This is a genomic window from Bradyrhizobium australiense (genome assembly GCF_013114825.1).
Taxonomy (GTDB): Bacteria; Pseudomonadota; Alphaproteobacteria; order Rhizobiales; family Xanthobacteraceae; genus Bradyrhizobium; species Bradyrhizobium australiense.
In genome coordinates this window covers 164,150-219,612 of record NZ_JAAVLX010000002.1, presented here as the reverse complement: position 1 = coordinate 219,612, position 55,463 = coordinate 164,150, and the positions used below count along the sequence as shown (strand labels likewise).

The following is a 55,463-nucleotide window of genomic DNA, read 5'->3' as shown; positions in this document are numbered from 1 at the left end:
CGCGGTTCTTGCTTGTCCGTTGCGCGGCACTCGCGTGGTGAGATTTTGAAGGTTGGCGTCGGCGGCGGCTTTTATCGCTGGGCTGATGTCGGGACTATTCCTCCGCGCGCTGTTCCCGTGATATCAGTTCCCAGTCAGGCGTTGGGGAAAATTGAGGATGAACTCGCAGTCAGTCGCCGGCCTCTTGGGAGCCATCGTCGCGTCAATCGTGATGGTGGTTGCAGTCGCCTACGGTCCTATCGGCCAATATGGAAAGCCCGCCAAACCGGCCAGCCTTCAGCAACCGGTGCCGGTGCAGGTGCAGCCGGTTCCTGCGGCGCCAGCCCCGCGCGGGCCGGTGATTCGGGAAGTGCCGAATTAGAAGGGGCGTTATCGCCCCTTGCGGAACGCGGGAGGTGTTCCCATATCCAGCTTAACGGCGACGTTAACGCTTCAAGACGCTCCGGCGCTGGGACGACCATGAATAGCTTGGCTGCGCCGGATGTACGCGCGCCTCTGTTCGTGGTCGTTGGCATTTTAGGCTCTTAGTTAAGGCCGTTTTCCCCCATTGACTGGCAGTTCCGGAACCCCCGCCTTGGCATGCGGGGCGGCTGCGGATATACGCTGGCCCCATGTATGATGCCATCAAACCGGGCCCCGAAATCCCGTCGCAGGCCGGTTTGCCTGAGCTTTCGGTCGTCGTCCCGACATTCAACGAACGCGACAACATCACCGTGCTGTACCGGCGGCTGCAGGCGACGTTGGCCGGTATTGCCTGGGAAGTCGTCTTTGTCGACGACAATTCCCCCGACGGGACCTGGGAAGTGGTGCGGGGGCTGGCGCGGAAGGATTCACGCGTCCGCTGCATCCGCCGGATCGGGCGACGCGGGCTGTCGGGTGCCTGCATCGAAGGTATCCTGGCATCGAGCGCGCCCTATGCAGCCGTGATCGACGCCGATCTGCAGCACGATGAAACACAACTTCCGAAGATGATCGCGCTGCTGCAGAGCGGCGAGGCGGAACTGGTAGTCGGCAGCCGTTATATCGAGGGGGGCAGCGCCGAAAGTTTCAACAAGCAACGGGCAGGGGCCAGTCAGCTTGCGACCGAAGTCGCCAAGCGCGCGCTGAAGGTCGAGATCGCCGACCCCATGAGCGGCTTTTTCATGATTCGCCGCGACCGTTTCGAGCAACTGGTGCCACAGCTCTCGACCCAAGGCTTCAAGATCCTGCTCGATATTGTTGCGACCGCGCAGGGCAAGCTGCGCACCATCGAAATTCCATACTCCTTCGGTTCGCGCCAGCATGGCGAGAGCAAGCTCGATTCCATGGTGGCGCTGGATTTCCTCGGCCTGGTACTGGCGAAGCTGACGCGCGACGTGGTCTCGCTGCGTTTTCTGTTGTTCGCGATGGTCGGCGGTACCGGCCTTGTCGTGCATCTCGTGGCGCTGTTCATCGCGCATGAAATTTTCAGGGAGCCGTTTGCGGAGGCGCAGGCCGCCGGCGCGCTGGTCGCCATGACCAGCAATTTCATCCTGAACAATTTCCTCACCTATCGCGACCAGCGGCTGAAGGGATTTGCGATCCTGCGCGGCCTCTTGCTGTTCTATCTGGTTTGCGGCGTCGGCCTGCTCGCCAACGTCGGGGTGGCGTTTTCCGTCTTCGAGCAGGAGCCGATCTGGTGGCTCGCGGGGTTTGCCGGCGCGCTGATGGGCGTGGTCTGGAATTACGCCATGTCCGGACTGTTCGTCTGGCGCAAGCGGTGAACCCAAAATGAATCCGGATGAGGCGCGCCTTGCCCTCAACTCGGGTCTGGCGATCCTGGCGCTGGTTGCGCTGCGGCTCGTAGCCGCGGCGTTCACGCCGATCACCTTCGACGAAGCCTATTACTGGATGTGGTCGAAGCATCTCGCCGGCGGCTATTATGATCATCCGCCGATGGCCGCCGTGGTGATCCGGCTCGGTACCCTGATCGCGGGCGATACCGAATTCGGCGTGCGGCTGGTTTCGATCCTGCTGGCACTGCCGATGAGCTGGGCGATCTATCAGGCCGCCGCCATCCTGTTCGACAGCCGGCGCGTAGCTGCCTCCTCGGCGATCCTTCTTAACATCACGCTGATGGCCGCGATTGGCACCCTGATCGTTACGCCCGACGCGCCGCTCCTGGTGGCGTCCAGTTTTCTGCTGTTTGCGCTCGGCAAGGTTCTGCAGACCGGCCGCGGCATGTGGTGGCTGGCGGTCGGCGCCGCCGCCGGCTGCGCGCTCTTGTCGAAATATACCGCGCTGTTCTTCGGACCCGCGATCCTGATCTGGCTGATAACGATTCCCAAATTGCGGCACTGGCTGATCTCACCCTGGCTTTATCTCGGCGGGCTCGTTGCGCTCCTGCTGTTTGCGCCGGTCATTCTCTGGAATGCCGAGCACCACTGGGTTTCCTTCATCAAGCAGATGGGGCGGGCGCGGATCGAGGATTTTCGGCCTGTCTTCATCGCCGAACTGATCCCGACGCAGATCGCGTTCGCGACGCCGCTGGTGTGGATCCTCGGCGCAATGGGGCTTTACGCGCTTCTCCACAGCCGGGCCGGCGCGCTGCCGGCGCGCGCGCTGGTCAACACGATGTTCTGGATTATCGTCGCCTATTTTGTCTGGCATTCGCTGCATGCGCGCGTCGAGGCCAACTGGTTTGCGCCGGTTTACCCGGCGTTTGCCGTCGCCGCTGCCGTTGCCGCCCATCTGGTCGCGTGGGAGCCGCGCTGGCAGCGCCTGGTCGATTTCTGCCGGCGCTGGGCGGCGCCGAGCGGCGTGCTGATGTTCGTGCTGCTGGTCGTGCAGGCCGATAGCGGCGTGCTGTCAGGTTATCGCCGCGATGCCACCGTGCGCAGCGTCGGCATCGGCTGGCGCGAAACGGCCGATGGAATTGAGGCAGTGAGGGCGCGCGTCGGTGCAACATGCGTGCTTGCATCGGATTACGGCACCACCGCGTGGCTCGCCTTCTATCTGCCGAAGGGCACCTGTGTCGCGCAGCACAGCCAGCGCATCCGTTGGGTCAACATGCCCGAACCTGATGCGGAGCAACTCGCCGGAAAATTGCTTTATGTCTATGAGGCTTTGCTTGGCGACACGCCCTATCTGAAGGACAGGTTTGCCGGTATCGAGCGGGTCGGCGAGGTCCAGCGCAAGCGCGGCCCACTGGTGATCGAGACTTATGCCCTCGATGTGCTGGAAGGGCCGAAAGGCGAGGTGTTCGACCGCACGCCGCCGCCGGAATTGCAATAGGACGCACTAGGCCAGTCACTCGGCTGCGTCGGGACGCGTGCGTTGGTCCAGCGTGGGGCGTTCGCTCCGCCACAGCCAGACCGTGAGCGAGCCGGACCGGCCGCGGATCTGCGCCTCGACGGGGCCGGCAAGGCTTCCGGTTTTCAGCCGCGCGCCGGTGCGTTCGGCTGCGATCCGCAGTGTATCACTCAGCGCCAGCCGAACATCATGGCGGGCCGCCACTTCCATCAGACGGCTTGCCACGTTCACGGTGTCGCCGGTCGCGGTGATGTGCTGATGGTTGCGACCACCGAGCCGGGAGGCGACGATCGGCCCGAAATGCGCGCCGATCTTGAAGCCGATTCGATGCGCGATTGCCGACGGCAACGCTTCGATCCAGCGTTCGGTCTTGACGCAGAGCGCGATCGAACATTGTGCCGCGCGCGTAGCGTCATCCGCAGCCGGCTCCGGCAAGCCGAACAGGATCATGGCGCCGTCGCCAAGGAAGCTCGTGATCATGCCGCCGCACCGCGTTGCTTCCTTGTCGACCAGCGCGTGAAACTCCTTCAATAGCCCTCTCGTGGCATCCGGATCGAGCGTTTCGCTGAGCGAGGTAAATCCGGAGAGATCGACGAACACGACGGCGGCATTCTGCCTGACCGGCGCCAGCAGGAAATCAGGATCGCGCATCAACCATTGCTGCAGTCCCGGCGTCTGGAATTGTTCGAGCAGCCTGTTTTGCACGGCGAGATGCTGAGCGTTACGCCGGCCCGACCATAGCTGGACGGCGCCGAATAGCATGAGCGGCGGCGTTGCTGCGGCAATGGTCGTCGCGGAGTGGAGCCAGATGCCGTGCGCGAAAGCAATCGCGTTTGCGGTCGCCCATGTCAGCACTACCGCGCTGACTGCCACGAGTCCGATCGGGTTTCGCCGCCACGCCAGCAGACCGACCAGCAACACCGGGAGCAGGATGGTCGTGATCGCCTCCGCGATGCGAACCGTCTGGTCGCGCACGAGGCCGTCTCCGGCGATCAGATGCGTAACCGCAGTGGAAATGATTTCCACCCCTGGCATCAGTGAATCGAATGGCGTCGGGAAGAAGTCGCCGGCGCCGGTAGCGGTCGCGCCGAGCACGACGATCCGACCCTGGATGGCTTCCTTGTCGACCTGGCCGTCGACCAGATTGGCGGCGCTGATCGTGCGAATGGTCTGGCGTGGGCCGTAATAGGAAATCGGCAGCGCGTAATCGGAAGCGGTCGCGATCGGCCGGTCGCCGAACCTGAGGCGCTCGGGCTCGATCGTCAGCGGTTGCTCGATTGCGATTGAGGCGACACGGAGCGGAAACGACAATTCGATCTTGTCGCGTGTCCGGAACAGCATTGGAACCAACAGCGGCGTGCCGGTCTGACCCGTCGCCACATTGGCAATACCGACTTCCGCGCGGTCGGCGAATGCCGGAAGCGGCAGCAGAAAGCGGTTGGCCTTCGGCAGGCGGGCCAGTGGCCCATCATTCTCAGCGGAAGGCTGAACGGTGTTCGAAAATACCGCAGCCGCTGCAAGCACCGTCGGACGCGCCGCGAGCGATTTCGCCAACGCCGCATCGCCGTCGGTGGGCCCCTTGTCGATCAGCAGGAGATCGATCGCGATGACTTTCGGCTCCAGCCGCGCGATCGCCTCGACGATTTTGGCTATCTCAGCGCGTGGCAGGGGATAGGTGCCGACGAGTTTGACGATGGTGTCATCGATCGCGACGATGGTAACGAGGTCCGGCGGCGTTTTTACGCCGCGTAGCAGCGTGCGCACATCGGTCAATGCCGACTCGAGTCGGTCCAGAAATCGCAAATGGCCGCTCGAATGGCCGAGCCATATCGCGCCTGCCCACAATCCCGTGCAAAGCAACGCAATCAGAATATGAAGACGTCGATGGCTCATCCGCTCGGCTTCTATTGTCCCAATCTTGCCATCAGGGCCGCAACGCGCGCGGGCGGCCAGCGCTTGACGATCAGGTCGCCCCACGGTTCGACATCGACGCCATCACCGGCGCCGAGCACGACACTGCCGCGGCCGGCGGGCCGCGCCACGCTCACGCGGCCGTCGACGACGAAGACCGATGTCTTTGCACCTTCGGCGTCCACCGTCCATTTGGTGCCGCGCACCGCCGCAATCGCCTGCGGCGTCACCACGTCGAACCTGGCGCGGCCCGGCTTCTTCGGCACCTCGAGCAGCAGGGCCTTGTTGCTGAGCTCGATGGAATCGACATGGCCGTCGCGGTTGCGATCCCTGAGTTCGAACTTCGCGCCGCCTTCGGCCACGATCGTGATCGCGGTTGGGCAATGGAGCGTCTGCGCTCCCTGGGCTGTCGGCGCGGATGTGCAGCCCAAACTCGCCGGCTGCGCCGCCGCAGGTCCGGCGAGCAAGAGACTTGCAAAAGCGATCCATCCGGCGCGTGCCAGCATTGTCATGGCAGCATCCCCTTCGGGTACGGGGCGAAATAAAATCAAATGCGATACGGTACCGTATCACACGCTACCGTTGAGTCCAAAGCCAATGATAGGCCCCCAGATGTGTCTGCGTTGAGCCCGTAAGGTTCGATGCAAGGTTGTGATACCCGAATCCGCGCAAAACGGCGGCAAAACGGGTCGAAAAATGGCGGTTTCGCTGTCGATTTTTTGCTGGCTGACGTCGGACCAGATGGCCGCCGGGCGTCTTGTAAGGGATCGAGCAAAACCGAGGTGTTCCCATGACCGGTTCCGCACTGAAGCCCGCCGCCGAACTCGCACGCGGAAACAGCGTGCGTTTTCCCAACGAGAGCGCCGAATATCGCCGCGCCCGCGAGCAATTGCTGACTGAAGAGATCGAACTGCGCCGTCACATCGAGCGGGTCGCCGAATTGCGCCGCGCGCTGCCGCCGGGCGGGGCGGTGACGAAGAACTATGAATTCGAAGGCGAGGGCGGCAAGGCGACCTTGCCGGACCTGTTCGACAACAAGCAGACGCTAGTGATCTACAGCTACATGTTCGGCCCGCAGCGCGAGCAGCCGTGCCCGATGTGCACGTCATTCATGAGTACCTGGGAAAGCAAGTTGCCCGATGTCGAACAGCGCATCGCCTTCGTGTTCGTGGCGCGCTCGCCGATCGCGCGATTGATTGAGGCGAAGAAGGCGCGCGGCTGGACGCGGCACCGGATCTATTCCGATGCGTCGGGCGACTACACACGCGACTATGTCAGCGCCGCGGATGCGGACGCGCCCGCCTACAACGTGTTCACGCGTCGCGACGGCAGCATCCGCCATTTCTGGTCCGGCGAAATGGGACCATCGACCGCCGACCCTGGACAGGACCCGCGCGGCGCGCCTGACATTGACCCGCTGTGGACCATCCTGGACACCGCGCCGGAAGGGCGCGGCAAGGATTGGTATCCGCGCTTGAGCTATTAGCGCCCCGCTCAACGCCGCCGATGGCAAGCTCGACGTCTTGATTCTTCGCTGCGAACCGATCGGACCTGTGTTGCGACTGGCATCGGATCCTCGGGGCCTTGAACGATTTTCGAAACGAAGTACTTGCAGTGGCGGAGAATGAAATGCGATCCGATCCTTACCTTGCACCCGCCAGGGCTCTGGCCGTTGAAGCCGGGCTCGACCCCGATGCGAAGATCGATCGGCCCGGCCAGCGGCCGATGCCGACCTGGCGCTTGTTTCGCGACGTGCAGCACACGCTGAGGCCATTCGCCGTGGCGATCGCCGGCGAGAATGAGTTCGACCCGTTCGAGGATTGAGGCCGAACTTGGCCCGTTAGGGGACATCCGGCGGTCGTTACGCCGGGTGTCCCTGATTGGGACTAATTCCCCGCATCACTACGGGGCAATTTTCCCAATAGTTCCATACATTTGAACCCGCCTTATATCCGCCCGCGTTTAAGCCGGATTTAACGAAAATTCGCCTTAATGACGCTCTGTGCCTCTGCGAGATGCTGCCTGGGATCTATCCGGACGCGGCATCAACTGGGGACTTGGTGGAATTGTTCTGGGCGTTGTGTGAATGAGTAAGCGTACGCGTGCGTTCGGCCCTGCGGCCCGCAACCGCAGGAAACCTTCCCGTAAAGGCGTTCCCCAATATTTCCTCGGCGGTGCCGCGGTCGCGGGCCTCGTGCTGGGCTGCGCCTGGACCGTTTACATAAACGTGATCGGCGCCAGCATCTATCCATCCGTGAACGGCGCCGCCGTCGAGGCGCCCGTCGCCAACAACGCGAGCACCGTCGCTGCGCGGGCCGTGCGGCCGGCCTTCGACGAAATATTCGCCTCGCTGGAGCCACGCCCGCTGGTAATGCCTGCGCCGGAGAACGTCGCGACGTCGCTGATGTTCAACGAAAGGTTCGCAGCCGCAGCCGCGCAAGGCGAGCCGTCGCGAGCGGCCGAACCCAAGCCCGTCGAATCGGCGAGACTGGCGGAAGCTTCGCCGCCAGCCGAAGCGCCGAAGGCGATCGCGGCGCCGAAGCTTGCCGAACCGGCGAAGCCTAAAATTTCCGCTCCTGCCACCAAGCTCGCCTTGAACGCACCGGCGCCGGCGGAGCCTGAAGCCAAACCCGCGAAGGCATCCGGCTCTACCGTTCGCGACATGGCGCAGCGCGCCAAGGCCGCCGTGATGTCGATTGCTTCCAACGACAAGCAGACCATGGTCGAGAAGCTGTGGGGCAAGCAGCCTGCGCAGAACTCGCTGCTCGCTTTCGCATCCGCCGACGCCAGCGTCACCGGCAGCATCATCGATACACGAAGCCAGAACCCGCTGATGGGCGGTTCGCCGCCCTACGATCGTCAGACTGCGGTCTACGATATCTCCGCGCGCAAGGTCTATCTGCCCGATGGCAGCCAGCTCGAAGCGCATTCGGGACTGGGCTCGAAGATGGACGATCCCAAATCTTCGCATGTGCGGATGCAGGGCGTGACGCCGCCCCACATCTACGAACTGAAGCCGCGCGAGGCGTTGTTTCACGGCGTGCCGGCGCTGCGGCTGACGCCGATCGGGGGCGAAGAAAAAATCTTCGGCCGCGACGGGCTGCTCGCGCACACCTACATGCTCGGGCCGAGCGGCCAGTCCAACGGTTGCGTGTCGTTCAAGGATTACTACGCGTTCCTCGACGCCTATCGCAACAAGGGCATCCGCCGGCTCGCCGTGCTGGCGAAGGTTCAGTAGGCGCGGAGCGTAGCGCTGCCGCGCTCGACGGTCAGATCCAATTTGCGACAACCGCATTATGCTGTCATGCCCCGCGAAGGCGGGGCATCCAGTACGCCGTGGCCTATCGGTTCAATCATTACTGTCTCTGGAATGCTCGATTCACCGCGGCGCCTGTCGTCGGCTTCGCTTCTCGCAGTGGCGAAAGACAATGACGCAAGCTCATCGCCGCGCATGCGGGGGATCCAATACGCTCCGGCTTCTCGGGTTCAATTACTGCTGTCTCTGGAACACTGAGTCGCTCGGTCCCGTCTACGCCAAGGCGCCGGGGCTTTCCCTCTTGGCTCGCCGTAGCTTTGGCGGAGGCGGCAAGCCGGGCGATGACGACTGAGTATGAGGAAGCGTTTTCGCGGCTCAGTTCGCCCGAGTTTTGCTTCTAGAATACGCCTACGGCTACACGCATTATTCGTTGCCGTTCTCGCCGGCGCTGTTTTAGGGCGCATCCTCGGCTCCATTCCCGCGCGCGGCGATGTGATCGTTTTCCGTCTGCCGAAGGATACGTCAACCGACTACGTCAAGCGTGTCGGGTCTTCCTGGCGATCGCATCCAGATGAAGGATGGAGCGCTTCATATCAACGGAACGGCCGTGAAGCGCGAGCGCGTCGAGGAGAGCGATGCGTGCGGAGGCGGACCGGACAAGGTGAAGCGCTGGCGCGAGAGGTTGCCGGAGGACGCGAGTTACGAGACGCTGAATTGCGTCGATAAAGGCTTTTACGACAATACCAACGCCTTCACCGTTCGCGCGGGCCATCTGTTGTGCTCGGCGACAATCGCAACAATTCCACCGACAGCCGTGTTCTCTCGGCTGTGGGATACATTCCGCTGGAGAACGTCATCGGCCGCGTAGGCATGATTTTCCTCTCACGCGATTCCGGCAGCACTGGCGCGGAGCCGATCATTCGTTACGGGCGGATCGGGGCGGTGGTGCGTTAACGGGACTGACGAGGGGAGAGAACCCAAAGCAAAGACCTCGGCGTCGCTTCCCGGTTTTGCATTTTTTGAGGACGGCTGACACCGCACGGATCGGCAGTTTCAAAGATGGAACAGTCGCTTTGATCGCGACTTGCCGTCGGCCGGAATGGAACCGTACAGTCCCCGTAAGCCTACGGTGTTACCCATGCGCATTTTGCGGTTGCGTCCGGCGGCTCATTTGCATCTAACTCCTGAGACACCGCGAGCAGTACCTCGCGCCCGAGCGTTTGGAGTTTGTTGTTAGAGCGAGAGCGTGTTTGAGTGAGTATGTGTAAAGAAGGCATTTTCAAACTTGTGTTAAAGCTCCCGTGCCACGACGCTCCAGACGGAGATGGTCGCGGATGGCTCACCACGGGTTTCCCGCAGTGACGTCTCCTGTGAGAATGGGTAATCGCCTACTTGCAGCATTGCCGGCATCTGACCTTGATCTGCTGAAGCCCGAGCTTGAGACGATTGCGCTCGATCAGGACGCGGTCCTTTCGCGGGCAGGCGACGCAATCGAGTACGTCTACTTCCCTCATAGCGGCGCCATCTCGCTGATGATCGACATGGCGGACGGACACACGGTCGCCACCGCCGCAGTCGGGCGTGAGGGGGCAGTAGGCATTCTTTCGGTGCTCGGGCCGTCACCTTCAGATATGACCGCGGTCGTTCGTGCGGCGGGCACCGCCTCTCGGATCCCGGCATCGCGATTTCACGCTGCTTTCAACCGCAGCCCTGCGATCCGGCACGCGGTCCAGATTCACGTCAGGGCGATGCTGATGCAGCTTCAACTCGGTTCAGCCTGCAATGCGCTTCACCCGGTCGAAGCCCGCATGGCTCGCTGGCTGCTCCAGCTTCGCGACCGCGTCGACCATAATGTGCTCCCGCTCACCCAGCAGGCGCTATCGCAAATAGTCGGGGTGCGACGCACGACGGTGACGCTCCTGATGCGCAAGTTGCGCGCGCGCGGAGCGATCAGGTCCGATCGACGAGGCCTGATCGAGATCGATCCGGCGCGGCTCGCGGCGGTCGCGTGCGAATGCCACAACGTCATGCATCTCGAAGTCGAGGAGATGTTCGCGCTCCATTCGGTCCGATCTCGCGCGGCGGTTCTGCCCGAGGATCGGCGCATTCCGGGAATTAAATCGGGCGGTGCCATGTGAGCGCGCTTCCGCGCGACTGCTCGACCTTCCGCGTCGCGACTTGTTGCTGCGGCATTCCGGAACGCCCATCAAAGGGCGGATTCTCGGTCCCGATCAGGTTCTCCGCCGCCAATCGCGGTTGAGTGCCGACTCGGATGCCGCCTCGAGCTTCGCAATCTCTCGCAACACCTTCGCCGTCTGGCGCAGCTCGTTGCGCTCAGGGCCCGGCTTCAGCCGTCGCGCTTCGTCAAGAAAGTCCTTGGCCTGCAGCAGCCAGGTGGACGTGTCGGTTGAGATTTGCATGCGCGCCATGGTGTCCCTCCATCGCGATCATCACCTGATCTGTGTCGAAGCTTACGTCGGGGAGGCAGCGCTGCGATGTCGCACACGGATGCTCGACTCGTCGACCCAGGCCTCGCGGGCAAACCAGGCGTGATCGGTGTGGCAGATCACGCAACGGGTCCGCGAGAAAAACACTGCGCTGCGGCTAAAGCTCTCGCGATCAGTCTTGATGCCGGTGGGAATCGGATGTCCGGTTCGCGGACATTTGACCATGACCATTCCCATATCGCCCTCCCTTGAGATTGGTTTGTCGATGTTTGAAAAAAGCACCGGCCGGTTGGAATGCGCCTCTTGTCGGTGCGGTTACTTGGGGGGCATCGCGCACCGCGTCTGATCGAGCATCGGGGTAGTGGGCCGCGTGCTCATCGCTTGGGCTTGTTCCAACCGGCCGGATCCCTCCTTGACGTAATCCTGGATGTGATTGAGCGCCGGTCTTTCTAGCCGGTTTGATGGAGAACCTTGGTAAAGTGCTTCCTGATCGGCTCACCCGTTTCCGTCGCAAGCTTCTGGGTAAGCGCCCACAATTCCCTGTTCTGGCCAGAAGCGGTGTCGAACGCCTTGCGCGCTTGTGCCGCGGACAAGCTAAGGACATCGGAAGCTGACTTGCTGCCGAACAGATTGACGAAGAAATCGAGCGTGGAGGCGGCATTGGCGTTTGAGATTTCAAACAACTTGAGCCCGTAATCAGTCGCGCTCCTCGCATTACCCGAATAGCTCTCGCGCAGCGCTTCCGTCATCTCCTCCGAGGCGACCTTGATTTTCTCGCAGCCTTCGCGTGCGCGGGCGAAGCTTTGCTCGGCAAGTTCGCTCACCACGCCAGGCGCGGCGATCTTCGAGAAGTCCAACCATGGCATTCCAAGAATATGCGTTCCGTTCGGCGTGGCTTTCATTTCGCTTTCATTCACGGCAACATCACCTTTCCAAGCGAAAGCGTTCCTCGCAACGCTGGCTTGCGTCACGAGAGCTCACGCTCCGCGTTCGATCGATTGTGGATGAGGATTTGACCCAGCCCTCGACGTTACTTTGCCTAGGAGAAGCGGGACTGTCGGTTCGGTTTGCGACTCTCGCGAAAAGTTTTTTTGAAAATTGTCAACGCATACGCTCGTATATTTGCGGAGCGCTGTGCATAACAGGGATATCGCTTAAGCAGAGGGAAGATTTTTCTTCAGCGTGACGTTGCGGAAACACGGCGCGGTTGCGGTCCGCGTCGGCCCAAACAAAAACCCCGGCATTGCTGCCGGGGTTCTGCATTTGTGGAGCGAGATCCCGGTTCTGCGGTGCACCGCGTCCGGGACGACTTCGTCGCTTAGAAGTCCATGCCGCCCATGCCGCCGCCCGGAGGCATTGCGGGGCCGCCGGCGTTCTTCTTCGGCAGTTCGGCGATCATGGCTTCGGTGGTGATGAGGAGAGCCGCAACCGAAGCTGCGTTCTGGATCGCCGCACGAACCACCTTGGTCGGGTCGATGATGCCCTTGGAGACCAGGTTGCCGTATTCGCCGGTCTGCGAGTCGAAACCATAGTTGTACTGGTCCTTCTCGAGGATCTTGCCGACGATGACGGAGCCGTCTTCACCGGCATTGATCGCGATCTGGCGGGCCGGCGCGGAGAGCGCCTTGCGCACGATCTCGACGCCGGTCTTCTGGTCATCGTTGGCGGTCTTGAGGCGCTTGAGCTGCTCGGTAGCGCGGAGCAGGGCGACGCCGCCGCCCGGCACGATGCCTTCTTCAACCGCCGCGCGGGTCGCGTGCATCGCGTCATCCACGCGATCCTTGCGCTCCTTCACCTCGACTTCGGTCGCGCCGCCGACGCGGATCACGGCGACGCCGCCCGCGAGTTTGGCCAGACGCTCCTGCAGCTTCTCGCGGTCGTAGTCCGAGGTGGTCTCCTCGATCTGCGCCTTGATCTGCTGCACGCGCGCCTCGATATCGGCCTTTTTGCCGGCGCCGTTGACGATCGTGGTATTTTCCTTGTCGATCATCACCTTCTTGGCGCGGCCGAGCATCTGCAGGGTGACGTTCTCGAGCTTGATGCCGAGATCTTCCGAGATCGCCTGACCGCCGGTCAGCACCGCGATGTCCTGCAGCATGGCCTTGCGGCGATCGCCGAAGCCCGGAGCCTTGACAGCCGCGACCTTCAGACCGCCACGCAGGCGGTTGACGACGAGGGTGGCGAGGGCTTCGCCTTCGACGTCTTCGGCGACGATGACCAACGGCTTGCCGGTCTGTACCACGGCTTCGAGCAGCGGCAGCAGCTCATTCAGCGAGGAGAGCTTCTTCTCGTTGATCAGGATGTAGGCGTCGTCCATTTCAACGCGCATCTTGTCGGCGTTGGTGACGAAGTAGGGCGAGATGTAACCGCGGTCGAACTGCATGCCCTCGACGACGTCGAGTTCGGTCTCCAGCGACTTGGCTTCCTCAACCGTGATCACGCCCTCGTTGCCGACCTTCTTCATGGCGTCCGCGAGGAACTTGCCGATTTCGGCGTCGCCGTTGGCGGAGATGGTGCCGACCTGGGCGATTTCCTCGTTGGAGGTGACCTTCTTTGAGTTCTTGACGAGGTCCGCGACCACGGCTTCCACCGCCAGGTCGATACCGCGCTTCAGGTCCATCGGGTTCATGCCGGCGGCAACCGACTTCGCCCCTTCACGGACGATCGCAGCCGCGAGCACGGTCGCGGTGGTGGTGCCGTCGCCGGCAGCGTCCGCCGACTTGGAAGCGACTTCGCGCACCATCTGAGCGCCCATGTTCTCGAATTTGTCGTCGAGCTCGATCTCCTTGGCGACGGTGACGCCGTCCTTGGTGATGCGGGGAGCGCCGAACGACTTGTCGAGCACGACGTTGCGGCCCTTCGGGCCGAGCGTGACCTTCACGGCATTGGCGAGGATGTCGACGCCGCGCAGCATGCGGTCGCGGGCATCGACGCCGAACTTGACTTCTTTGGCTGACATTTTGGGTTTTCCTGAGTTGATCTTTGTTTCTCACCCTGTCGGGGAGGCGCCTTGCGGGCGCTCCTCAGGGCGAGCGTGGCAGGCGATGTCTTAGGCGGCCTTCTTCTTGGCCGAGGTGGCGTCGAGCACGCCCATGATGTCGGACTCCTTCATGATCAGGAGTTCCTGGCCATCGATCTTGACCTCGGTGCCCGACCACTTGCCGAACAGCACGCGGTCGCCGACCTTGAGGTCGATCGGGAGCAGCTTGCCGGCTTCGTCACGGCCACCCGGCCCGACAGCGACGACTTCGCCCTGGGAGGGCTTTTCCTTGGCACTGTCCGGAATGATGATGCCGCCAGCGGTCTTCTCTTCGGCGTCGATGCGTTTGACCACGACGCGGTCGTGAAGCGGACGGAAGTTCATGCAGTCCTCCTAAACGTATGGGAATGTTGTAGAATTCTGGAATTTTGGCAGTCCGAGCCAGCGAGTGCCAGCCCGGCTGCGGGTGATTTAGGCCAGTATTCTTCGGGGGACAAGGGCTTCTAGCAGAAAAATTGGCACTCAAATATGTCGCCTGCCAATTTCATTAATCATGATTGATTGGCCGGCTGGACCCCCGGGGCCCGTATTAGCAGGTGCGGTAAGCTGCTGCTAACGCGTGAATTTTCAACAGTTCATTAAACATTTAGGCTTGTGATGGGTTGGTATCGTGCGTCACATTTCTCTCATGTGAGCGCATCTCCGCCGGGGTGGCTCGGTGTGCGGCCACCACGACAATGCGCTCCTGAAATGGAGGTATTAGCATGGTCTCGCGGGTTGGAGTTGCTTCCGACGACTTCCGGAAGCAGGTGCTGGGTTACGGGCTGACAACGGCGCAAATCCTGTATCGGATGCCGGATCACCCCTCGTTGCTGCAGACCTATGTCTGGCAGAATTACGATCTGTTTCCGAAATTCCCGGCGCTGAAGGACTTCCTCGCCTTCTGGCAGGAAAAGCTTGATGGCCCGCTGCATTCCGTGACGGTGGCGCATTCCCGGCTGATCAAGCCGGCGGAGCTGCGCGCGGTCGACGGTGTGTTCAGGCTGCATTGAATTTCAGACCCTCATGGTGAGGAGGCGCGCCAGCGCCGTCTCGAACCATGCGGCGCCGCTGACGCCATTCATCTTTCGAAACGCCTGCTGCGCAGGCTCGTCACGGATGAGGTCTGACAGAGTGTGGTGGGCACGGCGCAGATGCGCCTTTGCCCACCCTACAACTTGGATTCGTGTTAGCCTCCCGGGACAAACAAAGGGAGGCTCCAATGGCCAAGCAGAAGGCGGCATCACGTACCGCGGCGCAGCCCGCCGTGAAAAAGAAATGGTCGGGCCACAAGGCCGCAGCCAAATCCTCGGCCCGCAAGACCGTCAAGTCAAAGGCGAGGGACGCGCCGGCGGCCAAGGCCAAGCCGGCCACGAAGGCGCGGCCGAAGCAGCGCATCGCCATCAGTCATCATCGCGAAGAAGATTTCAAAGCCGACGGCCTGCGCGCTTACGCTAAATACCGCGACCTCGGCATTGCGGATGCGACCCACGGTCTGGCGCAGGCGCATGTGATCCGCCTGCAGGGTCCCTGCAATCCGGCGGAAGTTTCAAAGCTGCATTACCACGATGTCGAATTCCAGATGGTCTACGTGCTCAAGGGCTGGGTGAAGACCTACATGGAAGGCCAGGGCGAGACGCTGATGAAAGAAGGCAGCGCCTGGACCCAGCCGCCGCGCATCAAGCATTTGATCATGGACTATTCCGACGATGTCGAGCTGCTCGAGGTGATCTTGCCGGCGGAATTCAAGACGGTGGAATTGGCGAGCTGATCTGGTAGCCCGGATGGAGCGAAGCGAAACCCCGGGGGGCGCTGGGAACGATGGAACACCTGTCCCTGGATTGCGCTTCGCTCCATTCGGGCTATGGGTCTACGTCATCGCTCCTACTATCGCCCCCATCAAACACGTCGCCAGCGTGCCCGAGACGATCGACTTCAAGCCCAGCGCGTTGATCTCCTCGCGTCGATCCGGCGCCATCGTGCCGAGGCCGCCGATCATGATGCCGAGGCTGGCGAAGTTGGCGAAACCGCACATCGCGTAGAGCATGATCAGCCGCGAGCGCGGGTCGAGCGCATCTGCGCCGAGTTTTGAAAGCTCGAGATAGGCGATCAGCTCGTTGAGCACGGTCTTGGTGCCCATCAGGCTTCCGGCCGTGATTGCCTGGGGCCAGGGCAGGCCCATCAGCCAGCACACCGGCGCCATCACAAGCCCGAGCAGCCGCTGCAGCGAAATCTTGGCGCCGCCGATCTCGGGCAACAGTCCGAGGATCGCATTGACGAGGTAAACCAGCGCCACCAGCACCAGCAGCATCGCGACGATGTTGAGCAGCAATTCGAGTCCGGCCGCCGTGCCCTTGGCGATGGCGTCCATGGTCGAGGACGCGTGCATGTCGGGATCTTCCAAAGACCCGCCGGTACGCTTGTCCGAAGTCTCCGGTACCATGATCAGGCTGATCAAAATGGCAGCCGGCGCGCCGAGCACGGAGGCGATCACGAAATGCGCCGCCGCGTCCGGGATCAGCGGGGCGAGAAACGTGGCGTAGAGCACCAGCACGGTGCCGGCGATGCCGGCCATCCCGCCGGTCATGACGAGGAACAATTCGCTGCGTGTGAGCTGCGCCAGATAGGGGCGGATAAACAGGGGCGCCTCGACCATGCCGAGAAAGATATTGGCCGCGGTCGACAGCCCCACCGCGCCGCCGATGCCGAGGGTGCGCTCCAACAGCCACGCCATGCCGCGCACGACCGGCGGCAGCAAGCGCCAATAGAACAGCAACGTCGTCAGAACGCTCATGACGAGGACGATCGGCAGCGCCTGAAATGCCAGGATGAAATCCGCGCCCGGCGCCTTGAGATCGAACGGCAGCGCGCCGCCGCCGAGATATCCGAACACGAAGGAAGTGCCGGCGCGCGTCGCCGCCGCAATCGTACCCACGGCGTCGTTGATGGCGCCGAACGCTTTCGCCACCGGCGGCAGCTTGAGCAGCACCAGCGCGGTGACGATGGTGACGGCAAGGCCCACTGCCGTTTGCCGCAACGAAACCGCACGGCGCTTTTCACTGAGCGCCCATGCGATCGCCAGCAACGCCAGCACGCCAAACGCCGATTGCAGTTGCAGCATGAATCCCCCAAAGCCCCGCTGGTGATTATGGCAGCCTGGTCGAGCTGTGAAAACCCAGCTCGTGTCCACGGACGCGGTGCGGCGCCACTTCGCGCTGCGCCGCAGGGCCGAGAGTGCCATGGGCCCCGGCTCAGCAGCGCAGCACGTTGTGCCGCGCTGCGTCCGGGGCACGTCGTCATTGAGCGCATCGTGGGGCAGCCCGACCATTGACAACAGCCGTGAGCTCCGCCACCGCTCGCGTATGTCTGCCATCACGCCTGTCGGCGCCCGCGATCTGCTCAGGCGCGGGCCGTTCCTGTTCTTCCTGCTGTCGCGCAGCCTGTCGCGCTTCTCCAGCCAGATTGCGGCGGTCGCGATCGGCTGGCAGATCTACGACCTCACCGGTAGCGCCTTCGATCTCGGCATGATCGGGGTGGTGCAATTTTTGCCCACGGCGCTGCTGGTTTTCGTGGCCGGCCACGCCGCCGACCGGTTCGAGCGCAAGCGCGTGGTGCAGCTTTGCCAGGTTGCGGAAGCCGCGACCGCGCTGTTCCTGGCGGTGTCGACCTATGCCGGCTGGCTCAACGAGGTGCAGATATTCGTTGCCACTTTCGTGATCGGGATCGCCGGCGCCTTCGAGAGCCCAGCCACGGCCGCGTTGCTGCCGTTGATCGCGCCCAGAGGCTCGCTGCAGCGGGCGACCGCGATCTCCTCCGGCGCTGCGCAGGTCGCGACCATCACCGGCCCGGCGCTCGGCGGTCTCGCTTACGTCTTCGCGCCGAGCCTGCCTTACCTTGTCATCGTCGTGTTCTGGCTGGCGGGCGCGGTTCTGACCGGCTTCATCCACACGACCCGGCAGGAGCATGCGAAAGAGGATACCACCGCGGACGATATCTACGCCGGCGTCCGCTTCATCCGCAACAACCCGGCGATTCTCGGCACCATTTCGCTCGATCTGTTCGCGGTTCTGCTCGGCGGCGTCACGGCACTGTTGCCAATCTCCGCGACATCCTGCAGACCGGTCCGCTAGGGCTCGGAATCCTGCGCGCCGCGCCCGCGGTCGGCGCGCTCCTGATGACCGCCTATCTCGCGCGTCACACCATCAACCGCCATGTGGGATTGCGGATGTTTCAGGCCGTGATCGTGTTCGGCGCTGCGACGATGGTGTTTGCGCTGTCGCAATGGATGTGGCTGTCGGTGCTGGCGCTGGCGATGCTGGGCGCTGCCGATACGATCAGTGTCGTGATCCGCTTCTCGCTGGTGCAGCTCTCGACGCCCGACGAGATGCGCGGTCGAGTCGGCGCTGTCAATTTCCTGTTCATCAATGCTTCCAACCAGCTCGGCCAGTTCGAGAGCGGGGTCACCGCGGCGCTGTTCGGCACCGTGCCGGCCGCCGTGCTCGGCGGCCTCGGCACGATCGTGATTGCGCTGTTATGGATGAAGCTGTTTCCGTCACTGCGGAAGGTGGAACGCCTGGAGTAGGGCGCGTGTCTGAGGCGCACGTCGTCCCTTCGACCGCAGGGACCCATACGCCGTGCTCTCTCCATGTGGACGCGAACGACAGACGCCTCGTAGCCAATCAGCGCCGCGGCGTATGGGTCCCCGCGTTCGCGGGGACGACGTCAGCGAGTTGATTACCCCCGTCCCACGAATGGCATCTTGGTCGCCATGACCGTCATGAACAGCACGTTGGCGTCCAGCGGCAGGCCCGCCATATAGGCCACGGCGTCGCCGACAGCCTTCGCGTCCATGCGCGGTTCGTGTTTCATTGTGCCATCGGGCTGCATCACACCGGGGCCAGCGACCATGCGGTCGGTCATCGGGGTTGCGGCGTTGCCGATATCGACCTGGCCGACCGCGATGTCGTACATGCGGCCGTCGAGATTGGAAGCCTTGGTGAGACCCGTGATCGCGTGCTTAGTCGAGGTATAGGCGGCGGAGAACGGCCGCGGTGCGTGCGCCGAGATCGAGCCGTTGTTGATGATGCGGCCGCCGCGCGGGGTCTGTTCCTTCATGATGCGGAAAGCGTGCTGAGTACACAGGAACGGGCCGGTGAGATTCGTATTCACCACCGCCTGCCATTGTTCGAGGCTGAGATCCTCGAAATTGACGGGTGGCGCGCCCATGCCGGCATTGTTGAAGAGCACGTCCAGCCGGCCGTAGGTATCCATCACCTTGGCAAAAAGCGCTGCGATCGAGCCGGGGTTGGTCATGTCGGCGGAAACGCACAGGCTCTTGCCGATGTTGTCGCCGAGCTTCTTGGTTTCTTCCAGCATCTCCATGCGGCGCCCGGCCAACACCACGGTGAAGCCGGCATTCATCAGCGCCAGCGATGCGGCGCGTCCGACGCCGGTGCCGGCACCGGTCACGAGCGCGATCTTGTTGGTTGCGTCGGCCATTGTTTCCTCGCCTTTATTTCTTGGTTTCTGTTTCGGATTTGTAGGGTGGTCTCGGAATATTCTGATGCGCCGCGCGCAGCGCCGCCGACCAGCGGGAACGCAGATCGTGGAAATAGGGCTCGCCCGCCTCGATGCGGTGGTTGAGGTCGGCCTCGCAGGCGTCCGCACGGACCACCAGCACGTCGATCGGCAGGCCGACGCCGAGATTGGAGCGCATGGTCGAATCCATCGAGATCAGGCCGGTCTTGAGCGCCTCATAGAGTTCGACATCGTAATGCATCGCGCGGTCGAGCACCGGCTTGCCGTATTTATGCTCGCCGATTTGCAGGTAAGGCGTGTCGGTGGTGCATTCGATGAAGTTGCCGGCGGTGTAGACCATGAACAGCCGCATCCGCGAGCCCTTGATTTGGCCGCCGAACAGGAAGGAGACGTCGAAGGAGACGTCTTCGGATCGCAGCGCCGGGCCTTCGGTGGCATGGACCAGGCGGATGGCGCGGCCGATGCGCTGCGCTGCCTGGAACATGGTCGGCGCGTTCATCAGCGTCTCGACCTCACCGGTGTTGGGGTCTTCGATGCCCTCGGTTAAGGTCGACAGCACCGACTGGCTGATCGCCAGATTTCCGGCGCTGGCGATCGCCATGATACGCTCGCCGGGTTTCGAGAAAATATGCAGCTTGCGGAAGGTCGAGACATTATCGAGGCCGGCATTGGTGCGGGTATCCGCGATCATGACGAGACCGTCTCGCACCAGAATTCCGCAACAATAGGTCATTCCCAATCCCCGAACGCGTCCGTTTTTTCGGCGCCAATCTAGTAGCCAATTTCGAAGGAGCATCCAACCCCAATTCCCCTTGGCGCGGCATGTGCCGAGCGGATAATAAACCTCAAACGAAGGCGGGGGAACGCATGCGGAAATCAGCGCTGATCGGCTCGATTGCAGCCTTGTTACTACTGGGTAGCGCGGGCGCCCGGGCAGGTCCCTGGGAAGACGGCATGGTGGCCTACAACCGAGGAGATTATGTTCCGGCGATCCGCCTGCTCCGGCCGTTGGCCGAGTCCGGCAATCCCAAGGCGCAGTCTCAAATGGGGACGATGTACCGCAAGGGCGAGGGCTTCGGAAAAAGCGCCGCCCGCGCTTTCATGTGGTTCAGCGCGGCAGCCAAACGCGGCGACCGCAAGGCAAAGGCCGAAATGCGCGCGGTCGCGAAGACGATGACGCCTGCGGAGATGTCGCAGGCCCAGGCCATGGCGCAAGCCTGCGAGGCTTCGAACTACCAAAGCTGCGAGTATTGATTAAGCCGGCGGCCTCCGGCAGTCTGGCTGTTCGACAAGAACAAAAGCAAGAACAAAAAGGTTGGGAGGCCACCATGCGCGCCACGCGGTCATTGCTGAAACCAGTCGCATCCATCGCGCTGCTTTGCGTCGCGATCGCTTCTGCATCTCCCGCTTCAGCGCAGAAAAAGGGCGGCACGCTGCGGCTCTATCACAACGACAATCCGCCCTCGACCTCGCTGCACGAGGAAGCGACGATTGCTTCGGTGACGCCGTTTGCGGCGATCTTCAACAACCTCGTGGTGTTCGATCCGGCCAAGGTTCACGAGAGCATTGATACCGTCATCCCGGATCTCGCGGAAAGCTGGTCCTGGGATTCGACGAACACCAAGCTGACATTTAAGCTGCGGCAGGGCGTGAAATGGCACGACGGCCAGCCATTCACGGCCAAGGACGTGCAGTGCACCTGGCGGATGCTGATCGGCAAGGGCGGCGAGACCAAGGACTTCCACCGCAATCCGCGCAAGGTCTGGTACACCAAGCTGCAGGACGTCTCCATCAACGGCGATTATGAGGCGACGTTCGAGTTGAGCGAGCCGCAGCCGAGCTTGCCGGTGCTGCTAGCGAGTGCGTTTTCGCCGGTCTATCCCTGCCATGTACCGCAGCAGGTGATGCGCACCAAGCCGGTCGGCACCGGGCCGTTCAAATTCGTCGAATTCAAGCGCGGCGAACAGGTTCGCCTGGTGCGCAATCCCGACTACTGGAAGAGGGATCGTCCCTATCTCGACGAGATCACCTTCCGGATGATCGACAGCCGCGCTACGCGGGTGCTGGCCTTTGCGACCGGCGAATACGACATCACCTTTCCTTCCGACGTCAGCATTCCCCTGATAAAGGACGTGAAGGCACGCGCGCCGCATGCGATCTGCGAGATGACGACGACGGGAACGCAGATCAATTTGATGGTCAACCGCGTCAATCCGCCGTTCGACAATCCCGATATCCGCAAGGCGATGTCGCTGGCGCTGGACCGCAAGCCCTTCAACACCATTCTGATGGAGGGGCTGGCGCGGATGGGCGGCGCCATGCTGGCAAAGCCCGAAGGTGAATGGGGCATGCCGCCGGAAATGGTGTCGTCGCTCACGGGCTACGGCCCCGATACGGAGAAGAACATCGCCGAGGCGCAGGCCGTCATGCAGAAGCTCGGCTACAGCGACGCAAGACCGCTGCAGATCAAGATCCAGACCCGGAACCTGCCGACCTATCGCGATCCCGCCGTGATCCTGACCGACCAGCTCAAGAAGATCTACATCACGAGCGAACTCGACATTCTCGATACGCCGCGCTGGTACGCGCGGCTGGCGAAGAAGGATTATACGATCGGGCTGAACGTCACCGGCGTCAGCGTCGACGACCCCGACGGCAACATCGTCGAGAATTATTCCTGCAAGTCGGAGCGCAACTATACCCAGTATTGCAACGCCGAGGTCGACAGGCTGCTGGCGGCGCAATCTAGCGAGCTCGATAAGGAAAAGCGGAAGAAGATCGTCTGGGACATCGAGCGGCTACTGGTCGAGGACGCCGCGCGGCCGATCATCCTGCACTCGTCGGCCGGCAATTGCTGGCAGCCCTACGTGAAGAATTTTCGGCCGCACGACAACAGCCAGTACAATAATCTCAGGTTCGAGGACGTGTGGCTGGATAAGTGAGCTGTAGGGGTGGGCAAAGGCGCATCGCGCCGTCCCCACCATATTTCCACGATCTCAATGTTTAATGGTGGGCACGCTTCGCTTTATCTACCCTACGCAGGGCTACTGTGACTGGCTCTGCCACTGACCCGGCCGCCCGGCCTGCTCGACCTTGACGGCGACCGTCAGCGTTTCCGCACCGCCGCCATAGCGGGTGCCGCGCACCGGGGCGGCGCCCAGGTAATCGAGCCCGATGGCGACGCGGGCGTGGGCGTCGGTGGTGCAGAGGCCGTTGGCGGCATCGAAGCCGACCCAGCCGAGGTCAGGCACGTAGGCTTCCGCCCAGGCGTGGCCGGCCTGCTGGTGCACGGTGCCGTCGGAGCGCAGGAAATGGCCAGAGACGAAGCGCGCCGGAACGCCGCCGGAGCGGGCGCAGGCGATGAAGATGTGGGCGTAGTCCTGGCAGACGCCGCGCTTGAGCGCGAACGCTTCCGCCGCCGAGGTGCCTGAATTGGTCGGGTCCTCGTCGAACGTCATGTGCTCGTTGATCTGCACCATCAGCGCATGCAGAAAGCCGAGCACGTCGCCATCGGACTCCGAACGCATCTCGCGGGCAAAGGTCGCCATCGCTGGATTGACTTCGGTCAGCGCAGTTTGGCGCAGGAACAGACTCGGCGGAAAGCGTTCGTCGGTGCCGCGCAGCACGCCGCCGGTGTCATGGGTCTCGATCATGCCCTCGACACGGATGGTGAGGTCGGCGATAGGCCCGTGGGTCAGCACATGCGTGACGTTGCCGAACGCGTCCTGATGCATGTCGAGGCGGGAATCGGTGGAGACGTCGATCTGCCATTCGGCGACATACTGCCCGTCATGGCTGCCGGGTGTCATGCGCAGGATCTGGATCACGCCCGTGGCCGGCGGCTCGTAGCGATAGCTGGTCGAGTGGGCAATTCGCAGGCGCATGGCGTACCGTTGGTTTTCTCCGTCGTCATTCCGGGGCGATGCGAAGCATCGAACTATGGTGCGCAGTTGCGCACCTGAGAATCTCGAGATTCCGAGTCTGGTCCTTCGGACCATCCCGGAATGACGGAGTCAAATCAAATACTGCTTGGTGATGATCTCGCCCAGCCTTGAATTGTCCGCGATGAATTCCTGGATGAACTCATGGACGCCGTGCTGGAAAATATCGTCCATATGGCTGTGTTCAAGCCGGTTGCGGACCCCGCGGGCGTGGCGCTGGGAGGCACCCTGGCGGCCATAGGCGACGCCGATCTGGTCGAGATTGCGCACCAGATTGCTGTAACAGCTCGCCAGCGAGCGCGGCAGCGTGTCGTTCAGGATCAGGAGATCGGCGATCAGCCAGGGTTTTAAGGTCTCGCGGTAGACCCAGTGATAGGCGGTCAGCGCCGACACCGAGCGCAGGATCGAGGTCCACTGATAGTAGTCCAGCGGGCCGCCTACGTGTTCTTCCTCGGGCAGCAGCACGTGATATTTCACGTCGAGAATACGCGCGGTGTTGTCGGCGCGCTCCAGGTGCAGCCCCAGCCGCGAGAACCAGTAGGCATCGTTGCGCAGCATGGTCCGGTAGGCCGAACCGTCGAACCGCAGCGAGGTCTCCTGCACAAAGCGCAGAAACCTCGCCAGTTCCTCCCGGCTCGACCTGCCCTTGCCCCAGACTTCCTGCAGCTCGATCCAAGCCGAGTTGATAGTGTCCCACATCTCCGATGTCAGCGCTGTCCGCACCGAGCGCGAATTGAGCCGGGCCGCCTCGATGCAGTTCTTGATCGAGGAGGGATTGGCCGGCGAAAACGCCAGATACTCGACGACGTTCTGCTCGGTGGCCTCCGGATAGACCTCGTAGAAGCTTGCGCTGACGCCGGCGGTCAGCAGCGCCGATTCCCACTCATTGGTCTTGCCGATATAGGCAGCGGGAAGGGCGGTGACGCGCAAGGTCGCGTCAATGGTGCGCGCGATATATTCGGCGCGCTCGACATAGCGGGCCAGCCAGTACAGGTTTTCGGCAGTGCGCGACAGCATGGGTGAGTTCTCACAAAACGCGGCGTATGCCGAAAACACCTCCCCCTGAAAGGGGGAGGTGGACGCGAAGCGTCGGGTGGGGGTCTTCTCTCCATTCGGCGTATGCGGCCGACCCCCACCCCAACCATCCCCCTTGCAGGAGGAGGGGGTACTTGCTTGTCGCGCTCAGCATCAAATCACTCATCCAGTATCCAGGTGTCCTTGGTGCCGCCACCCTGGCTCGAATTGACCACCAGCGAGCCTTCCTTCAGCGCCACCCGCGTCAGCCCGCCCGGCACGATGGTGACGTGCTTGCTTCCCGTCAGCACGAACGGCCGCAAGTCGACATGGCGCGGGGCGAGGCCGGAGGCGGTGCAGGTCGGGCAGGTCGAGAGCGCCAGCGTCGGCTGGGCGATAAAGCCTTCCGGCTCGCGCTTGAGCTTGTCGCGGAACGCTTCGATCGTCGCTTTGGTGGCGGCGGGTCCGATCAGCATGCCGTAGCCGCCGGAGCCGTGCACTTCCTTCACCACCAGCTCGCTCAAATTGTCGAGCACGTAGGACAAATCCTTCGGCTCGCGGCAGCGCCAGGTCGGCACGTTCTTCAGGATCGGTTCTTCGCCGAGATAGAATTTCACGACCTCCGGCATGTAGGAATAGATCGCCTTGTCGTCGGCAATCCCGGTGCCGACCGCGTTCGCCAGCGTGATGTTGCCGGCCGCGTAGGCCGACATCAGTCCGGGCACGCCGAGCGCTGAATCCGGGCGGAAGGTGAGGGGGTCGAGAAAATCGTCGTCGACGCGGCGATAAATCACGTCGACGCGCTTCAACCCCTCGGTGGTGCGCATGAATACCTCGTTGTTCTTGACGATGAGGTCGCGGCCCTCAACCAATTCGATCCCGAGCTTGTCGGCCAAAAACGAGTGTTCGTAATAGGCGGAATTGTAAACGCCGGGCGTCATCAGCGCGACCGTCGGCTCCGCCGAGGCGGAGTGCGGCGCCACCGAGCGCAGCGCCGACAGCAGTTCGTCGGGATATCGCTCGACCGGGGCTACGCGGTGGCGGGCGAACAAGTCCGGAAACAGCCGCATCATGATTTCGCGGTTTTCCAGCATGTAGGACACGCCGGACGGCGTGCGCGCATTGTCCTCCAGCACGATGAAATTGTCGGCGTCGACACGGACGATGTCGATCCCTGCGATATGAACGTAGACATCGTGGGGCACGCTCTGGCCGTTCATCTCCGGGCGGAACACCGGGTTCTGGAAGACCAGATCGTCGGGAATGATGTTGGCGCGCAGGATGTCGCGGCCGTGATAGATGTCGCGCAGGAACATGTTGAGCGCGCGGACCCGCTGCTTCAGGCCCTTTTCCAGCACGGCCCATTCTTTCGCCGACATGATCCGCGGGATCACGTCGAAAGGGATCAGCCGCTCCTGGGCTTCGGCGTCGCCATAGACGGCAAAGGTGATGCCGATCCGGCGGAACAAGAGTTCCGCCTCCTGCCGGCGATATTCCAAGGCATCGGGAGACGTCTCCTTCAGCCAGCGGGAGAGCTCCCGATAGGCGGGGCGGAGGTCGCCGCCGGGCCCGTTCATTTCATCGAAGGCAACTGCCATAAATCCTGACTATCTCTCGAAGCCATGCGGCACAGTGCATGACTTCACAGGATGGTAGCAAGGCTCGGGCCAGCGCGATATGCATTGGCTTGCGGCATTTCGTGTGGGTAGCCGGCCGCGCTGCCCTAAAAAAGGCTGCCGGGTGCTTATTTCGGCAGCAAACCCCCGTGACTTCAACGCGTTGCTTGCGCAAAGTACGGGGCAGGTGGGGAGAAGTCATGAGCGAGATCGTCACGGCGGGTATACTGGTCATCGGCGACGAGATCCTGTCCGGCCGTACCAAGGACAAGAACATCGGCTTCATCGCTGAGTACCTGACCAACATCGGGATCGATCTCAAGGAGGTCCGCGTCGTCGCCGACGACGAGGCTGATATCATCGCGGCCCTTGATGCACTGCGGCATCGCTACACCTACGTTTTCACGACCGGCGGCATCGGCCCGACCCATGACGACATCACCGCCGACAGCGTGGCAAAAGCGTTCGGCGTCGGCATCGACCATCACCCGGAGGTCGTGGCGCGCTTTCGCGAGCGCTGGAGCGAGCAGGATCTGAACGAGGCGCGGCTGCGCATGGCGCGCGTGCCCGACGGCGCCGAACTGATCCAGAGCGCCACCATTCTGGCGCCGGGCTTCAAGCTCGGCAACGTCATTGTGATGGCCGGCATCCCCTCGATCATGCAGGCGATGATGGACATCGTCGCGCCCAAGCTGAAATCGGGGGTGCGGATGCTGTCGGACTCAGTCCGCGCCAATGCGCGCGAAGGCGACATCGGCGGGCCGCTGCGGGAAATCGCCATCGCCCACCCCGACACCATGATCGGCAGCTATCCGTTCATGGACGAGGATAAGAAACCGAACACCAACCTCGTGGTCCGCTCGCGCGATCCCGACAAGCTCCACGCCGCGATGACCGCGGTGAAGGAGATGCTGGCGGGTATCCCGAGATAGTGACCGCGCGGGTGATCTGGTCCGAAGTTCGCAATACGGGAGAGTAAAAGTGACAATTCGTTCTGGAGCGCGCTCATGATCGGGCGCGAAAATGTCGCGCAAGAGAAGGCCTTTCCGGTCTCTTGGGACCAGTTTCACCGGGATTGCCGGGCGCTGACCTGGCGGCTCAACGAGGTCGGGCCGTTTTACGCCATCATCGCGATTACCCGGGGCGGGCTGGTGCCGGCCGCCATCGTCGCGCGTGAACTCGGCATTCGCGTCATCGATACCGTCTGCATCGCCAGCTATGACCACACCCGACAGGGCGACCTGAAGGCTCTCAAGGGCGTTTCGGCAGAAGTGGCAAAGCTCGGCGGCGGCAGCGGCAAGGGGCTGTTGATCGTGGACGATCTCGTCGACACCGGCAAGACAGGGCGGCTGGTGCGTTCGATGATGCCGGACGCGCATTTCGCGGCCGTTTACGCCAAGCCGCAGGGCAAGCCGCTGGTCGATACCTTCATCACCGAAGTTTCGCAGGATACCTGGATCCATTTTCCCTGGGATACCGCGCTCTCGTTCCAGCCGCCGATCCGTCCGTGAAGCGGCGTGATCTTTCTAGCCTCGCCCCGCTGTTGCGGGGAGAGGTCGGCGCGTAGCACCGGGTGAGGGGACTCTCCGCGCATCCGGTATTCGTCGAGGCAGCCCCTCACCCCAACCCTACTCCTCGCAAGCGCGGGGCGAGGGAGCAGGAACGCCGCATGCCCCTTCAAAACCGCGTCACCCCCACCGGCGATATCATCGCGACCGCGCATCGCGGCATGTTCACCGGCAACCGCGGCATCATCCACGATCCCGCGACGAAGACCTTGCTGAAGAAGCGCTGGTCGAGCCCGGCCTGGATCACCTGCGTCTGCGAGTTCAGAGGTTGGCGGCGGCCCGTGATGGGCCGGCGGAGCTGGACCGAGCTGTTCTTTCTCGACGAGGCAACCGCCTTTGCCGCGGGCCATCGCCCATGCTTCTTCTGTCGCCGCGACGACGCTAATCGCTTTCGTGCGGCTTGGGAGACGGGCAATGGCATGAAGAACGTTCGGGCCCGTGAGATGGACGCTGTACTACATCGCGAGCGGCTGGAGCGCGGCAGAAAGCGGCTGCATTCGCTGCCGACGCCGCTGGCGCAATTGTCCGATGGGGCGATGGTGCAGCGGGGCGAAGAGTCTTTTTTGATCGTGCAGGGCAGGGCGCTGCAATGGTCGATGGCCGGCTATCGCAAGGTGGAAGGCGCAATCGGGGACGTAATGCTGCTGACGCCGCCGTCAACGCTGCACGCGCTTAATGCCGGATATCGTCCGATACTCCATCCAAGCGCCAGTTAGTTAGCGAAGCGATGCCGCTTGCGCGGTCTGCCCTCTCTCCCGCTTGCGGGGGAGAGCTGGAGTGGGGGCTCTCTCCGCGATTAGCGCACGTGAAGCGAGCCCTACCCTGGCCCTCCCCCGCAAGCGCCCCGCAAGCGGAAGAGGGGACGGAAACATCACCCGAGCCGTTCCCTCGCCAGCTTCGCGCCCGCGCCCAGCGCCGCCAGCTTCGCCTCTGCGATATCCCGCCGCATCGGGGCCATGCCGCAATTGGTGGTCGCGACGATGTGGCTCAACGGCACGAATTTCGCGACCTGCTCGATCACCGTGACGACATCCTCGGCCGTCTCCACCGTATCGCTAGCGACGTCGATCACGCCGGCTTGCACGACCTTGCCGGGGAGCAGCGCCAGCAAATCCAGCGGCACCTTCGAGTTGCGGCACTCGATCGCGACCTGCTGGATCGGGCTTTTGGCGATCGCCGGGAAAATATCCTCGTACTGCCGCCACTCGCTGCCCAGCGTTTGTTTCCAGTCGGTATTGGCCTTGATGCCGTAGCCGTAGCAGATGTGCACGGCGGTGGTGCAGGTCAGCCCTTCGGCGGCGCGCTCCAATGCCTTGATGCCCCAGTCGGAGACCTCGTCCATGAAGACGTTGAAGGCGGGTTCGTCGAACTGGATCACGTCGACGCCGTCGGCCTGCAATGCCTTGGCCTCATTGTTGAGCAGCTCGGCAAAGGCGAACGCCATCTTGACCTTGTCGCCATAGTACCGGTCGGCGACGGTGTCGGCGATGGTCATCGGGCCGGGGAGGGTGAATTTCAGCTTGCGGGTGGTGTGGGCGCGGGCGACACGGGCCTCATCCGCATGGACGCGGCCCTTCAGCATCAGCGGCGCGACCACCTGCGGCACCATCGCCTTATAGCGGTCTTTTCGGATGCCCAATTCGACCTTGTGGGCGAAATCGATGCCCTCGACCTTCTCCAGAAAGCCATGGACAAAATGCTGGCGTGCCTGCTCGCCCTCGGTAAGGATATCGATCCCGGCATCCTCCTGCAGCTTCACCGCCAGCATGGTGGCGTCGCGCTTGGCGCGGGCGAGCTCGTCACCCTTCGATCTCCAAGGCGCCCAGAGTGTGTTCGGCTCGGCCAGCCATTCCGGCTTCGGCAAGGAGCCTGCGATGGTGGTTGGAAACAGCATGGGAGCCTCCCGGTCGGTTCTGATTGAGCGCCTGTCTGCCATGTCTTATGGTCAAGGTACAGAACAACGAAAGTCGCCATCGGCCGGAAAATCTCGATCACATTGGAGAGGAACTGGGGCTTTCGCCAGGACACGAAGGAGTCCGTCGGAAAGCGGTGCCAATCCCTCATGAAGAGGAGGCGCCTGCGCCGTCTCGAACCATGAGGCCCCTCCAATGCCCTCATCCTTCGAGACGCGCGTTCCGCGCTCCTCAGGATGAGGATCGAGAATCAACAAAGGAAACGCCATGCTCGAATTCTTCTTCGACTGCTCCAGTCCCTGGACCTATCTCGCCTTTCACAACATTCAGCCGCTCGCCAAGGGGCTCGGCGTCGAGATCACCTGGCGGCCGATCCTGGTCGGCGGCATCTTCAACACGGTGAACCCGAGCGTCTACGCCGCGCGCGAGACGCCGGTGCCGTTGAAGGCGCGCTACATGAAGAAGGATCTCGCGGACTGGGCGCGCTCGGCGGGGCTCACGATCAAGATGCCGCCGACGGTGTTTCCCGTGAACAGCGTGAAAGCGATGCGCGGCTGCATCTGGCTAGGCAACGGCATGGTGCCGTTCGCGCGCGCCGTGTTCGAGGCTTATTGGGGCGACGACAAGGACATTTCAAGGGACTCGGTGCTGACAGAAATCTGTCAGAGGGTCGGCGTCGATCCCGTCAAATTCTTCGACGGTATCGGTCAGCAGGCGATCAAGGACCGGCTCAAGGCCAACACGGACGAGGTGATGGCGCGCGGCGGTTTTGGCTCCCCGACGATCTTCGTCGACGAGACCGACATGTATTTCGGCAACGACCGGATGCCGCTGATCCGCGAGGCGCTGCTGCGGCATAAGGAGCAGGCTGCCTGATGCCGAAAGTCGTCGTCTGCCGCGAACTCGGGCCGCCCGAGGGGCTGCGTCTGGAAACATTTGACTCAGTGCCGCTGTCGCCGGGGCAGGTGCGCGTCGCCATTCGCGCTGCCGGAATCAATTTTCCTGACATCCTGATGGCGGCCGGCGAATATCAGCTCAAGCCGCCACTGCCGTTTACGCCGGGCGTCGAAGCCGCCGGCGATGTTGTGGAGGTCAACGGGGCGGAAGGCGTCACGATAGGCGACCGGGTGATCGTCAAGATGCGGCACGGCGCCTATTCCGATGAGGCCGTGGCTGTGCCCTCGCAGCTCGTGCGCCTGCCGTCGACCTTCGGCTACGCCGAGGGCGCGACGTTTCTGGCCGGCCATGGCACCGCCTATCACGCCCTGATCGATCGTGGCCGGTTGGAGACGGGCGAAGTGCTGCTGGTGCATGGCGCGGGCGGCGGTGTTGGCCTCGCCGCGGTCGAGATCGGCAAGTTGCTCGGCGCGACCGTGATTGCGACGGCGTCGAGCGATGAGAAACTGGCGATCGCTAAAGGGAGGGGCGCCGATCATCTCATCCGCTATGACCGCGAGCCATTCCGTGACGCCGTCAAACGCATCACCGACGGGCAGGGCGCTGACGTGGTGTTCGATCCGGTCGGCGGCGAGGTGTTCGAGAACTCGATGCGCTGCATCAACTGGGGTGCAAGGCTGCTGATCATCGGGTTCACCGGCGGTATCGGGCTGGCCAAGACCAATCTGTTGATGATCAAGGGCGCCAGCGTTCTCGGCGTCCGTGCCGGCGAAGCGGTGCGGAGAAATCCCGCGCTTGGCGAGGCGCGGATCAAGGCGCTGACGGAATGGGCGGAGGCCGGGAAGGTGCGCCCCAACGTCTCGCACCGGTTGCCGCTGGAGGATTACGCGAAAGCGATGCGGCTGTTGATCGACCGCAAAGCGATCGGAAGGGTGGCGCTGACGATGGGGTAGCTTCCCGTCATGCCCCGCGAAGGCGGGGCATCCAGTACGCCGCGGCTCATCGGCTCAATCACGCTCGTCTCGGATTACTGGGTCACTCACCTTCGCGGTTGACGACAGCGTCAGGTAGGATGACTCCACTTATTTATACTCCCGCTCCGTCCACCACGGAAAATAGTCGGGCATATCAGTCGACACCTTGTTCTTGAATTGCGCCGGGCGTTTTTCCAGGAACGAGACAACGCCTTCCTTGACGTCTTCCGAGCGGCCACGGGCGTAGATGCCGCGGCTGTCGACCTTGTGGGCTTCCATCGGATCGTCGGCGCCAAGCATGCGCCACATCATCTGCCGGATCAGGGCGACCGATACCGGCGCGGTTTTGGCGGCGAATTCCTTGGCGAGCGCGCGTGCGGTCGGCAGCAATTCGTCCGGGGGCACTACCTTGCTGACGAGGCGGCCGGCGAGCGCCTCCTGCGCCGGGAAGACGCGGCCTGAGTAGCACCATTCCAGCGCCTGCGAGATGCCGACGATGCGCGGCAGGAACCAGCTCGAGGCGGCTTCCGGCACGATGCCGCGCTGGGAAAACACGAAGCCGAAGCGCGCGGCTTCGGAGGCGATGCGGATGTCCATCGCAAGCTGCATGGTGACGCCGATGCCGACGGCGGGGCCGTTCACCGCCGCGATCACGGGCTTCAAACACTTGAAGATGCGCAGCGTCACCTGGCCGCCGCCATCGCGCACCATGGGATCGCTGTAATCGACCGCGCCGCTGGCGAGCCGCTTCACCGGTCCGCGCCGCGCGTCGCGATCAAACGTGTTGGCACCGGAGGAAAGATCCGCACCGGCGCAGAAGCCGCGCCCTGCGCCGGTCACGACGATTGCGCGGACGTTATCATTCCTGTCGGCGGCGTCGAAGGCGTCGATCAGTTCCTGCTGCATCGTGCCGTTGAAGGCGTTGAGCTTGTCGGGCCGGTTCAGCGTGATGGTGAGAATCTGATCGTCGACCTCGTACTTGATGGTCTCATAGGCCATGGAGGATTCCTTCCTGTGTTCTTTTCTGGTTGTGTAGCTCGTCATTCCGGGATGCGCCATAAGGCGCAGACCCGGAATCTCGATCGGTTTGTCGCAGGAGATTCTCAGGTGCGCAATTGCGCACCATAGTTCGTCGCAGCGCGACGCCACGGAACGACGGCGAGAATTACTTCTTCGGCGGCGTCGGCCACGACCGCTGCGGACCGCGCAGGCCCTCAAACGCCTTGGCCATGCCGAGCACGCCGAGATCGTCGAAGCGGCGGCCGATGATCTGCACGCCGATCGGAAATCCCTTGGTGTCGTATCCGCCATTGATCGAGAGCGCCGGGTTCTCCGACATGTTCCACGGTACGGTGTAGCAGATGTGCTCGAACGGCCTGCCGGGATCGTTGACGGGGGCGGCGAACTCGGCCGGGAAGTTCACCACCGGCGACACCGGCGAGATCACGTAATCGAGTTCGTGGAATAGTTTTGCAGCCGCGGCGCGGATCGCCATGGTGGCGTTAAAACCCCTGACGACATCGACGCCGGAAAGTTTGGCACCGGCTTCTGCCCATTTGTGGATGTAAGGCAGTGTCTTGGCGCGCTCCTCGGGCGAAAGTTTTGAGAGGTCATCCCACAACCGGGCCCGCCAGAAATTATCGAGCCCGTCGAGCATCTCGCGCGTCAGGATACCGTTGACTTCGGTGACGATCGCGCCGGCGGATTCAAACGCCTTGGCGACGTTGACGGCGACCTCGCGCACTTCTTTTTCAAGCGGCTGGCCGGCGCCGGCATCGAGCATCAGGCCGATCCGGACTTTGCGCGGCGACTTGTCGAGCGTCTTCCAGTGGATACTGCTGTCAGCTGGCAGGCTCATGCCGTCGCGGCGATCTGGTTTTGACAGCACGCACATCATCAGCGCGGCGTCGTCGACGGTGCGGGTCATGGGACCTGCGACGCGGCCGACATAGGGCGGATCGATCGGAACGCGCCCGAGGCTCGGCTTCAGCGCGACGAGACCGCACCAGCAGGCCGGCAGCCGCACCGAGCCGCCGATATCGGTGCCCAGATGCAGCGGGCCGTAGCCGGCCGCGCCTGCCGCGCCAGCGCCGGAAGACGAGCCGCCTGGGTTCTTGCTGAGATCCCAGGGATTGCGGGTGAGGGGATGGAAGCTGGAGAGCCCTGACGACAACATGCCGTAGTCCGGCATCGTCGTTTTCGAGAAGATGATCGCGCCGGCTTCGCGCAAGCGTGCGGCGGGCGGTGCATCCTTTTCCGCCGGCACCAGCTTCACGCTGGCGGATCCCAGCGGTATCGGCTGGCCCTTGGTGGCGATGTTGTCCTTGATGGTAACCGGCACGCCGTCGAGCGTGCTCACCGGTTCGCCCTTCTGCCAGCGGTCGGTCGACGCCTTCGCAACCGCGCGCGCGCCGTCGGGGTCGAACAGATATAGCGCCTTGATGTGCGGCTCCCACGCCGCGACATGCTCGATCACTTCCTCCAGCACTTCCGAAGGCGAGAACTGCTTGGCGCGATAGCCGGCGATGAGGTCGGTGGCGGAGAGGTCGTGCAGAGAGGTGACTTCTTCATCAGGAGCTGAGTTATGCATGCTAACCTACCGGGAGCCGGGTTTCGATGATGCGGGCGAACACGCTGGCGCCGATCGGCAGGATTTTGTCGTCGAGCACATAGCCGGGATTGTGCACGGGCACCGAGCCGTCATGGCCGATCCAGAAATAGGCGCCGGGCACCGCTTGCATCATGTCGGCGAAATCCTCGCTGCCCATCTTTGGCGTCGCGCGCGTTAACACGTTGGCCGGATCGACCACGGTCTTCGCCACCGCTTCGACCACCCGGGACTGTTCCTCCTCGTTGACGAGCACGCTGAACGTGTCGCGGATATCGATTGTGATTTCGCACTGGAAGGTCGCGGCAATGCCGGCGCAGATCGTGCGCATGCGTTCGCGGACCAGCGCGCGCACGCCATCGTCGAACGCGCGCACCGTGCCGCCGAGCTTGGCGTCGCCCGGGATCACGTTGTTTGCAGAGCCGGCATGGATCTGTGTGACCGACAGCACCACTGCCTTCAATGGATCGACATTGCGGCTGACAATGGTCTGCAAGGCCTGCGCCAGCGTGGTTGCGATCACCACCGCATCCTTGGAGCGTTCGGGCATCGCGCCGTGCGCGCCGTAGCCCTGGATGTTTATGTCGAAGAAGTCGGCGCCGGCCATCGCCGGGCCCGGCAGGATCGCGATCTCGCCGTGATTGAGGTCGGGCGCGTTGTGCAGGCCATAGACCTCGTCGCAGGGAAACTTTTCGAATAGGCCGTCCTTGATCATGGCGCGCGCGCCGCCGAGGCCTTCCTCGGCGGGCTGGAAGATAAAATGCACGGTTCCGTCAAAATTTTTCGTCTCGGCCAGATAGCGCGCGGTGCCGAGCAGCATCGTGGTATGGCCGTCGTGGCCGCAGCCATGAAAACGGCCCGGAATGGTCGAGCGCCATTTCAGGTTGGTATTTTCTTGCATCGGCAGCGCGTCCATGTCGGCGCGCAATCCGATGCGTTTGCCGCCATTGCCTTTGCCCTTGAGCACGCCGATCACGCCGGTGCCGCCGAGGCCGCGATGCACCTCGATGCCCCATCCCTTCAGCTTCTCGGCGACAATGCCCGAGGTGCGCACTTCCTCGAAGCCGATCTCAGGATGGGCATGCAGATCGCGGCGGATGGCGGTGAGTTCCTCGGCATAGCCGTCGATACGTTCGATAGTGGGCATGTCTGTTTATCCCGTGACTGAAAATTTTGAGCGTGAAGGAGCGGATGGGGTAAAGGCTGGGCCGTTCGGCTTGAGGCGGATGCCCGGCCGCAGCCGCGTCCAGGGTAGCGCTGCTGTATCGGCCGGCATCGCGCCGGGTGCGGCGCAGATCAAGAGCTTTTCGGCGATCGGCTCAAAGTCGGCGCGGAAATGCACCGAGCTCTTGTTGACCAGGATTTTCTGTTCGGTCGGCTCGATGCCGACATAGCGGTACATCGCCTGGTCTGCGAGCTGCGCCTTGTAGGAGCCGACGACGACACGGACGTCGCCGATACGCAGGCAGGCCGAGGGGCCCATATCCATGTCGCGACCGCCATAATAGGGGCCGGGCGCCACGAATTTGCCGGCGGACACTTGCTCGACGACGAACGTTTCCTTGTACGGTGCATCGCCCGGGATGCCGGACTTGCCGCCGACTGCAAGCGTCACGGTGGCGCCAACGCCGGCCGCATGCGCCGCCTTGGCCGACTCCGGATCGTAAATTACGCCGGTGGCGGCACGCGACGCCCTGTTGCGCACCAGCGCACGGAGCATGCCGGTTGTGTCGGAATCGCCGCCGGCGCCGGGATTGTCCTGGGTGTCTGCGATGACGATCGGCTTCGTCGCCGTTTTCGCGAGCTCCATGGCGAGGCGCACACCATCATCGGGCGAATAGATGCGGCCGTCGAAATCGTCTTCATGGCCCTCGACGAGCGCGACGATCTTGTCGGCGGCAGCATCGGCATCGGCCTGCGTCCGGCCATAGGCGAACACGCTCGGTCCGCAATGGGGAAAATCGGCCGCGGGAAAGCCCGGCGCGAACGACAGCGTCGGCACTGCGTCGCTTTCGAGCGCCGCGAGCTTTTCATAAATGCCTTTGGTCGGCTGGTCGTTGGTGCATTGCCAACTGATTGGGATCAGGAACGGCAATTGCCGGAATGCCTTGGCCAAGCGTTGCCCATTGTTCAGCAACAGCGCGAGGTGTTTGGCACAGGCGCGGCCGGTGTCGGCCATGTCGACGTGGGGATAGGTGCGGTAGGCAATCAGCGCATCCGCATGCGCGATCATCTCGGGCGAGACGTTGGCGTGCAGATCGAGACTTGCGACCAGCGGCAGATCGTTGCCGATCACCTTGCGCACACGCGCCAAAATTTCGCCTTCGCCATCGTCGTGTTGTTCGGTCACCATGGCGCCGTGGAGGTCGAGATAAACCGCATCGATGGGCCCGGCATTGGCGATGCCGTCGACCATCTCCTTCATGACGCGCTCGAAGGCATCCGTCGTGACATGCGCCGATGGGCTGGCGGCCGCGGAGATCGTCGGAACCAGCTCCCACCCGTTCGCTTCAGCCGCCTCGACAAAGCCGGCGAGGCCGACATTGATCTTGCGCATGACCCTGAGGACGTCAGGCCCATGCGCCATCGGCGGCCAGCCGCCACCATGAACGAAATCCGCATAGGTCGCCTTGGTCGGCGCGAAGGTGTTGGTCTCGTGCAGGAAGCCGCCAACGGCGATGCGGGTCATAATTTCTCAGCCAGGGTTTTTCGGTGGGGGGACGTTAAGCGGGACATCGTGGCAAGCGCAAGCCAAGGAGCAATTCCGTTTTGCATGCCGCGTGGGCGTTAGCAATTTACCTTGCACTGCAATTAGCCCGTGCTCATTGCGAGCGGAGCGAAAAGCTTGCTCCGTCATTCCGGGGCGATGCGAAGCATCGAACTATGGGGCGCCCTTGCGCCCCTGAGAATCTCGAGATTCCGGGTCTCGTGCTAACGTACGATCCCGGAATGACGCTGACGCGTCACTCCGCGGCCACTTCTACCGGACGGAAATTGGCAAAATCCCAGCCGCGGCCGGGGGCGGCCTCGAGCAGAGCCCTGGTGTAGTCCTGCTGCGGATTGGTCAGCACCTGCGCGGCCGGGCCCTGTTCGACGATCCGGCCATGTTGCATCACGGCGACGTCGTCGCAGATTTGCGCCGCGACGCGCAGGTCATGGGTGATGAACAACAAGGCGATACCCAGGCGTTGCTGGATTTCGTCGAGCAGTTCGAGCACTTGAGCCTGGACCGAGACGTCGAGCGCCGAGACCGCTTCGTCCGCAACCAGCACGTCGGGGTCGAGCGCCAGCGCACGCGCAATCGCGATGCGCTGGCGCTGCCCGCCGGAGAATTGATGCGGGTAGCGCGACACCGCGTCGGCGGGCAGATCAACCAATTCGAGCAGGTCGCGCGCTTTCGCCAGCGCTTCCGCGCGCGGCATGCCGTAATTGATCGGGCCTTCGGCAATGGTCTCACCGACGGTGACGCGTGGATTGAGCGAGCGGTAGGGGTCCTGGAAGATGATCTGGATCTTTTTGCGGTGCGGCTGCAAGAGCCGCCGCGACAGCTCGGAGATTTCCCGGCCCGCGAGCCGCACGCCGCCGGAAGTCGGATCGATCAGGCGGACGATACACCGCGCCACGGTCGATTTGCCTGAGCCGCTTTCGCCGACGATGCCGAGCGTGCGGCCCTTGCGCAGGGTGAGGGTGACATCCTTAGCGGCGGCGACTTCGCGCGCCTTTCCGAGGAAGGAACGCTCGCGATAGACCTTGCCCAGTTCGTTGGCTTCCAGCACCACCGGTTCGTTGGTTTCCGCGCGCGCCGCCCGCGGCACCAGGCTCGGCACCGACGAGAGCAGGTTGCGGGTGTACTCCATGGTCGGCGTGCGCAGGATGCTGTCGAGCGTGCCGGTCTCGACCAGCCGGCCGTGACGCATGACAGCGACGCGATCCGCGATCTCGGCGACCACGCCCATGTCGTGGGTGATGAACAGCACGGCGGTGCCGTGATCGCGCTGCAGATCGCGGATGAGGGTGAGGATCTGCTTCTGCGTGGTGACGTCGAGCGCGGTGGTCGGCTCGTCCGCGATCAGCAGCTTTGGCTCTAACACCAGCGCCATCGCAATCATGATGCGCTGGCGCTGTCCGCCCGACAGGCGGTGCGGATAGGAGGCAAAGATGCGCTCCACATCGGGCAACCGGACATGCTCCATCATCGCAAGAATCTTCTGGCGGCGGGCGCGGGCGTCGAGATCGGTGTGGGCTCGCAAGACTTCGTCGATCTGGCGGCCAACCGGCACCACCGGATTGAGCGCCGTCATCGGCTCCTGAAAGATCATCGCCATCCGTGTGGCGCGCAACTGCCGCAGGCGCTTGTCGGTGGCGGTGAGCAGTTCCTCGCGGACCAGCTTGACGCTGCCGCTCGAGGGCACCAGCGCGCCCTTTTGCAATAGCCCCATCACGGTCAGCGACGTTACCGATTTGCCGGAGCCGCTTTCGCCGACAACGCAGAGGGTTTCGCTTTCGTGCACCTGCAGCGAGACGCCGTCAATGATGCGTTGGCCGGAAGGATTCTTGCCGAGGCCCACGACGAGCTTGTCGATGTCGAGGATGATGTTTTTCATTCGTATTTCTCAGCCGTCATTGCGAGCGAAGCGAAGCAATCCATCGCGCCGCGCAAAGAAAGAGTGGATTGCTTCGTCGCTGCGCTCCTCGCAATGACGGGGTGAGGTCTCCGTCACTTGCCCGCCTCCCGTTGCTTCATGCGCGGGTCAAGCGCATCACGGGCGGCGTCGCCGATCAAATTGACGCTGAGGATGGCGATCGACAGCAACAGCCCCGGCCAGAAGATCAGGGACGGCTTGACCTGGAAGTAGGCGCGTCCCTCGGCCATGATGTTGCCCCAGGTCGGCGTTTCCGGGCTGATGCCGGCGCCGAGGAACGACAGGATCGCTTCGGTGAGGATGGCGGAGGCGCAAACGTAAGTGCCTTGCACGATTAGCGGCGCCACCGTGTTCGGCATTAGATGCCGCCACATGATCTTGGGCAGGCTGGTGCCGACCGAGATCGCGGCCTCGACATAGGGCTCTTCGCGCGCCGACAGCACGACCGAGCGCACCAGCCGCGCCACGCGCGGAATTTCCGGAATGGTGATCGCGACCAGCACCGTCATCAGGCTGGCGCCGGACAGCGAGACCACGGCGATCGCCAGCAGGATGGAAGGGATCGCCATCAAGCCGTCCATCACCCGCATCATCACGGCGTCGACCCATTTGAAGAAGCCGGAGACGAGGCCGATCACGAGCCCGATGCCGATCGAGAAGACCGCAGCACCCAGGCCGATCAGGAGCGAAATCCGTCCGCCATAGATGATGCGCGACAGCACGTCGCGGCCGTAGGCGTCGGTGCCGAGCAGGAACTGCGCGCTTGATGGTTTCAGCCGCTGTGCCGGCGCCAGCAATTGCGGATCGTGCGGCGCGAGCAGGGGTGCTGCGATCGCCATAGCGATGATGAGTGCGAGGCAGACGGTCGCAGTCGCAATGATCGGCGTCGCCGTGAGGAATCCAAGTCTCGGCCGGAACGGCGTGGTGACCGGGATTGACGGTTGGGGAAGGGTTTCGATCGCCATCAGTAGCGAATCCTTGGATCAAGCAGGGTGTAGGCGACGTCGATCAGGAGATTGACGGTGACATAGATCAGCGACGTCAGAAGGATCATCGCCTGGATCACCGGATAATCGCGCGCCAGCACCGCATCGACGGTAAGGCGGCCGATGCCGGGCAGGTTAAACACGCTCTCGGTGACGACGACGCCGGAAATCAGCAGCGCGAATCCCGTTCCGATCACGGTGATGACGGGTACGGCAGCGTTGCGGAGGGCATGGCGCAGCAGCACGCCGGTCTCGCTGATGCCTTTTGCGCGCGCGGTGCGGACGTAATCCTCGCCGAGTACGTCCAGCATTGCGGCCCGCGTCATACGCGCGATCAGCGCGACATAGATAAAGGACAGCGTGCAGGTCGGCAGGATGATGCGCTCGAAGAACGGGCCGAAGCCCGCCATGATGCTGCGGAAACCCTGCACCGGAACCCAGCGCAGCTCGATGGCAAAGATCTGGATCAGCACATAGCCGATCACGAATACAGGCACCGAGAAGCCGACCACCGACAATCCCATCACGAAGCGGTCGACCCAGGTGCCGTGCTTCCACGCCGCGATCACGCCGAGCGGCACGGCAACGAGAATGGCCAGGATGATCGTGGAAAGTGCAATCGAGATCGACGGCTCGACGCGCTGACTGATCATCTTCAACACCGGCACATTCGAGATCAGGGACACGCCGAGATCGCCCTGCAGCAGCTTGCCGATCCAGGTGAAGAACTGGGTGTAGAGCGGCTCATTGAGGCCGAGCGAGGTGCGGATGCGCTCGAGCTGCTCCGGTGTCGCATTGTCGCCAGCGAGGATCGCGGCAGGATCGCCGGGCGTCAACCGCAGCAACAGAAACACAAACAGCGCGACCACGCCCATCACGGGAATGGCGGCGAGAATGCGGCGAAGCAGATATCCAAGCATCTTGATCCGTCAGTTGTGAGTGAATTGGGCAGCGCTGATCTTGAAGTTGGTTTCTGCGCCGTCAGCGTAGCATTTCAGCAAGTCCCGTGCCATTGCACCTGCGTTTTTTGCGATGCAGCTAATCGGTGCGAAAGTGCCCCGTCATCATTGCGAGCGACAGCAATGACGGCGCTAGGACCGTAGGGGCGGCGTTCCCCGATTACGCTTCGCTCCATCCGGGCTACAGGCACTCCATCACTCCAGCGTCGCCAATAATCCCGCCATCAGATGGCCGCGTTCGGCGAGGCTGTCTACTTCAATATGCTCGTTCAGCGTATGCGCATCGGCGCCGCGCACGCCGAGGCCATCCAGCGTCGGGATGCCCATGGCGCCGGTGAAATTGCCGTCCGAGCCTCCGCCGGCGCTTCCGTGAGGCAATTCGAGGCCCATCTGCACGGCAACCCGGCGCGCCTTTTCATGCAGCGCCAGCGTGCCGGCATCCGGTTCCCACACCGGACGGGTGACGCCGCGCGTCACGGTGAACGTCACATCGTTGCTGGTGCCTGATAGCGCCAGCATGCGCTCGACGCCGCGGTCGAGATCGGCCTGGCGTTTCGCCATGCTGAGCGCCTCGCCGGTGCAGGTGGTGGCGACGCAATTGACCCATTGGCCGCCATGCACAATGCCGACGGAAAACGTACAATCTTCGGTCGTCATGCCGTCGATCGCGATAATCTGGCGTGCCATTTCGCGGATCGCGGAACGGCCGGAGGAAAGCGTGGCACCGGCATGGCTCGGCTTGCCGACGGCCTCGAGATTGAAGCGCGCAATCGCATAGCGGCCGGTGACGACGCCGTTGTTGGGCCGACCCGGCTCGGGCACCAGCACATACTTATTTCGCGCCGCTTCGGCCTCGATGATGTCGCGGGTCGAGGGCGTTCCGACTTCCTCGTCGGGCGTGAACAGCACCGTGATCGGCAGCGGCGTCGTGAACGCGGCGCGGGCGAGTTGCCGGATCGCCTCCAGCGAAAGGTAATTGCCGCCTTTCATGTCGAAGATGCCCGGGCCGAAGCACTTGTTGCCCTCGCGCCGCCATTGCAGCTTCTCGATCGTGCCGACGGGATGCACGGTATCCATGTGGCCGGCGATCAGGATGCCAGGCTCGCCTTGCCTGGGATGCGGGAAGCGGGCGCGGACGCAGCCGGCAAAACCTTGCCGGCCGGCGATGCGCTCGATGGTCGCACCCATGATGGCCATGTCGCACGCGGCGAGGTCGAGCATGCGCTCGACGGCGGCCTTGTCCCAGGTTGGGCTTTCGCATTCCACCCAGCCACGCAGCCCCTGCAGCATGGCCTCGGAATCAAAGGGAAGATTGGCTGGGTTCATGGATTTCTCTTCGTTTTCTTTGTGTTGGGTTTCGAACACCGGCATGGCTTCGGAGCGTTACGAGAATGATCCGCGGCGGATTTGTAAAGTGAAACATGAACGCCCGCCCGACGACGATCTGCGGGGCGGTCATCCGGTCAAAGCGGATTGACGCGCCGCGTGCTTGGTGCAAGTCTTCAAATAGTCAGGATTTACAGCGTGTTAGTTCGCCCAAATAACGAACCGCATGCATAATGAATCAGCGGACTTTGAACAGTTTCACGTCAGGAGAGATCGAATGTTCCACATCATGCGTTGGAAACGTCCCACGATGGCGACCGCGTTGTCGGTGCTTGCGCTATCGGCGGCGCTGGCGTCGCTGGCCTTGACGTCGCGGGCCGTGGCTGCCGGCAAGAAGACCGTTACCGCGGTGATGCATTCGGACCTGCGCATCATCGATCCCGGATTCACCACCGCCTACATCACCCGCGATCACGGCTACATGGTCTACGACACGCTGTTGGCGACCGATTCCAATTTCAAGATCCAGCCGCAGATGGCGGACTGGAAAGTCTCAGATGACAAGCTGACTTACACCTTCACCTTGCGCGACGGCTTGAAATGGCATGACGGCACGCCGGTGACGGCGGAAGATTGCGTCGCCTCGCTGAAGCGCTGGGGCAAGAACGATAATATGGGCCAGAAGCTGATGGATTTTACCGCCAGCATCGAGCCGATTGACGCCAAGAGCTTTGCGCTGAAGCTGAAGGAGCCCTACGGGCTGGTGCTGGAATCGATCGGCAAGCCGTCGTCCTACACGCCGTTCATGATGCCCAAACGTCTGGCGGAAACGCCTGCCGGCCAGCAGATCAAGGAGCAGGTCGGATCCGGCCCGTTCAAATTTGTGCAGGCTGAATTTCAGCCGGGCGTGAAGGCGGTCTATGAAAAGAACACCGATTATGTGCCGCGCAAGGAGCCGGCGAGCTGGACCGCCGGCGGCAAAGTGGTGAAGGTCGACCGCGTCGAATGGATCACGATGCCGGATGCGCAGACCGCGGTGAACGCGCTGCAGTCGGGCGACATCGACTTTATGGAAAATCCGTCATTCGACCTGTTGCCGGTGTTGGAAGCCAACAAGGACATCAAGATCGAGACGCTGAACAAACTCGGTTTCCAGACGCTCGGCCGGATGAACTTCCTTCATCCGCCCTTCGATAACGTAAAGGTTCGTCGCGCCGCGCTTTTGGCGATGAACCAGAAGGACGTGCTGGATGCGCTGGTCGGCAATCCCAAATACTACAAGATCTGCGGCGCGTTCTTCGTCTGTGGCACGCCGCTGGCGACCGAGGAGGGCGCGGGAGGCCTGATCAAGGGCGGCAGCATGGCGGAGGCCAAGAAAGCGCTTACCGAATCCGGCTATGACGGAACCCCAATCGTGATCATGGCGCCTGGGGATGTCGTGACGCTGAAGGCGCAGCCGGTCGTGGCCGCGCAGTTGTTGCGCGACGCCGGCTTCAAGGTCGACCTGCAGGCCACCGACTGGCAGACCGTGGTGGCTCGCCGCGCCAGCCAGAAGCCTCCGAAGGAAGGCGGCTGGAACATGTTCTTCACCAACTGGGTCGGCGCCGATGTCATGAACCCGATCGCCAACGCATCGATCGGCGGCCGCGGCACCAAGGGCGGCTGGTTCGGCTGGGCCGAAAGCCCCAAGATCGAGGAGCTGAAGGACAAGTTCGCCCGCGCCGGTTCGCCGGACGAGCAGAAGAAGATCGCTGCTGAAATCCAGAAGGAAGCCTATGAGCAAGTGATCTACGTTCCGCTCGGCCAATACCTCGCGCCGAGCGCGTGGCGGAAGTCGCTGACCGGCGTGCTCGACGGTCCGGCAACGCCGATCTTCTGGAACATCGACAAGAGCGAGTAGGGCGGTTCGCTTCAATTCGAACGTCAAAAATCGCGACGGAGGACCGTTCCTCCGTCGCGTTTCTGTTTCCATCTTCAGCAGTGGCTATCGTGCGGCAGTTCGGGGCCGTCATTCCCAAGCGGCGGAGAGACCTGCGGCGGTGGCGGAGATGGAGAGCGCTGATCCCGCGCAGGCTCGCGCCCGGTTGCGGCAGCATTTTCCCGATCTTGTTCACTGGTCATATTGTCATACTCCGTTTTGTGCACGACAACATTCTGGTGGGCGTTGCGTTCCTCATACCGGATGCGCGGCCAGATGTTCCAGCAGCAATTCGCAAACCTGCTCCGGGGCCTGATCCGCAGCGAAATGCCCGACGCCGGGCAGCACTTCGAAACGATAGGGCGCGGCGATGAAATCAACCGTGCCTTCGGCGGCAGCGCGGCCGACGGTGTCGTCGGCGTCGCCCCAGATATAAAGCGTCGGCACCCGGATCGGACCGAGCGGCCCGCGGATCGCGCCGCGCGCGCGATACCAGGCCAATGCCGCCTCCATTGCGTCCTTGTTGCCGAGCACGGCGAGATGCATCGCGATCGCGTCAGAGGGAACGCCATTGGCCGACAGACGCTCGCGCAGCCATTTGGCGTCGTTCGCAAGCACGATGTCGGCGGCATCCGGTTCGAGAAACGCCTTGTGATGCTTTGAGCGCTGCGTCTGCTCGCTGTCGTTTGCCAGCGCACGGTTGAACGCGTTCGGGTGCGGCCGCGAGAGAATGGTGAGCGAGGCCAGCCGCTCGTGATGGCGGTCGGCGATGCCCCAGGCGATGCTGCCGCCCCAGTCGTGACCGACCAGGTGAAACCGCGCTTCGCCGTAGCCGGCAGCCGCCACGATCGCCATGGCATCCTCCATCAGGCGATCGATCAGGTAGTGCGAAAATTCGCGCGGATCGGGCCGGGCGCCCGGCGAGTAGCCGCGCTGGCTCGGCGCAACGGCGCGATATCCCATGTCGCCGAGCGCCGTCACCTGCGCGCGCCAGCAATGCATCGATTCCGCAAAGCCGTGCAGCAGCAACACCAGCGGCGTGCCCGGTGTGCCGGCGCTGATGGCGCCGAAGACAAGATGCGGGGCGATGGTGATTTGTTCGGACGCCAGCATGCGGCGATCCTAGAGAGGCAAATCCGGCCGGTCGATGACGGAATTGTGCAATAGCGGAAAAGTGCTGTATTGGAAGCCCGATCAAGGCGCCCAAGGGGACATTTCGTTGCATTATCTGAGGTCGGTTTTATTCGATGCGGCCGTGGTGATCCTGACGCTCGTCGTGTCGCTGACGGTGCCGGTGATGTGGCTGTTCAATGCCAGCAGCCGGACTGTGCGCGCGGTGTCGCAGGTCTGGGCCAACGGCATCATGTTCCTGATGAAGTATGTCGTAGGCCTCGATTACACGGTGCAGGGACGCGAGAACGTGCCTGACGGTCCCTGCATCATCGCCTGCAATCACCAGTCGCTGTGGGAGACCGCGGCGCTGTGCGCGATCTTCCCGGATGCCAGCATCGTCGCCAAGAAGGAGCTCCGAAAGCTGCCGATCGTCGGCTGGTTTCTCGACCGATATCCAATGATCCTGGTCGACCGCTCGGCGGGCCGCCAGGCGCTGCGGCAGATGGTCGATGAAGCAAGGCGCGCGGCCAGCGAAGGACGCAAGGTGCTGTTGTTTCCGCAAGGCACGCGCCAGGCGATCGGCGAGCCCGTGATATTCCAGTCGGCCGGCATCTCGGCGCTTTATACCAACCTCGAAGTGTCAGTCGTTCCCGCGGCATGCAATTCCGGCCTGTTCTGGGGCAAGAAAACTCTCATCACGCATTCGGGCACTATCACGCTGTCCTTCCTGCCACCGATCGCCCCGGGCCTGCCGCGCAAGGAGTTTCAGGAAAAGATGGAACGGATGATTGCGGAGGAGGCGAGCCGGCTGCTCACGCTGAGCGAGGCGAAGGTTTCGCGCTAGCCTGCGCGACGTGCAGCGAGCCAGCCAGCAAAGGGCGCCAGAAACGCCAGGCACCAGACAAACTGCGCAACTCGCGGCGCGGCGAATGCCGCAACGATACCAAGCGCGAACACGAAAACTGGAAACAGCGCCGTCGCCAGCAATTGCGGATCGCGGCGGCCGCGCAGCGCCAGAATCCACAGCACCGCGTTCAGCGTCGCGATCACCAGCAGGTGAAAACCGTAGATCACCGCGACCACACCATCCAGCCGGTAAACGCCGTAGAGACCATTGGTCACCGGCAGGATGATGATCGAGAGCAGAAAAAACAGGTTGAGAAACACCACGCCGCGTCCAGCTTCCGGCGCCACCGCCAACCGCCGGTGATGGCTGAACCAGAACAGCCCGGCGACCACGAAGCTGATCGTCAGCGCGATCACCGGCTGCGCATAGACCCGAACCACCTCGGTCCAATCAGGCGCATTGGCAAAGCTGCTGGCTTTCGGCAAATCATAGGCGAGCAGGGTCATGGCAACGCCGAAAATGGTGTTGCTCAGCATCTCCAGCCGGCGCATTTCGAACAGATGGACTTGCGGCAAATGCCCCCCGAGTACTGACGGTTCAGCGACCCTGATAACGTTCGATCATAGTCATTATGGCGTTCATCTAGGCCGTCACTGCGAGGTAGGCAATACGGCCCAATGCGCCAAGCAGCAGCGCAAATACAGCAAGGGCCTGGATGAAGAATCCCGGAGAACGGTTCTTTGCGGCACTTCGATAGCCAAGGAAATACACGATCCGGCCCACGATCCAGATCGATCCCAGAACCGTAGCTCCCACAGGGCTCCAGTACAGCGCGAACAGCCACAAGGACGGAAGGAATATCGGCATCCATTCAAGCGTGTTGAGGTGCGCGCGAATGGTGCGCTCGAGCAGTGGGTCGCCGGTCAGGGTTGGCGCGAATATGCCAACCTTGTTCCGTGTGCGGGCGACTTGTGCCGCCATTGCGAAGCAAAGCAGCGCTGTCATCAATGTGACGATCGCGACATAGAAATAGGACTGCATTTGGGGCCCCACATTCTCAATGATCCGATTTGGTGGCGGCTGCATAGCGATTAAGAACGCCAGCCCAGCCGTGCTCCGATTCAAACTGATCGCGAACGCCTTCTGCTCCCTCTCCCATATTCTCTAGCAGTCTATGTTCCAGCTCTATCCTCGTGCCGCCGCTCTCTGTTGGCACGAACTTCACCTCCACCTCGGTGAGCAACGAGGAATCGAACTGCCAATCAGCTCCGATGCGCCACGCCAGCACAAGCCGCGAGGGCGGCTCCCAAGCCAGCACATCGCCCCACGAACATTCGCTTCCGTCGTCTCCCACCTCGTACCAGCGTCCACCCGTTCTTGGTTCGATCACCGCTGATTTAAAGGGTGCTTTGCCAATCTTGTGCGACGCTGGCCACCATAGGCCGATATCCGACGTAAACACCTTGAACGCTTGCTGCGGAGGAACGGTGACGGTTACCGAACGGCAAATAGGCGCGGGCTTTATCTTCAGCATCACTTTTGCTCCTTATTGTCGATTTCGGTCTTGAGCGCGTCCAGTGCATCTCGCCACTGGCGATCAAGCCACGCTCGCATTTGGCCCAGCCCTGCCGGATCAACGCGGTAGATGTTGCGCGCTCCAGCCGCTTCCGCGCGAACCAACTTCGCCGACTTGAGAATCTTGAGATGTTGCGAGACCGCAGACTGGCTGACGGGCAGCGCCCTCGTCAGGTCGGCAACGGACTGCGGGCGTTTGGCAACGAGCTCAAAGATCTGACGCCGTGTTGGATCGGCAAGCGCCGTGATACCTCTCTGGTTGTTATAAGCCATGACTAATCATTAGTACAAACTTATGGCTTGTCAACTGCGATGTGCGTGCTGCCCCTTCCGGGACTTTAAGCGCGTCAGATGGGATGGAACTGCCCGACAAGGACGGGTTGGTAGCGTCCGGGATAGAAAGGCAACCCGCCATCGACATCGGTCAATTTGCAGAACGCGATGACCTACAATCGCCGTTGTGCGGTTTCTTTCAACGCAGGCTGCTTATACCGAAACCTGCCGCGCGATGTAGGCGGGTGGCTTGCCAAGCCGTAGCTCGCGGACACAAGGCCGGCCTTCGCCTGTCGGCTTCGGCGCGACGGCCTTCACTCGCTTCGCAAGCGAAGGCTGGTGCGGGCGGTGGGACTCGAACCCACACGACGTTGCCATCGAGGGATTTTAAGTCCCTTGCGTCTACCAGTTCCGCCACGTCCGCTTAGTCTCGGTAGATCAGATACTTAGCGCGTTTTCCGGAGAAGTGGAATTGGGATAATCTCCGGCCCGAACGCTCCCCACCTTTAAGTGAGCGCGGGCGCAGAAGCAAAGCCTCAATGCGGACACTTGGGGTGTTTACCTGCGGCGAGCTTTAGGCAATCTCAAGATAATCCACTTAACGAAGGTCCGATGCCCAGCTCGCTGTCCCATCGCCGGTTACTCTCGCGCAGCCTCGCGGCGCTGGCGCTGGTTGCGCTCGGGGGCGGCCTGTCCGGCTGCGCCGGGATGAGCGACACCATTTCGCCGGCCTTTGCCGATCCCGCGAAATACGATCTCTACGATTGCAAGCAGCTCGAGCCGGAGCGCAAGAGCCTCGCGGGGCGTACCGCGGAGGTGCAGGGGCTGATGACCAAGGCCGAAACCGGCGTCGCCGGTCCCGTGGTGGCGGAGCTCGCCTACCGCAATGAATACATCGCGCTGCGCGGACAGTCGAAGCTGGCCGATGAAGCCTGGCAGAAGAACAGGTGCCAGGAATCGAAACCGGAAGCCAAGCCGGCGCCGGTCCCGCCATCGATCGCGCCGGCTCCCGTTGCCAAGGGCCGTGCCAAGGCAAGCCGGGCCGCAAATTAGTGCGTTGTCGGTTGCGGCCCCCGAACTCCGCTCACACCCGCCAGTCGTAAATCCAGTCCTGCCGCGCCAGCATGCGCTCAGGGCCCATCGCCTTGATGGCGAGGTCGCGCGCCAGCGCCAGCGGGCCGGTGAGATGATAGATGCGCCCCTGTTGGCGCGCGGCGCGCTGCACCCGCAGCACGCGGCCGCGCCGCTGCCGGCCATAGCGCCTCAGCGCCGCAGGGGTGCCTGCTATTGGATCGCCCGGGCTTTCGCTCATGCATTTGGCGAGCACGGCGGCGTCCTCGATCGCCATTCCCGCGCCTTGCGCGGCAAACGGCAGCATCGCATGCGCGGCGTCGCCGAGCAGCGCGATCGCGCCGTCGGTCCATTCGGCGATATCGGGCAGGGTGAACAGCGCCCAGCGCCGCCACTCGTCGACGGCCCCGATCAGCATCCGTGCAGTCGCGGGCCAGCGTTGCGAGGCGAACGTGTTCTTCAGTTCGTTGGCATCGCCGGGTGCGCTCCAGCCCGGTCTGTTCCAGGTTCCCGGCACGATGGCGACCACGTTGATCTGCCGCGCGGCCGAGATCGGGTAGGCGACCAGATGCGCGTCCGGTCCCATCCAGAGCTGCACGCGGGCAGCGGTATATTCGCGCGGCAGCATCGTCGCATCGAGGGTTCCGCGCCAGGCGATCAGGCCGGAAAACCGCGGTTGCACCTCCGGGAACAAGTGGTTCCGCACCGCGGACCAGATGCCGTCGGCGCCGACCAGCGCCACCGCCAGCTCCTGTTGCCTCGCGTTGCCGCGGCGCTGGACCACTGTCAGCCCCTTGGCGTGCGAGGTCACGTCCTCGAACTGGCAGCCGAGCCTGAGGTCGATATCCGGATGGTCGTTGACCGCTGCCTGCAGGGCGCCTTGCAGATCGGCGCGGTGCATCACCCAATAGGGTGCGCCGGCGCGAAGGCTGGCCGCCTCGCCGAGCGGCAGGCGCGCGATCTCGCCGCCCGCCCGCGCGCTCATGATATTGATGGCCTCGGGCGTCACGGCGCGGGCTGCAAGCCGCGAGCGCAGGCCAAGGTCGACCAGGATCCGGCTGGCGTTGGGCGAAAGCTGCAGGCCGGCGCCGGCTTCCTCCAGCCGTTCGGCCTTCTCCAGAACGATGACACGAAAGCCTTTCGCGGCGAGCGAAAGCGCCGCCGTCAGTCCCCCGATCCCGGCACCAGCAACGATGATGGTGCGCGCGGCGGCCACCGAAAGGTCAGGCGACTTTGTCTCTCAGGACGCATTCGGGCGGGCGGGCCTCGCCTGCGGCCAGGTCGGCGGCAAAGCGGTACAACGTGGAACAATAGGGGCAGATGATCTCGTTGTCGTTGCCGAGGTCGAGAAACACGTGCGGATGGTCGAACGGCGGATTGGCGCCCACGCACATGAATTCCTGCGAGCCGATCTCGATTACTGAGACCCCGGCGTCGTTATGGAAATGCGGGACGACATGGTCGGACATCAGTTTCACCTTGGATTTCAACGATGAGCGCACGCAACCAACGCGACGCGGCAGCTTCGAAATGCCGCGCACCATAGTGGGGGGTGCCGATGATTCCTAGAGCCGATTCGGGATGTCCCCGCCGCACATTTGCTCATGCAAATTCGACACAATCTTGTCGTCGGAGAAAAGCCCTTCTTTCGTCGGGGCAGTTGTGTCTTAAAAGCGGCATACCATCTTGAGAAGGACGAAAATATTGGACTTTTTTGGATGAGGCGGTTGCGGTTCAGTTCGGCTCTGGCAGGGGCGCTAGGATGCTTGGCGCTTAGCGCGGCGGTGTGCGCGGCGCTGTGGCCGCACGCCCGCGAGGCCGGCGCCATTCTGGCGGCCCAGGACGATCCCGCGACACTGTCCGACATCCACATCAACTCCGCGTTGCGGGCCAACCAGGCGCTGGTCGCCAGCCATATCGAGGCAGCGCTCGCGGAGGGCGATTCCGATCTCGCCAACAGCTTCGTCGAACTCGCCCGCGACAAAGGCATTCCCATCAGCGATGAATTGTCGAAGCGCGTCAGCGATGCCGTTTCTGACGCAGGTTCGGCCTCGCATTTTGCCAAGCGCTTTGCCACGGGCCTGGTGACCGGCAATGCCGACGACGTGGCGAGCCTGTCGGGCACAGTCGCCGGCGACCTCTTCGTGTTCGGCGACATCAGGGACGTCGTGCGCGAGGGCAAGCATCTCGCTGTTGGCGAGGAGGTGGACCGGTTGGTGCTGGGCCTGGCGACGGTGGGCCTCGCAGTGACCGCCGCGACCTACGTCTCCATCGGCGGTGTCGGTCCGCTGCGCGCCGGTCTTTCCATGGTCAAAGATGCCCGAAAGGTCGGACGTCTCGGCGAGGGGCTGACGCAATGGGCCGGCCGTTCAGCGCGCGAGGTCGTCGATACGCCGGTGCTGCAGCAGGCGGTCGCGAAGGGCTCCGTGCTGCGGCCCGGTGAAACCATCAACGCGATCAAGGCGGCGTTCCGCGCCGAGAAGGCCGGTGCGCTGGTACGGCTGGCGAAAGATGTCGGACGCGTCGGCGAAAAGGCCGGCACACGCGGCGCGCTCGACACGCTGCGTATCGCGCAAGGGCCGAAGGACGTCGCCCGCGCCGCACGGCTTGCCGAATCCAAGGGCGGCCAGACCCGTGCGATTTTGAAGGTGCTCGGCCGCGGCGCGCTACTGCTGGCGAGCGGCGCTTTTAGTCTGACGATGTGGGTATTCGGCGCGCTGTTGGCGCTGTTTGGTTTCCTGTCGTCGATCAAGGCGACGACCGAGCGGGCGACCGAAGCGTGGCTGCGTCGCAAGAAAGCGCGGCGGTTGAGAAAGCAGGCGGCGGCAGCATGCTTGCCGTCCGCTCCCAGTCTGGTGAGCGCTGTCGTACACGGCTAGACTTGCGGTTATTGCAAGGCCGTGCATTTCCGATCCCCAAAAATGGAACTGATGATGCCGAGTTTTCGCAACGGCGCTGTCGAAATTGCTTATCTCGACGAAGGCGAGGGCGATCCGATCGTCCTCGTGCACGGCTTTGCCTCCAGCAAGAACGTGAACTGGGTCTATCCGACCTGGGTTTCCGATCTGAGGAAGGACGGCCGCCGCGTGATCGCGCTCGACAATCGCGGCCACGGCGATTCCGAAAAGCTCTACGATTCCGCTGCTTACGAAATCGCGATCATGGCAAGCGACGTCATCGCGCTGCTGGATCATCTGGGAATCGAGCGCGCCGACATCATGGGCTATTCGCTGGGATCGCGCATGACGGCGATCCTGGCGCGCGAGCAGCCGCAGCGGCTGCGCTCGGCGATCATCGGTGGCATCGGGATCGGACTGATCGAGGGCGGTGGCCCCGGCGAGAACGTGGCCATTGCGCTGGAAGCGCCGTCGCTGGAGGACATCACCGATCCGGTCGGCCGCACGTTTCGCGCCTTCGCCGATCAGACCCGATCCGACCGCCGCGCGCTTGCCGCCTGCCTGCGCGGCTCGCGGCGGCTGATGACATCGGAGGAAGCCGCCGGGATCGGCGTGCCCGTCCTGATCGCTGTCGGCACCAGGGACGAAATCGCCGGCTCAGCCGCGGCGCTCGGGAAAATTATTCCGGGCGCCGAGGTGCTCGACATTCCGAACCGTGATCACATGCGCGCGGTCGGCGACAAGATCTACAAGGTCGGCGTCATCGACTTCCTGTCGCGGCGGCAATGAGCGGTCGCGCGCCTCTTCATCGGTGAATTGCCTGATGGCCGCGATCAGCACCACCGTGGTCGCAAGCCACGCCATCCGCGCGCCGTAGCGATCGTGCGGACCGGATATCACGGCACATATGAAGGCATTGCCGAGCAGGGCGAACGAGACCGTGCCGGCGAGCAAGGTGAGATCGTCGAACGTTCGGCGCAGCACGCCGCGGCCGAACAGGATGACGGCCAGCAGCATTGACGCCAGCGCAACGGGAATGTGAATCCGGTTGATCGCGGTGAAGTCGAAATGCCAGCGCTGCTGCTGCGCCGCGCGCATCGGCTTCACCTGTGCGGGGAGAAAGCGCTCGATGATGCCGTAGGTATGGCCGAGCCAGCCATCAGTCCCTTCGCCGGTGGCGACGTGGACCAGTTGCTGAGCCGTTGCCGTCAGCGCCGCCTTCGCCTGCCAAGCCGGATATTCGGCGAGCGAATGCAGCACGATGAAGCCCATCTCGTCGTTCAGTCCCTGAAAGCGGCCGAGCGTGTTGAACATGCTGTTGCCCCACAGAAACTGGTCGGCGGTGGCCGGCAGCTTGTCTCGATAGGGGCAGAGCTTGAAGCTTTGCGTCGGACATTGATCGCGCAAATACTGCGCGACGATGCCGTCCTGCAGCATTCGTCCAAACGCCACGCCATATCCGCCGGGCGTCCACGCCAGCTTCCCGGACAACGCGAAATTGGTCGACAGCAACAGCGCAGCTCCGGTGACAATGGTGAGGCTGCCCTGCGTCAGTGCGGAAACGGAAATCCGCTCGCGCAGAAAGGGTCGCGCAATCCAGCCGACGCAGCACAGTCCGAGCAGCACCGCGAGCGTTGCGCTGTGGGTCGCCGCGGCGAAAGCGGTGAGCCCGAACAACAGGCATTTTTCCGAGATCGACGTCCGCTCGCCATGCGTGACCAGGATGAAGAACGAAAGCACCGACAACCCGGCGAAAATGTCAGTCAGCAGCGTGCTGGCAAGAAAGGGCAGCGAGGTGGCCAGGGCCAGCACGACGCTCATGGCCAGCAGGCGCAATGGCTGCGGCATGCCGAGCACGCGCATCGTCAACTGCAGGATCCACAGCGTTGCCAGCGCGTTGATCCCGAGGTTGATCCAGAAGCTCGAGTCCTCGCCGAAGTGAAGATAGAGGCCGAATGTGGTGGAGCGGCTGGGGACCAGGTAGCCCTCGTACCACCGCGCCAGATAGCCGCCGGTATCCCACTGGAGCAGCGGATAGCCATTCCACAGGGCAGGGGCCAGCAACATCAATGGGATGGCGATGGCGGCGATCCAGGCCGACCGCGAATCCGCAGCGGTACGCGCCCGCAATATCTGCGTGGTAATGTGGCTTCCCCCAATTTTAGGCGAGCATGCCGGTATGGCTGGCCAGCCGAAATTCACCAATAGTCGGACGCTATCCGGCTTGATTTCCGTAAAATCCGGGCCACCTTGATTTGAACCCTCACTGGCCGGCGGGGCTTATTTTGGCCAGCGCCTGCCCAGGACAGCCGTCCGCCCACCGTGCTACAATATCAACGAAACAAACGAATTTGCGAGAGCAACCATGGCAGTCCATCAGGTCAATCCGCAAGCGTCGAAGCTCGCCGCGCTCGATCCGATCTGGGACCGGGTGCGAACCGAGGCGGAGGACATTGTCCGCCGCGAGCCGGAGCTTGCTTCCTTCATCTATTCGACCGTGCTGCATCACGACCGCCTGGAGGAATCGGTGGTGCATCGCCTCGCCGAGCGGCTTGATCATTCGGCGCTATCGGGCGATTTGATCCGGCAGACCTATGACGAGGCACTGCGCGACGAGCCCGATCTCGGCAATGCGTTCCGCGCCGACCTGGTCGCGGTCTACGACCGCGATCCCGCAACCTCGCGCTTCATTGATCCGTTGCTCTATTTCAAGGGTTTTCACGCGCTGCAGACCCATCGCCTGGCGCACTGGCTCTATCAAAAGGGCCGCAAGGATTTTGCCTATTATTTGCAGAGCCGCTCGTCGGCGGTGTTTCAGACCGACATCAATCCCGCCGCCAAGATCGGCCGCGGCATTTTCCTCGATCACGCGACCGGCTTCGTCTGCGGCGAGACTGCCGTGATCGACGACGACGTTTCGATCCTGCACGGCGTCACGCTGGGAGGCACCGGCAAGGAGAACGAGGATCGCCATCCGAAGATCAGGCGCGGCGTGCTGATCGGGGCGGGCGCCAAAATTCTCGGCAATATCGAGATCGGCCATTGCGCGCGCATTGCCGCGGGCTCGGTGGTGGTCAAGCCGGTGCCGCACAACGTCACGGTGGCCGGCGTTCCCGCGAAGATCGTCGGCGAGGCTGGCTGTGCGGAGCCGTCACGCACGATGGACCAAATGCTCGGCGCTATCGGCCTTTGATTTTCCACACTTTCTGCCAGCCGTATTTGTGAAGTTACGGCTGGTAGTCTGCGCCGTCTCGTCCTAAAAACCTCCCGGAAATTCAAAGAATCCGATTGGAGACCGCCGTGGACGTTCAGGAAGTCAGGAAGCTCGACGCCTATCTCAAGCGTGTATTCGGCAATCCCAAGATCCGCGTCGTGCCGCGGCCGAAAAAGGACGACTCCGCCGAGGTCTATATCGGAGAGGAATTCATCGGCGTGCTGTTCGTCGATGACGAGGACGATGATCGCTCGTTCCAGTTTCAGATGGCGATCCTCGAGGAAGATCTGGCCGACGTCGGCTGAGGCGCGCCGCGACGCCGTAGGGTGGGCGAAGCGAAGCGTGCCCACCAGCTGTCCTTCGTAGTGTGAGTTGTTATGGTGGGCATGGCGCTGCGCGCCTTTGCCCACCCCTGCGAACCTCGGTCGTTCACTACCGCTTCGGCCCGCGCATTTGCGCCGTCAGCCGCTCCATCGCATTCGCAACATCGCGCCATTGCGACAGCCAGCTCCGCGGAAAGCGGAACGTCAGGTCGGCGCCGTCGACGCGGCGCTCACTGAGGCACATGCCGGGCGTCTGACCGTCGCGCGAACAGCGCGCGTTGAGGCTCGGCGCGCCGGCGGAGAACAGGTCTTCGTTGGCATAGGGCGAGCCGTCGCGAAAGGCGCG

The 55,463-nt window shown here is 63.0% G+C and carries 52 protein-coding genes, 1 tRNA gene and 3 pseudogenes (1 of these 56 cut by a window edge); 25 read left to right on the top strand and 31 right to left on the bottom strand.

The genetic code is table 11. The features are described 5' to 3' along the window. Positions 1-157: 157 nt before the first annotated feature. The 3 genes from HCN58_RS04700 to HCN58_RS04690 all read left to right on the top strand — a co-directional run bounded on the left by HCN58_RS04700 (position 158) and on the right by HCN58_RS04690 (position 3,252). Positions 158-361, top strand: coding sequence for a hypothetical protein (locus HCN58_RS04700; RefSeq protein ID WP_171578200.1), 204 nt, complete (start codon positions 158-160; stop codon positions 359-361). Between the two features lie 250 nt (positions 362-611). Further along, positions 612-1,742, top strand: coding sequence for a glycosyltransferase (locus HCN58_RS04695; RefSeq protein ID WP_171578199.1), 1,131 nt, complete (start codon positions 612-614; stop codon positions 1,740-1,742). A gap of 7 nt (positions 1,743-1,749) precedes the next feature. Then, the gene (locus HCN58_RS04690) at positions 1,750-3,252 is read left to right on the top strand and encodes a glycosyltransferase family 39 protein (protein ID WP_171578198.1); all 1,503 of its coding nucleotides are present in this window, start codon (positions 1,750-1,752) and stop codon (positions 3,250-3,252) included. A 15-nt stretch (positions 3,253-3,267) separates the two neighbouring features. Here HCN58_RS04690 and HCN58_RS04685 read toward each other — a convergent pair whose 3' ends face one another. Further along, complete coding sequence (locus tag HCN58_RS04685) at positions 3,268-5,163, bottom strand: CHASE2 domain-containing protein (RefSeq protein WP_171578197.1); 1,896 nt, start codon at positions 5,161-5,163, stop codon at positions 3,268-3,270. An 11-nt stretch (positions 5,164-5,174) separates the two neighbouring features. Further along, positions 5,175-5,693 (bottom strand): FecR domain-containing protein, encoded by a 519-nt coding sequence (locus tag HCN58_RS04680; protein WP_171578196.1) that lies wholly within the window; start codon positions 5,691-5,693, stop codon positions 5,175-5,177. A gap of 278 nt (positions 5,694-5,971) precedes the next feature. On the opposite strand from HCN58_RS04680, the gene HCN58_RS04675 reads away from it, so the two are divergent. The 5 genes and pseudogenes from HCN58_RS04675 to HCN58_RS04655 all read left to right on the top strand — a co-directional run bounded on the left by HCN58_RS04675 (position 5,972) and on the right by HCN58_RS04655 (position 10,575). Next, the gene (locus HCN58_RS04675) at positions 5,972-6,667 is read left to right on the top strand and encodes a DUF899 family protein (protein WP_171578195.1); all 696 of its coding nucleotides are present in this window, start codon (positions 5,972-5,974) and stop codon (positions 6,665-6,667) included. Positions 6,668-6,810: 143 nt separating this feature from the next. After that, positions 6,811-7,005 (top strand): hypothetical protein, encoded by a 195-nt coding sequence (locus HCN58_RS04670; protein WP_171578009.1) that lies wholly within the window; start codon positions 6,811-6,813, stop codon positions 7,003-7,005. A 262-nt stretch (positions 7,006-7,267) separates the two neighbouring features. Then, a complete protein-coding gene (locus HCN58_RS04665) occupies positions 7,268-8,419 on the top strand; it encodes a DUF2778 domain-containing protein (RefSeq protein ID WP_171578194.1) in 1,152 nt (383 codons plus the stop codon). A gap of 418 nt (positions 8,420-8,837) precedes the next feature. Continuing rightward, a pseudogene (gene lepB, locus HCN58_RS04660) lies at positions 8,838-9,391 on the top strand (signal peptidase I); the annotation flags it as partial. Positions 9,392-9,813: 422 nt separating this feature from the next. Then, entirely contained in the window at positions 9,814-10,575 is a 762-nt protein-coding gene (locus HCN58_RS04655; protein ID WP_235983373.1) for a Crp/Fnr family transcriptional regulator, read from the top strand. 93 nt (positions 10,576-10,668) lie between these two features. Here HCN58_RS04655 and HCN58_RS04650 read toward each other — a convergent pair whose 3' ends face one another. From HCN58_RS04650 to HCN58_RS04635, 4 genes are all read right to left on the bottom strand, one after another. After that, the gene (locus tag HCN58_RS04650) at positions 10,669-10,866 is read right to left on the bottom strand and encodes a hypothetical protein (protein WP_171578192.1); all 198 of its coding nucleotides are present in this window, start codon (positions 10,864-10,866) and stop codon (positions 10,669-10,671) included. Between the two features lie 467 nt (positions 10,867-11,333). Beyond that, a complete protein-coding gene (locus tag HCN58_RS04645) occupies positions 11,334-11,801 on the bottom strand; it encodes a phasin family protein (protein WP_311966770.1) in 468 nt (155 codons plus the stop codon). 401 nt (positions 11,802-12,202) lie between these two features. Continuing rightward, the gene (groL, locus tag HCN58_RS04640) at positions 12,203-13,843 is read right to left on the bottom strand and encodes a chaperonin GroEL (protein ID WP_171578191.1); all 1,641 of its coding nucleotides are present in this window, start codon (positions 13,841-13,843) and stop codon (positions 12,203-12,205) included. Between the two features lie 90 nt (positions 13,844-13,933). Beyond that, a complete protein-coding gene (locus HCN58_RS04635) occupies positions 13,934-14,248 on the bottom strand; it encodes a co-chaperone GroES (RefSeq protein WP_171578190.1) in 315 nt (104 codons plus the stop codon). A 380-nt stretch (positions 14,249-14,628) separates the two neighbouring features. Between HCN58_RS04635 and HCN58_RS04630 the strand changes: the two genes are divergently transcribed. Together HCN58_RS04630 and HCN58_RS04625 are read left to right on the top strand one after the other, a co-directional pair. Beyond that, positions 14,629-14,916, top strand: a complete 288-nt coding sequence (locus HCN58_RS04630) for an usg protein (RefSeq protein ID WP_171578189.1) — start codon at positions 14,629-14,631, stop codon at positions 14,914-14,916. A 209-nt stretch (positions 14,917-15,125) separates the two neighbouring features. Next, on the top strand, positions 15,126-15,674 hold the full coding sequence (locus HCN58_RS04625) for a cupin domain-containing protein (protein WP_171578188.1): 549 nt from the start codon (positions 15,126-15,128) through the stop codon (positions 15,672-15,674). Positions 15,675-15,773: 99 nt separating this feature from the next. Here HCN58_RS04625 and HCN58_RS04620 read toward each other — a convergent pair whose 3' ends face one another. Beyond that, a complete protein-coding gene (locus HCN58_RS04620; RefSeq protein WP_171578187.1) occupies positions 15,774-17,024 on the bottom strand; it encodes a NupC/NupG family nucleoside CNT transporter in 1,251 nt (416 codons plus the stop codon). 241 nt (positions 17,025-17,265) lie between these two features. On the opposite strand from HCN58_RS04620, the pseudogene HCN58_RS04615 reads away from it, so the two are divergent. Beyond that, positions 17,266-18,485: pseudogene (locus tag HCN58_RS04615) on the top strand (MFS transporter). Between the two features lie 152 nt (positions 18,486-18,637). Here HCN58_RS04615 and HCN58_RS04610 read toward each other — a convergent pair. Next, positions 18,638-19,402 (bottom strand): SDR family oxidoreductase, encoded by a 765-nt coding sequence (locus tag HCN58_RS04610; protein ID WP_171578186.1) that lies wholly within the window; start codon positions 19,400-19,402, stop codon positions 18,638-18,640. 13 nt (positions 19,403-19,415) lie between these two features. Next, positions 19,416-20,174: a proteasome-type protease gene (locus HCN58_RS04605; protein WP_171578185.1), complete on the bottom strand. Its 759-nt coding sequence runs from the start codon at positions 20,172-20,174 to the stop codon at positions 19,416-19,418. 134 nt (positions 20,175-20,308) lie between these two features. Here HCN58_RS04605 and HCN58_RS04600 point away from each other — a divergent pair, with 134 nt between their 5' ends. Both HCN58_RS04600 and HCN58_RS04595 read left to right on the top strand, forming a co-directional pair. Then, complete coding sequence (locus HCN58_RS04600) at positions 20,309-20,695, top strand: SEL1-like repeat protein (protein WP_171578184.1); 387 nt, start codon at positions 20,309-20,311, stop codon at positions 20,693-20,695. Between the two features lie 74 nt (positions 20,696-20,769). Next, positions 20,770-22,383 carry an ABC transporter substrate-binding protein gene (locus HCN58_RS04595; RefSeq protein ID WP_171578183.1) on the top strand — a complete coding sequence of 538 codons (1,614 nt, stop codon included), beginning with the start codon at positions 20,770-20,772 and terminating at the stop codon, positions 22,381-22,383. 102 nt (positions 22,384-22,485) lie between these two features. On the opposite strand, the gene HCN58_RS04590 is transcribed toward HCN58_RS04595, so the two are convergent. The 3 genes from HCN58_RS04590 to HCN58_RS04580 form a co-directional block, all read right to left on the bottom strand. Continuing rightward, positions 22,486-23,325, bottom strand: coding sequence for a transglutaminase family protein (locus HCN58_RS04590; RefSeq protein ID WP_171578182.1), 840 nt, complete (start codon positions 23,323-23,325; stop codon positions 22,486-22,488). 129 nt (positions 23,326-23,454) lie between these two features. Beyond that, entirely contained in the window at positions 23,455-24,399 is a 945-nt protein-coding gene (locus HCN58_RS04585) for an alpha-E domain-containing protein (RefSeq protein ID WP_171578181.1), read from the bottom strand. A gap of 176 nt (positions 24,400-24,575) precedes the next feature. Continuing rightward, positions 24,576-25,994, bottom strand: coding sequence for a circularly permuted type 2 ATP-grasp protein (locus HCN58_RS04580; RefSeq protein WP_171578180.1), 1,419 nt, complete (start codon positions 25,992-25,994; stop codon positions 24,576-24,578). 218 nt (positions 25,995-26,212) lie between these two features. Here HCN58_RS04580 and HCN58_RS04575 point away from each other — a divergent pair, with 218 nt between their 5' ends. From HCN58_RS04575 to HCN58_RS04565, 3 genes are all read left to right on the top strand, one after another. Beyond that, complete coding sequence (locus HCN58_RS04575) at positions 26,213-26,944, top strand: competence/damage-inducible protein A (RefSeq protein ID WP_171578179.1); 732 nt, start codon at positions 26,213-26,215, stop codon at positions 26,942-26,944. 75 nt (positions 26,945-27,019) lie between these two features. Beyond that, positions 27,020-27,523: a xanthine phosphoribosyltransferase gene (gpt, locus tag HCN58_RS04570; protein ID WP_171578178.1), complete on the top strand. Its 504-nt coding sequence runs from the start codon at positions 27,020-27,022 to the stop codon at positions 27,521-27,523. Between the two features lie 158 nt (positions 27,524-27,681). Continuing rightward, on the top strand, positions 27,682-28,296 hold the full coding sequence (locus HCN58_RS04565) for a hypothetical protein (RefSeq protein ID WP_171578177.1): 615 nt from the start codon (positions 27,682-27,684) through the stop codon (positions 28,294-28,296). A gap of 155 nt (positions 28,297-28,451) precedes the next feature. Here the strand turns inward: HCN58_RS04565 and HCN58_RS04560 are convergent, their stop codons facing one another. Next, the gene (locus HCN58_RS04560; protein WP_171578176.1) at positions 28,452-29,474 is read right to left on the bottom strand and encodes a methionine synthase; all 1,023 of its coding nucleotides are present in this window, start codon (positions 29,472-29,474) and stop codon (positions 28,452-28,454) included. Positions 29,475-29,760: 286 nt separating this feature from the next. Here HCN58_RS04560 and HCN58_RS04555 point away from each other — a divergent pair, with 286 nt between their 5' ends. Continuing rightward, positions 29,761-30,369, top strand: a complete 609-nt coding sequence (locus HCN58_RS04555; RefSeq protein ID WP_171578175.1) for a 2-hydroxychromene-2-carboxylate isomerase — start codon at positions 29,761-29,763, stop codon at positions 30,367-30,369. Further along, positions 30,369-31,343, top strand: a complete 975-nt coding sequence (locus tag HCN58_RS04550; protein WP_171578174.1) for an NADPH:quinone oxidoreductase family protein — start codon at positions 30,369-30,371, stop codon at positions 31,341-31,343. Before HCN58_RS04555 ends, HCN58_RS04550 begins: the two co-directional genes overlap by 1 nt. A 129-nt stretch (positions 31,344-31,472) precedes the next feature. Here the strand turns inward: HCN58_RS04550 and HCN58_RS04545 are convergent, their stop codons facing one another. From HCN58_RS04545 to HCN58_RS04510, 8 genes are all read right to left on the bottom strand, one after another. Next, the gene (locus tag HCN58_RS04545) at positions 31,473-32,363 is read right to left on the bottom strand and encodes a crotonase/enoyl-CoA hydratase family protein (RefSeq protein ID WP_171578173.1); all 891 of its coding nucleotides are present in this window, start codon (positions 32,361-32,363) and stop codon (positions 31,473-31,475) included. 166 nt (positions 32,364-32,529) lie between these two features. Further along, positions 32,530-33,954 carry an amidase gene (locus HCN58_RS04540; protein ID WP_171578172.1) on the bottom strand — a complete coding sequence of 475 codons (1,425 nt, stop codon included), beginning with the start codon at positions 33,952-33,954 and terminating at the stop codon, positions 32,530-32,532. 1 nt (position 33,955) lies between these two features. Further along, a complete protein-coding gene (locus tag HCN58_RS04535; protein WP_171578171.1) occupies positions 33,956-35,119 on the bottom strand; it encodes a M20 aminoacylase family protein in 1,164 nt (387 codons plus the stop codon). A 6-nt stretch (positions 35,120-35,125) separates the two neighbouring features. Continuing rightward, positions 35,126-36,661 (bottom strand): M81 family metallopeptidase, encoded by a 1,536-nt coding sequence (locus HCN58_RS04530; protein WP_171578170.1) that lies wholly within the window; start codon positions 36,659-36,661, stop codon positions 35,126-35,128. Positions 36,662-36,935: 274 nt separating this feature from the next. Continuing rightward, positions 36,936-38,576 carry an ABC transporter ATP-binding protein gene (locus HCN58_RS04525; protein WP_171578169.1) on the bottom strand — a complete coding sequence of 547 codons (1,641 nt, stop codon included), beginning with the start codon at positions 38,574-38,576 and terminating at the stop codon, positions 36,936-36,938. A 113-nt stretch (positions 38,577-38,689) separates the two neighbouring features. After that, a complete protein-coding gene (locus HCN58_RS04520; protein WP_171578168.1) occupies positions 38,690-39,580 on the bottom strand; it encodes an ABC transporter permease in 891 nt (296 codons plus the stop codon). Next, positions 39,580-40,521 carry an ABC transporter permease gene (locus HCN58_RS04515; RefSeq protein WP_171578167.1) on the bottom strand — a complete coding sequence of 314 codons (942 nt, stop codon included), beginning with the start codon at positions 40,519-40,521 and terminating at the stop codon, positions 39,580-39,582. Before HCN58_RS04515 ends, HCN58_RS04520 begins: the two co-directional genes overlap by 1 nt. Before the next feature lie 234 nt (positions 40,522-40,755). Then, positions 40,756-41,886, bottom strand: a complete 1,131-nt coding sequence (locus HCN58_RS04510) for a M20/M25/M40 family metallo-hydrolase (protein ID WP_171578166.1) — start codon at positions 41,884-41,886, stop codon at positions 40,756-40,758. Between the two features lie 277 nt (positions 41,887-42,163). Between HCN58_RS04510 and HCN58_RS04505 the strand changes: the two genes are divergently transcribed. Further along, positions 42,164-43,786 (top strand): ABC transporter substrate-binding protein, encoded by a 1,623-nt coding sequence (locus tag HCN58_RS04505; RefSeq protein ID WP_171578165.1) that lies wholly within the window; start codon positions 42,164-42,166, stop codon positions 43,784-43,786. A gap of 273 nt (positions 43,787-44,059) precedes the next feature. Here the strand turns inward: HCN58_RS04505 and HCN58_RS04500 are convergent, their stop codons facing one another. Continuing rightward, positions 44,060-44,917: an alpha/beta fold hydrolase gene (locus HCN58_RS04500; RefSeq protein WP_171578164.1), complete on the bottom strand. Its 858-nt coding sequence runs from the start codon at positions 44,915-44,917 to the stop codon at positions 44,060-44,062. 106 nt (positions 44,918-45,023) lie between these two features. On the opposite strand from HCN58_RS04500, the gene HCN58_RS04495 reads away from it, so the two are divergent. Then, positions 45,024-45,761 carry a lysophospholipid acyltransferase family protein gene (locus HCN58_RS04495; RefSeq protein ID WP_171578163.1) on the top strand — a complete coding sequence of 246 codons (738 nt, stop codon included), beginning with the start codon at positions 45,024-45,026 and terminating at the stop codon, positions 45,759-45,761. Here HCN58_RS04495 and HCN58_RS04490 read toward each other — a convergent pair. From HCN58_RS04490 to HCN58_RS04470, 5 genes are all read right to left on the bottom strand, one after another. Next, positions 45,758-46,315 carry a TMEM175 family protein gene (locus HCN58_RS04490; RefSeq protein WP_171578629.1) on the bottom strand — a complete coding sequence of 186 codons (558 nt, stop codon included), beginning with the start codon at positions 46,313-46,315 and terminating at the stop codon, positions 45,758-45,760. The two genes, HCN58_RS04495 and HCN58_RS04490, sit on opposite strands and share 4 nt — an antisense overlap. Before the next feature lie 91 nt (positions 46,316-46,406). After that, the gene (locus tag HCN58_RS04485) at positions 46,407-46,805 is read right to left on the bottom strand and encodes an MAPEG family protein (RefSeq protein ID WP_171578162.1); all 399 of its coding nucleotides are present in this window, start codon (positions 46,803-46,805) and stop codon (positions 46,407-46,409) included. Between the two features lie 16 nt (positions 46,806-46,821). Further along, entirely contained in the window at positions 46,822-47,298 is a 477-nt protein-coding gene (locus tag HCN58_RS04480; protein WP_171578161.1) for an SRPBCC family protein, read from the bottom strand. Next, positions 47,298-47,612: an ArsR/SmtB family transcription factor gene (locus HCN58_RS04475; protein WP_171578160.1), complete on the bottom strand. Its 315-nt coding sequence runs from the start codon at positions 47,610-47,612 to the stop codon at positions 47,298-47,300. The genes HCN58_RS04480 and HCN58_RS04475 overlap by 1 nt, the downstream gene beginning before the upstream one ends. A gap of 337 nt (positions 47,613-47,949) precedes the next feature. Further along, positions 47,950-48,036: transfer RNA gene (locus tag HCN58_RS04470), tRNA-Leu, on the bottom strand. Positions 48,037-48,224: 188 nt separating this feature from the next. Between HCN58_RS04470 and HCN58_RS04465 the strand changes: the two genes are divergently transcribed. Further along, the gene (locus HCN58_RS04465) at positions 48,225-48,665 is read left to right on the top strand and encodes a twin-arginine translocation pathway signal (RefSeq protein ID WP_171578159.1); all 441 of its coding nucleotides are present in this window, start codon (positions 48,225-48,227) and stop codon (positions 48,663-48,665) included. A 31-nt stretch (positions 48,666-48,696) separates the two neighbouring features. Here HCN58_RS04465 and HCN58_RS04460 read toward each other — a convergent pair whose 3' ends face one another. Next, entirely contained in the window at positions 48,697-49,899 is a 1,203-nt protein-coding gene (locus tag HCN58_RS04460) for an FAD-dependent monooxygenase (protein ID WP_171578158.1), read from the bottom strand. Between the two features lie 7 nt (positions 49,900-49,906). Then, entirely contained in the window at positions 49,907-50,152 is a 246-nt protein-coding gene (locus HCN58_RS04455; protein WP_057833775.1) for a zinc-finger domain-containing protein, read from the bottom strand. A gap of 249 nt (positions 50,153-50,401) precedes the next feature. Here HCN58_RS04455 and HCN58_RS04450 point away from each other — a divergent pair, with 249 nt between their 5' ends. Both HCN58_RS04450 and HCN58_RS04445 read left to right on the top strand, forming a co-directional pair. Then, positions 50,402-51,562, top strand: a complete 1,161-nt coding sequence (locus HCN58_RS04450; RefSeq protein ID WP_171578157.1) for a hypothetical protein — start codon at positions 50,402-50,404, stop codon at positions 51,560-51,562. Positions 51,563-51,616: 54 nt separating this feature from the next. Then, the gene (locus tag HCN58_RS04445) at positions 51,617-52,369 is read left to right on the top strand and encodes an alpha/beta fold hydrolase (RefSeq protein ID WP_171578156.1); all 753 of its coding nucleotides are present in this window, start codon (positions 51,617-51,619) and stop codon (positions 52,367-52,369) included. A gap of 9 nt (positions 52,370-52,378) precedes the next feature. Here HCN58_RS04445 and HCN58_RS04440 read toward each other — a convergent pair. After that, positions 52,379-53,647 (bottom strand): annotated as a pseudogene (locus HCN58_RS04440) (hypothetical protein); the annotation flags it as partial. 298 nt (positions 53,648-53,945) lie between these two features. On the opposite strand from HCN58_RS04440, the gene cysE reads away from it, so the two are divergent. Then, positions 53,946-54,773: a serine O-acetyltransferase gene (gene cysE / locus HCN58_RS04435; RefSeq protein WP_171578155.1), complete on the top strand. Its 828-nt coding sequence runs from the start codon at positions 53,946-53,948 to the stop codon at positions 54,771-54,773. Positions 54,774-54,880: 107 nt separating this feature from the next. Next, positions 54,881-55,099, top strand: coding sequence for a DUF3126 family protein (locus tag HCN58_RS04430; RefSeq protein WP_025590201.1), 219 nt, complete (start codon positions 54,881-54,883; stop codon positions 55,097-55,099). Positions 55,100-55,226: 127 nt separating this feature from the next. Here HCN58_RS04430 and HCN58_RS04425 read toward each other — a convergent pair whose 3' ends face one another. After that, positions 55,227-55,463: the 3' end of a hypothetical protein gene (locus HCN58_RS04425; RefSeq protein WP_171578154.1), read on the bottom strand. The gene runs 477 nt beyond the window's last position; 237 of the gene's 714 nt are visible here — the last part of the coding sequence; its start codon lies off the right edge, out of view; it ends in the stop codon at positions 55,227-55,229.

What these genes read in the sequence shown, in the direction of transcription:
- HCN58_RS04700 (WP_171578200.1), top strand. Translation starts at nt 158, where the DNA reads ATGAACTCGCAGTCAGTCGCCGGCCTCTTGGGAGCCATCGTCGCGTCA.
- HCN58_RS04695 (WP_171578199.1), top strand. Translation starts at nt 612, where the DNA reads ATGTATGATGCCATCAAACCGGGCCCCGAAATCCCGTCGCAGGCCGGT.
- HCN58_RS04690 (WP_171578198.1), top strand. Translation starts at nt 1,750, where the DNA reads ATGAATCCGGATGAGGCGCGCCTTGCCCTCAACTCGGGTCTGGCGATC.
- HCN58_RS04685 (WP_171578197.1), bottom strand. Translation starts at nt 5,163, where the DNA reads ATGAGCCATCGACGTCTTCATATTCTGATTGCGTTGCTTTGCACGGGA.
- HCN58_RS04680 (WP_171578196.1), bottom strand. Translation starts at nt 5,693, where the DNA reads ATGACAATGCTGGCACGCGCCGGATGGATCGCTTTTGCAAGTCTCTTG.
- HCN58_RS04675 (WP_171578195.1), top strand. Translation starts at nt 5,972, where the DNA reads ATGACCGGTTCCGCACTGAAGCCCGCCGCCGAACTCGCACGCGGAAAC.
- HCN58_RS04670 (WP_171578009.1), top strand. Translation starts at nt 6,811, where the DNA reads ATGCGATCCGATCCTTACCTTGCACCCGCCAGGGCTCTGGCCGTTGAA.
- HCN58_RS04665 (WP_171578194.1), top strand. Translation starts at nt 7,268, where the DNA reads ATGAGTAAGCGTACGCGTGCGTTCGGCCCTGCGGCCCGCAACCGCAGG.
- HCN58_RS04655 (WP_235983373.1), top strand. Translation starts at nt 9,814, where the DNA reads ATGGGTAATCGCCTACTTGCAGCATTGCCGGCATCTGACCTTGATCTG.
- HCN58_RS04650 (WP_171578192.1), bottom strand. Translation starts at nt 10,866, where the DNA reads ATGGCGCGCATGCAAATCTCAACCGACACGTCCACCTGGCTGCTGCAG.
- groL (WP_171578191.1), bottom strand. Translation starts at nt 13,843, where the DNA reads ATGTCAGCCAAAGAAGTCAAGTTCGGCGTCGATGCCCGCGACCGCATG.
- HCN58_RS04635 (WP_171578190.1), bottom strand. Translation starts at nt 14,248, where the DNA reads ATGAACTTCCGTCCGCTTCACGACCGCGTCGTGGTCAAACGCATCGAC.
- HCN58_RS04630 (WP_171578189.1), top strand. Translation starts at nt 14,629, where the DNA reads ATGGTCTCGCGGGTTGGAGTTGCTTCCGACGACTTCCGGAAGCAGGTG.
- HCN58_RS04625 (WP_171578188.1), top strand. Translation starts at nt 15,126, where the DNA reads ATGGCCAAGCAGAAGGCGGCATCACGTACCGCGGCGCAGCCCGCCGTG.
- HCN58_RS04620 (WP_171578187.1), bottom strand. Translation starts at nt 17,024, where the DNA reads ATGCTGCAACTGCAATCGGCGTTTGGCGTGCTGGCGTTGCTGGCGATC.
- HCN58_RS04610 (WP_171578186.1), bottom strand. Translation starts at nt 19,402, where the DNA reads ATGGCCGACGCAACCAACAAGATCGCGCTCGTGACCGGTGCCGGCACC.
- HCN58_RS04605 (WP_171578185.1), bottom strand. Translation starts at nt 20,174, where the DNA reads ATGACCTATTGTTGCGGAATTCTGGTGCGAGACGGTCTCGTCATGATC.
- HCN58_RS04600 (WP_171578184.1), top strand. Translation starts at nt 20,309, where the DNA reads ATGCGGAAATCAGCGCTGATCGGCTCGATTGCAGCCTTGTTACTACTG.
- HCN58_RS04595 (WP_171578183.1), top strand. Translation starts at nt 20,770, where the DNA reads ATGCGCGCCACGCGGTCATTGCTGAAACCAGTCGCATCCATCGCGCTG.
- HCN58_RS04590 (WP_171578182.1), bottom strand. Translation starts at nt 23,325, where the DNA reads ATGCGCCTGCGAATTGCCCACTCGACCAGCTATCGCTACGAGCCGCCG.
- HCN58_RS04585 (WP_171578181.1), bottom strand. Translation starts at nt 24,399, where the DNA reads ATGCTGTCGCGCACTGCCGAAAACCTGTACTGGCTGGCCCGCTATGTC.
- HCN58_RS04580 (WP_171578180.1), bottom strand. Translation starts at nt 25,994, where the DNA reads ATGGCAGTTGCCTTCGATGAAATGAACGGGCCCGGCGGCGACCTCCGC.
- HCN58_RS04575 (WP_171578179.1), top strand. Translation starts at nt 26,213, where the DNA reads ATGAGCGAGATCGTCACGGCGGGTATACTGGTCATCGGCGACGAGATC.
- gpt (WP_171578178.1), top strand. Translation starts at nt 27,020, where the DNA reads ATGATCGGGCGCGAAAATGTCGCGCAAGAGAAGGCCTTTCCGGTCTCT.
- HCN58_RS04565 (WP_171578177.1), top strand. Translation starts at nt 27,682, where the DNA reads ATGCCCCTTCAAAACCGCGTCACCCCCACCGGCGATATCATCGCGACC.
- HCN58_RS04560 (WP_171578176.1), bottom strand. Translation starts at nt 29,474, where the DNA reads ATGCTGTTTCCAACCACCATCGCAGGCTCCTTGCCGAAGCCGGAATGG.
- HCN58_RS04555 (WP_171578175.1), top strand. Translation starts at nt 29,761, where the DNA reads ATGCTCGAATTCTTCTTCGACTGCTCCAGTCCCTGGACCTATCTCGCC.
- HCN58_RS04550 (WP_171578174.1), top strand. Translation starts at nt 30,369, where the DNA reads ATGCCGAAAGTCGTCGTCTGCCGCGAACTCGGGCCGCCCGAGGGGCTG.
- HCN58_RS04545 (WP_171578173.1), bottom strand. Translation starts at nt 32,363, where the DNA reads ATGGCCTATGAGACCATCAAGTACGAGGTCGACGATCAGATTCTCACC.
- HCN58_RS04540 (WP_171578172.1), bottom strand. Translation starts at nt 33,954, where the DNA reads ATGCATAACTCAGCTCCTGATGAAGAAGTCACCTCTCTGCACGACCTC.
- HCN58_RS04535 (WP_171578171.1), bottom strand. Translation starts at nt 35,119, where the DNA reads ATGCCCACTATCGAACGTATCGACGGCTATGCCGAGGAACTCACCGCC.
- HCN58_RS04530 (WP_171578170.1), bottom strand. Translation starts at nt 36,661, where the DNA reads ATGACCCGCATCGCCGTTGGCGGCTTCCTGCACGAGACCAACACCTTC.
- HCN58_RS04525 (WP_171578169.1), bottom strand. Translation starts at nt 38,576, where the DNA reads ATGAAAAACATCATCCTCGACATCGACAAGCTCGTCGTGGGCCTCGGC.
- HCN58_RS04520 (WP_171578168.1), bottom strand. Translation starts at nt 39,580, where the DNA reads ATGGCGATCGAAACCCTTCCCCAACCGTCAATCCCGGTCACCACGCCG.
- HCN58_RS04515 (WP_171578167.1), bottom strand. Translation starts at nt 40,521, where the DNA reads ATGCTTGGATATCTGCTTCGCCGCATTCTCGCCGCCATTCCCGTGATG.
- HCN58_RS04510 (WP_171578166.1), bottom strand. Translation starts at nt 41,886, where the DNA reads ATGAACCCAGCCAATCTTCCCTTTGATTCCGAGGCCATGCTGCAGGGG.
- HCN58_RS04505 (WP_171578165.1), top strand. Translation starts at nt 42,164, where the DNA reads ATGTTCCACATCATGCGTTGGAAACGTCCCACGATGGCGACCGCGTTG.
- HCN58_RS04500 (WP_171578164.1), bottom strand. Translation starts at nt 44,917, where the DNA reads ATGCTGGCGTCCGAACAAATCACCATCGCCCCGCATCTTGTCTTCGGC.
- HCN58_RS04490 (WP_171578629.1), bottom strand. Translation starts at nt 46,315, where the DNA reads ATGCGCCGGCTGGAGATGCTGAGCAACACCATTTTCGGCGTTGCCATG.
- HCN58_RS04485 (WP_171578162.1), bottom strand. Translation starts at nt 46,805, where the DNA reads ATGCAGTCCTATTTCTATGTCGCGATCGTCACATTGATGACAGCGCTG.
- HCN58_RS04480 (WP_171578161.1), bottom strand. Translation starts at nt 47,298, where the DNA reads ATGCTGAAGATAAAGCCCGCGCCTATTTGCCGTTCGGTAACCGTCACC.
- HCN58_RS04475 (WP_171578160.1), bottom strand. Translation starts at nt 47,612, where the DNA reads ATGGCTTATAACAACCAGAGAGGTATCACGGCGCTTGCCGATCCAACA.
- HCN58_RS04465 (WP_171578159.1), top strand. Translation starts at nt 48,225, where the DNA reads ATGCCCAGCTCGCTGTCCCATCGCCGGTTACTCTCGCGCAGCCTCGCG.
- HCN58_RS04455 (WP_057833775.1), bottom strand. Translation starts at nt 50,152, where the DNA reads ATGTCCGACCATGTCGTCCCGCATTTCCATAACGACGCCGGGGTCTCA.
- HCN58_RS04450 (WP_171578157.1), top strand. Translation starts at nt 50,402, where the DNA reads ATGAGGCGGTTGCGGTTCAGTTCGGCTCTGGCAGGGGCGCTAGGATGC.
- HCN58_RS04445 (WP_171578156.1), top strand. Translation starts at nt 51,617, where the DNA reads ATGCCGAGTTTTCGCAACGGCGCTGTCGAAATTGCTTATCTCGACGAA.
- cysE (WP_171578155.1), top strand. Translation starts at nt 53,946, where the DNA reads ATGGCAGTCCATCAGGTCAATCCGCAAGCGTCGAAGCTCGCCGCGCTC.